The sequence below is a fragment of the Streptomyces sp. NPDC087906 genome (genome assembly GCF_055584925.1).
On record NZ_JBVJLC010000017.1, the window covers coordinates 57,672 to 111,343 of the forward strand.

The 53,672-nt window shown below is 71.4% G+C and carries 59 protein-coding genes (2 of these 59 cut by a window edge); 27 read left to right on the forward strand and 32 right to left on the reverse strand.

Translation table 11 applies throughout. The features are described from left to right. Positions 1–878 carry the 5' portion of a LysR family transcriptional regulator gene (locus ACZ63I_RS32850; RefSeq protein WP_469342997.1) on the reverse strand. The gene continues 7 nt to the left of window position 1, outside the view, so 878 of the gene's 885 nt are visible here — the first part of the coding sequence; its start codon is at positions 876–878; its stop codon lies beyond the left edge, outside the window. 113 nt (positions 879–991) lie between these two features. Here ACZ63I_RS32850 and ACZ63I_RS32855 point away from each other — a divergent pair, with 113 nt between their 5' ends. The 3 genes from ACZ63I_RS32855 (at position 992) to ACZ63I_RS32865 (ending at position 2,998) form a co-directional block, all read left to right on the forward strand. Continuing rightward, entirely contained in the window at positions 992–1,357 is a 366-nt protein-coding gene (locus tag ACZ63I_RS32855; RefSeq protein ID WP_469342998.1) for a YybH family protein, read from the forward strand. 282 nt (positions 1,358–1,639) lie between these two features. Further along, positions 1,640–2,512, forward strand: coding sequence for an esterase/lipase family protein (locus tag ACZ63I_RS32860; RefSeq protein WP_469342999.1), 873 nt, complete (start codon positions 1,640–1,642; stop codon positions 2,510–2,512). 48 nt (positions 2,513–2,560) lie between these two features. Beyond that, positions 2,561–2,998, forward strand: a complete 438-nt coding sequence (locus ACZ63I_RS32865) for a protein-tyrosine phosphatase family protein (RefSeq protein WP_469343000.1) — start codon at positions 2,561–2,563, stop codon at positions 2,996–2,998. Between the two features lie 21 nt (positions 2,999–3,019). On the opposite strand, the gene ACZ63I_RS32870 is transcribed toward ACZ63I_RS32865, so the two are convergent. Next, positions 3,020–4,036: a lytic polysaccharide monooxygenase auxiliary activity family 9 protein gene (locus ACZ63I_RS32870; RefSeq protein ID WP_469343001.1), complete on the reverse strand. Its 1,017-nt coding sequence runs from the start codon at positions 4,034–4,036 to the stop codon at positions 3,020–3,022. Positions 4,037–4,321: 285 nt separating this feature from the next. Between ACZ63I_RS32870 and ACZ63I_RS32875 the strand changes: the two genes are divergently transcribed. Continuing rightward, the gene (locus ACZ63I_RS32875) at positions 4,322–5,431 is read left to right on the forward strand and encodes a methyltransferase domain-containing protein (protein WP_469343002.1); all 1,110 of its coding nucleotides are present in this window, start codon (positions 4,322–4,324) and stop codon (positions 5,429–5,431) included. Continuing rightward, positions 5,428–5,808: a GntR family transcriptional regulator gene (locus tag ACZ63I_RS32880; protein ID WP_469343004.1), complete on the forward strand. Its 381-nt coding sequence runs from the start codon at positions 5,428–5,430 to the stop codon at positions 5,806–5,808. The genes ACZ63I_RS32875 and ACZ63I_RS32880 overlap by 4 nt, the downstream gene beginning before the upstream one ends. Before the next feature lie 32 nt (positions 5,809–5,840). On the opposite strand, the gene ACZ63I_RS32885 is transcribed toward ACZ63I_RS32880, so the two are convergent. Next, a complete protein-coding gene (locus ACZ63I_RS32885) occupies positions 5,841–6,947 on the reverse strand; it encodes a DUF5925 domain-containing protein (protein ID WP_469343005.1) in 1,107 nt (368 codons plus the stop codon). 245 nt (positions 6,948–7,192) lie between these two features. Here ACZ63I_RS32885 and ACZ63I_RS32890 point away from each other — a divergent pair, with 245 nt between their 5' ends. After that, positions 7,193–7,465, forward strand: a complete 273-nt coding sequence (locus ACZ63I_RS32890; RefSeq protein WP_041991220.1) for a hypothetical protein — start codon at positions 7,193–7,195, stop codon at positions 7,463–7,465. Positions 7,466–7,619: 154 nt separating this feature from the next. On the opposite strand, the gene ACZ63I_RS32895 is transcribed toward ACZ63I_RS32890, so the two are convergent. From ACZ63I_RS32895 to hmgA, 3 genes are all read right to left on the reverse strand, one after another. After that, positions 7,620–8,843: a type ISP restriction/modification enzyme gene (locus ACZ63I_RS32895; RefSeq protein ID WP_469343007.1), complete on the reverse strand. Its 1,224-nt coding sequence runs from the start codon at positions 8,841–8,843 to the stop codon at positions 7,620–7,622. 62 nt (positions 8,844–8,905) lie between these two features. Further along, on the reverse strand, positions 8,906–9,655 hold the full coding sequence (locus ACZ63I_RS32900; RefSeq protein ID WP_469343008.1) for a GntR family transcriptional regulator: 750 nt from the start codon (positions 9,653–9,655) through the stop codon (positions 8,906–8,908). Between the two features lie 35 nt (positions 9,656–9,690). After that, entirely contained in the window at positions 9,691–11,010 is a 1,320-nt protein-coding gene (gene hmgA, locus ACZ63I_RS32905; RefSeq protein WP_469343010.1) for a homogentisate 1,2-dioxygenase, read from the reverse strand. A gap of 278 nt (positions 11,011–11,288) precedes the next feature. On the opposite strand from hmgA, the gene ACZ63I_RS32910 reads away from it, so the two are divergent. From ACZ63I_RS32910 to ACZ63I_RS32920, 3 genes are all read left to right on the forward strand, one after another. Beyond that, on the forward strand, positions 11,289–12,650 hold the full coding sequence (locus ACZ63I_RS32910; protein WP_469343011.1) for an ABC transporter ATP-binding protein: 1,362 nt from the start codon (positions 11,289–11,291) through the stop codon (positions 12,648–12,650). 129 nt (positions 12,651–12,779) lie between these two features. Next, entirely contained in the window at positions 12,780–14,192 is a 1,413-nt protein-coding gene (locus tag ACZ63I_RS32915; protein ID WP_469343013.1) for an aldehyde dehydrogenase family protein, read from the forward strand. A gap of 16 nt (positions 14,193–14,208) precedes the next feature. Continuing rightward, a complete protein-coding gene (locus ACZ63I_RS32920; protein WP_469343014.1) occupies positions 14,209–15,288 on the forward strand; it encodes a zinc-binding dehydrogenase in 1,080 nt (359 codons plus the stop codon). Positions 15,289–15,321: 33 nt separating this feature from the next. Here the strand turns inward: ACZ63I_RS32920 and ACZ63I_RS32925 are convergent, their stop codons facing one another. After that, positions 15,322–15,969 carry a TetR/AcrR family transcriptional regulator gene (locus ACZ63I_RS32925; protein ID WP_469343016.1) on the reverse strand — a complete coding sequence of 216 codons (648 nt, stop codon included), beginning with the start codon at positions 15,967–15,969 and terminating at the stop codon, positions 15,322–15,324. A gap of 71 nt (positions 15,970–16,040) precedes the next feature. On the opposite strand from ACZ63I_RS32925, the gene ACZ63I_RS32930 reads away from it, so the two are divergent. From ACZ63I_RS32930 to ACZ63I_RS32940, 3 genes are all read left to right on the forward strand, one after another. Further along, positions 16,041–17,192: an acyl-CoA dehydrogenase family protein gene (locus ACZ63I_RS32930; RefSeq protein ID WP_469343017.1), complete on the forward strand. Its 1,152-nt coding sequence runs from the start codon at positions 16,041–16,043 to the stop codon at positions 17,190–17,192. 84 nt (positions 17,193–17,276) lie between these two features. Next, positions 17,277–17,564 (forward strand): YiaA/YiaB family inner membrane protein, encoded by a 288-nt coding sequence (locus ACZ63I_RS32935; protein WP_469343018.1) that lies wholly within the window; start codon positions 17,277–17,279, stop codon positions 17,562–17,564. A gap of 70 nt (positions 17,565–17,634) precedes the next feature. Further along, entirely contained in the window at positions 17,635–18,282 is a 648-nt protein-coding gene (locus ACZ63I_RS32940) for a TetR/AcrR family transcriptional regulator (RefSeq protein WP_469343020.1), read from the forward strand. Here the strand turns inward: ACZ63I_RS32940 and ACZ63I_RS32945 are convergent. The 4 genes from ACZ63I_RS32945 to ACZ63I_RS32960 form a co-directional block, all read right to left on the reverse strand. Next, positions 18,273–18,737 (reverse strand): MaoC family dehydratase, encoded by a 465-nt coding sequence (locus ACZ63I_RS32945; protein ID WP_469343021.1) that lies wholly within the window; start codon positions 18,735–18,737, stop codon positions 18,273–18,275. The two genes, ACZ63I_RS32940 and ACZ63I_RS32945, sit on opposite strands and share 10 nt — an antisense overlap. A 99-nt stretch (positions 18,738–18,836) precedes the next feature. After that, positions 18,837–19,571, reverse strand: coding sequence for a 3-keto-5-aminohexanoate cleavage protein (locus ACZ63I_RS32950; RefSeq protein ID WP_469343135.1), 735 nt, complete (start codon positions 19,569–19,571; stop codon positions 18,837–18,839). A 31-nt stretch (positions 19,572–19,602) separates the two neighbouring features. Beyond that, a complete protein-coding gene (locus tag ACZ63I_RS32955) occupies positions 19,603–20,208 on the reverse strand; it encodes a hypothetical protein (protein WP_469343023.1) in 606 nt (201 codons plus the stop codon). Between the two features lie 198 nt (positions 20,209–20,406). Next, positions 20,407–21,702: an exo-beta-N-acetylmuramidase NamZ family protein gene (locus ACZ63I_RS32960; protein WP_469343025.1), complete on the reverse strand. Its 1,296-nt coding sequence runs from the start codon at positions 21,700–21,702 to the stop codon at positions 20,407–20,409. 156 nt (positions 21,703–21,858) lie between these two features. Between ACZ63I_RS32960 and ACZ63I_RS32965 the strand changes: the two genes are divergently transcribed. From ACZ63I_RS32965 to ACZ63I_RS32975, 3 genes are read left to right on the forward strand one after another with little or no spacing between them, the layout of a single operon-like run. Then, positions 21,859–22,623, forward strand: coding sequence for an SDR family oxidoreductase (locus ACZ63I_RS32965; protein ID WP_469343026.1), 765 nt, complete (start codon positions 21,859–21,861; stop codon positions 22,621–22,623). Continuing rightward, positions 22,620–24,275 (forward strand): AMP-binding protein, encoded by a 1,656-nt coding sequence (locus tag ACZ63I_RS32970; protein WP_469343028.1) that lies wholly within the window; start codon positions 22,620–22,622, stop codon positions 24,273–24,275. Before ACZ63I_RS32965 ends, ACZ63I_RS32970 begins: the two co-directional genes overlap by 4 nt. Before the next feature lie 43 nt (positions 24,276–24,318). After that, positions 24,319–24,912: a TetR/AcrR family transcriptional regulator gene (locus ACZ63I_RS32975; RefSeq protein ID WP_469343030.1), complete on the forward strand. Its 594-nt coding sequence runs from the start codon at positions 24,319–24,321 to the stop codon at positions 24,910–24,912. A 9-nt stretch (positions 24,913–24,921) separates the two neighbouring features. Here ACZ63I_RS32975 and ACZ63I_RS32980 read toward each other — a convergent pair whose 3' ends face one another. The 3 genes from ACZ63I_RS32980 to ACZ63I_RS32990 all read right to left on the reverse strand — a co-directional run bounded on the left by ACZ63I_RS32980 (position 24,922) and on the right by ACZ63I_RS32990 (position 27,749). Then, positions 24,922–25,296 carry a peptidase inhibitor family I36 protein gene (locus tag ACZ63I_RS32980; RefSeq protein WP_469343031.1) on the reverse strand — a complete coding sequence of 125 codons (375 nt, stop codon included), beginning with the start codon at positions 25,294–25,296 and terminating at the stop codon, positions 24,922–24,924. Between the two features lie 206 nt (positions 25,297–25,502). Further along, entirely contained in the window at positions 25,503–26,717 is a 1,215-nt protein-coding gene (locus ACZ63I_RS32985; RefSeq protein WP_469343033.1) for an acyl-CoA dehydrogenase family protein, read from the reverse strand. Between the two features lie 9 nt (positions 26,718–26,726). Beyond that, on the reverse strand, positions 26,727–27,749 hold the full coding sequence (locus ACZ63I_RS32990) for a phosphotransferase family protein (protein ID WP_469343035.1): 1,023 nt from the start codon (positions 27,747–27,749) through the stop codon (positions 26,727–26,729). A gap of 132 nt (positions 27,750–27,881) precedes the next feature. On the opposite strand from ACZ63I_RS32990, the gene ACZ63I_RS32995 reads away from it, so the two are divergent. Next, positions 27,882–29,171, forward strand: a complete 1,290-nt coding sequence (locus tag ACZ63I_RS32995) for a glucarate dehydratase family protein (RefSeq protein WP_469343037.1) — start codon at positions 27,882–27,884, stop codon at positions 29,169–29,171. Positions 29,172–29,210: 39 nt separating this feature from the next. Here ACZ63I_RS32995 and ACZ63I_RS33000 read toward each other — a convergent pair whose 3' ends face one another. The 4 genes from ACZ63I_RS33000 to ACZ63I_RS33015 form a co-directional block, all read right to left on the reverse strand. Further along, on the reverse strand, positions 29,211–30,038 hold the full coding sequence (locus ACZ63I_RS33000) for an alpha/beta fold hydrolase (RefSeq protein WP_469343038.1): 828 nt from the start codon (positions 30,036–30,038) through the stop codon (positions 29,211–29,213). Positions 30,039–30,262: 224 nt separating this feature from the next. After that, positions 30,263–30,892, reverse strand: coding sequence for an MBL fold metallo-hydrolase (locus ACZ63I_RS33005; protein WP_469343039.1), 630 nt, complete (start codon positions 30,890–30,892; stop codon positions 30,263–30,265). Continuing rightward, complete coding sequence (locus ACZ63I_RS33010) at positions 30,892–31,977, reverse strand: S-(hydroxymethyl)mycothiol dehydrogenase (RefSeq protein WP_469343041.1); 1,086 nt, start codon at positions 31,975–31,977, stop codon at positions 30,892–30,894. The genes ACZ63I_RS33005 and ACZ63I_RS33010 overlap by 1 nt, the downstream gene beginning before the upstream one ends. Before the next feature lie 70 nt (positions 31,978–32,047). Continuing rightward, positions 32,048–32,749, reverse strand: a complete 702-nt coding sequence (locus ACZ63I_RS33015) for a FadR/GntR family transcriptional regulator (protein ID WP_469343043.1) — start codon at positions 32,747–32,749, stop codon at positions 32,048–32,050. A 140-nt stretch (positions 32,750–32,889) separates the two neighbouring features. On the opposite strand from ACZ63I_RS33015, the gene ACZ63I_RS33020 reads away from it, so the two are divergent. Both ACZ63I_RS33020 and ACZ63I_RS33025 read left to right on the forward strand, forming a co-directional pair. Further along, a complete protein-coding gene (locus ACZ63I_RS33020) occupies positions 32,890–33,399 on the forward strand; it encodes a gluconokinase (protein ID WP_469343045.1) in 510 nt (169 codons plus the stop codon). Between the two features lie 64 nt (positions 33,400–33,463). Then, positions 33,464–34,861 (forward strand): GntP family permease, encoded by a 1,398-nt coding sequence (locus tag ACZ63I_RS33025; protein ID WP_469343046.1) that lies wholly within the window; start codon positions 33,464–33,466, stop codon positions 34,859–34,861. Positions 34,862–34,883: 22 nt separating this feature from the next. Here ACZ63I_RS33025 and ACZ63I_RS33030 read toward each other — a convergent pair whose 3' ends face one another. The 4 genes from ACZ63I_RS33030 to ACZ63I_RS33045 all read right to left on the reverse strand — a co-directional run bounded on the left by ACZ63I_RS33030 (position 34,884) and on the right by ACZ63I_RS33045 (position 38,890). Further along, positions 34,884–35,564 carry a cytochrome b/b6 domain-containing protein gene (locus tag ACZ63I_RS33030; protein WP_469343047.1) on the reverse strand — a complete coding sequence of 227 codons (681 nt, stop codon included), beginning with the start codon at positions 35,562–35,564 and terminating at the stop codon, positions 34,884–34,886. Then, complete coding sequence (locus tag ACZ63I_RS33035) at positions 35,506–36,171, reverse strand: molybdopterin-dependent oxidoreductase (RefSeq protein WP_469343137.1); 666 nt, start codon at positions 36,169–36,171, stop codon at positions 35,506–35,508. Before ACZ63I_RS33035 ends, ACZ63I_RS33030 begins: the two co-directional genes overlap by 59 nt. 166 nt (positions 36,172–36,337) lie before the next feature. Beyond that, complete coding sequence (locus ACZ63I_RS33040; protein WP_469343049.1) at positions 36,338–37,888, reverse strand: APC family permease; 1,551 nt, start codon at positions 37,886–37,888, stop codon at positions 36,338–36,340. Positions 37,889–37,924: 36 nt separating this feature from the next. Then, on the reverse strand, positions 37,925–38,890 hold the full coding sequence (locus tag ACZ63I_RS33045; protein ID WP_469343051.1) for a hypothetical protein: 966 nt from the start codon (positions 38,888–38,890) through the stop codon (positions 37,925–37,927). A 218-nt stretch (positions 38,891–39,108) separates the two neighbouring features. Between ACZ63I_RS33045 and ACZ63I_RS33050 the strand changes: the two genes are divergently transcribed. Beyond that, complete coding sequence (locus ACZ63I_RS33050; protein WP_469343053.1) at positions 39,109–39,546, forward strand: ASCH domain-containing protein; 438 nt, start codon at positions 39,109–39,111, stop codon at positions 39,544–39,546. A gap of 7 nt (positions 39,547–39,553) precedes the next feature. Here ACZ63I_RS33050 and ACZ63I_RS33055 read toward each other — a convergent pair whose 3' ends face one another. Continuing rightward, the gene (locus ACZ63I_RS33055; RefSeq protein ID WP_469343054.1) at positions 39,554–41,212 is read right to left on the reverse strand and encodes an FAD-binding dehydrogenase; all 1,659 of its coding nucleotides are present in this window, start codon (positions 41,210–41,212) and stop codon (positions 39,554–39,556) included. Between the two features lie 100 nt (positions 41,213–41,312). On the opposite strand from ACZ63I_RS33055, the gene ACZ63I_RS33060 reads away from it, so the two are divergent. From ACZ63I_RS33060 to ACZ63I_RS33070, 3 genes are read left to right on the forward strand one after another with little or no spacing between them, the layout of a single operon-like run. Further along, complete coding sequence (locus ACZ63I_RS33060) at positions 41,313–41,825, forward strand: NUDIX hydrolase (RefSeq protein WP_469343056.1); 513 nt, start codon at positions 41,313–41,315, stop codon at positions 41,823–41,825. Positions 41,826–41,835: 10 nt separating this feature from the next. Further along, a complete protein-coding gene (locus ACZ63I_RS33065; RefSeq protein WP_469343057.1) occupies positions 41,836–42,228 on the forward strand; it encodes a YidH family protein in 393 nt (130 codons plus the stop codon). Further along, positions 42,228–42,557, forward strand: coding sequence for a DUF202 domain-containing protein (locus ACZ63I_RS33070; RefSeq protein WP_469343059.1), 330 nt, complete (start codon positions 42,228–42,230; stop codon positions 42,555–42,557). Before ACZ63I_RS33065 ends, ACZ63I_RS33070 begins: the two co-directional genes overlap by 1 nt. 16 nt (positions 42,558–42,573) lie before the next feature. On the opposite strand, the gene ACZ63I_RS33075 is transcribed toward ACZ63I_RS33070, so the two are convergent. Beyond that, positions 42,574–43,212 carry an NADPH-dependent F420 reductase gene (locus ACZ63I_RS33075; protein ID WP_469343061.1) on the reverse strand — a complete coding sequence of 213 codons (639 nt, stop codon included), beginning with the start codon at positions 43,210–43,212 and terminating at the stop codon, positions 42,574–42,576. A 121-nt stretch (positions 43,213–43,333) separates the two neighbouring features. Between ACZ63I_RS33075 and ACZ63I_RS33080 the strand changes: the two genes are divergently transcribed. Beyond that, entirely contained in the window at positions 43,334–43,669 is a 336-nt protein-coding gene (locus tag ACZ63I_RS33080) for a winged helix-turn-helix transcriptional regulator (protein ID WP_469343062.1), read from the forward strand. A gap of 24 nt (positions 43,670–43,693) precedes the next feature. Here the strand turns inward: ACZ63I_RS33080 and ACZ63I_RS33085 are convergent, their stop codons facing one another. Next, positions 43,694–44,605 (reverse strand): SDR family oxidoreductase, encoded by a 912-nt coding sequence (locus ACZ63I_RS33085; protein WP_469343064.1) that lies wholly within the window; start codon positions 44,603–44,605, stop codon positions 43,694–43,696. A 173-nt stretch (positions 44,606–44,778) separates the two neighbouring features. Between ACZ63I_RS33085 and ACZ63I_RS33090 the strand changes: the two genes are divergently transcribed. Beyond that, entirely contained in the window at positions 44,779–45,378 is a 600-nt protein-coding gene (locus tag ACZ63I_RS33090; RefSeq protein ID WP_469343066.1) for a TetR family transcriptional regulator, read from the forward strand. Positions 45,379–45,457: 79 nt separating this feature from the next. Here the strand turns inward: ACZ63I_RS33090 and ACZ63I_RS33095 are convergent, their stop codons facing one another. From ACZ63I_RS33095 to ACZ63I_RS33105, 3 genes are read right to left on the reverse strand one after another with little or no spacing between them, the layout of a single operon-like run. Continuing rightward, positions 45,458–45,997, reverse strand: coding sequence for a GNAT family N-acetyltransferase (locus ACZ63I_RS33095; protein ID WP_469343068.1), 540 nt, complete (start codon positions 45,995–45,997; stop codon positions 45,458–45,460). Beyond that, the gene (locus tag ACZ63I_RS33100) at positions 45,994–46,521 is read right to left on the reverse strand and encodes a GNAT family N-acetyltransferase (RefSeq protein WP_469343070.1); all 528 of its coding nucleotides are present in this window, start codon (positions 46,519–46,521) and stop codon (positions 45,994–45,996) included. Before ACZ63I_RS33100 ends, ACZ63I_RS33095 begins: the two co-directional genes overlap by 4 nt. Beyond that, entirely contained in the window at positions 46,518–46,850 is a 333-nt protein-coding gene (locus ACZ63I_RS33105) for a hypothetical protein (protein ID WP_469343071.1), read from the reverse strand. The genes ACZ63I_RS33100 and ACZ63I_RS33105 overlap by 4 nt, the downstream gene beginning before the upstream one ends. Before the next feature lie 1,107 nt (positions 46,851–47,957). Here ACZ63I_RS33105 and ACZ63I_RS33110 point away from each other — a divergent pair. Further along, entirely contained in the window at positions 47,958–48,377 is a 420-nt protein-coding gene (locus tag ACZ63I_RS33110; protein ID WP_469343072.1) for an ATP-binding protein, read from the forward strand. Then, positions 48,374–48,568 carry a hypothetical protein gene (locus ACZ63I_RS33115; protein ID WP_469343073.1) on the forward strand — a complete coding sequence of 65 codons (195 nt, stop codon included), beginning with the start codon at positions 48,374–48,376 and terminating at the stop codon, positions 48,566–48,568. Before ACZ63I_RS33110 ends, ACZ63I_RS33115 begins: the two co-directional genes overlap by 4 nt. 11 nt (positions 48,569–48,579) lie before the next feature. On the opposite strand, the gene ACZ63I_RS33120 is transcribed toward ACZ63I_RS33115, so the two are convergent. Together ACZ63I_RS33120 and ACZ63I_RS33125 are read right to left on the reverse strand one after the other, a co-directional pair. Then, a complete protein-coding gene (locus ACZ63I_RS33120) occupies positions 48,580–49,266 on the reverse strand; it encodes a carboxylesterase family protein (RefSeq protein ID WP_469343075.1) in 687 nt (228 codons plus the stop codon). A gap of 39 nt (positions 49,267–49,305) precedes the next feature. Further along, positions 49,306–50,247 carry a pseudouridine synthase gene (locus tag ACZ63I_RS33125; RefSeq protein WP_469343076.1) on the reverse strand — a complete coding sequence of 314 codons (942 nt, stop codon included), beginning with the start codon at positions 50,245–50,247 and terminating at the stop codon, positions 49,306–49,308. A 132-nt stretch (positions 50,248–50,379) separates the two neighbouring features. Between ACZ63I_RS33125 and ACZ63I_RS33130 the strand changes: the two genes are divergently transcribed. Further along, a complete protein-coding gene (locus ACZ63I_RS33130) occupies positions 50,380–51,252 on the forward strand; it encodes a DMT family transporter (protein WP_469343077.1) in 873 nt (290 codons plus the stop codon). A gap of 14 nt (positions 51,253–51,266) precedes the next feature. Here ACZ63I_RS33130 and ACZ63I_RS33135 read toward each other — a convergent pair whose 3' ends face one another. Both ACZ63I_RS33135 and fabF read right to left on the reverse strand, forming a co-directional pair. Then, a complete protein-coding gene (locus tag ACZ63I_RS33135; RefSeq protein ID WP_469343078.1) occupies positions 51,267–52,952 on the reverse strand; it encodes a class I adenylate-forming enzyme family protein in 1,686 nt (561 codons plus the stop codon). A 76-nt stretch (positions 52,953–53,028) separates the two neighbouring features. Next, a protein-coding gene (fabF, locus tag ACZ63I_RS33140; protein WP_469343138.1) for a beta-ketoacyl-ACP synthase II crosses the window boundary here: on the reverse strand, positions 53,029–53,672 show its 3' portion. It continues 586 nt past the right edge of the window; the window shows 644 of its 1,230 coding nt (coding positions 587–1,230); its start codon lies beyond the right edge, outside the window; its stop codon occupies positions 53,029–53,031.

Sequence of the window (53,672 nt, forward strand, 5' to 3'; positions counted from 1 at the left end):
GGGGCGGTGAACGCGCGGCGGCCGTACGTGAGGAACTCCCGTACGGCGGGGGTCCTGGCGTCCCGCCAGACCAGGGAGAGCAGGGCCGGCGCCTGGACGTCCTCGATGAACCGGCCGCCGAGCCGGTCGCGGTGGCGCGCGGCCATCGACTCGCTGAGGACGGCGACACCGAGCCCGCGGGCTGCCAGATCGGCGATGGCGTCGGAGGCGCTGGCCTGGAGGGTGATCACCGGGTGGAGGTCCTGGGCGGCGCAGGCCCGGTCGAAGACCGTCCGCAGCCCGGTGCCCGGCGGCATGCACACGATCGGATGGCCGCACACGTCGCGCAGGGTGACCCGCTCCGGTCCGGTCAGCGGATGCCCGGCGGGGACCGCGACGACGAGCCGTTCGCTGACGACCGTCAGCGCCTCAAGCCCCTCGGGGGCGGGGGCGGCGGTGCCGACGAGGGCCAGATCGAGGGTGCCGGCCCGCACTTCTTCGACCAGCCGTTCGGAGTTGTCCTCCAGGAGGGAGACCTCCACCCCGGGATGCGCCCGGTGGAAAGCGGCGAGGGCTTCGAACAGCGGGGTGAGCGTGCAGCCGATGACCATTCCGACGCTGATCCGGCCCCGGATCAGATCGGTCACCTCGCCCACCGCCTGACCGACAGCGCCCGCGGCGGCGAGCGCGGCCCGCGCGGGTCCGAGCGCCGCCTTTCCCGCGACGGTGAGGACCGTCGTACGCGCCGACCGGTCGAACAGCTCGGCGCCCAGCTCCCGCTCCAACTGGCGGATCTGGGCGCTGACACCGGACTGGCTGATGTGCACCCGCTCGGCCGCCCGGGTGAAGTTCCGCTCCTCGGCGACCGCGACGAAGTATTCGAGCTGCCTCAGATCCATGAGTGTGGATTCTAGCTTCCAGCAGAACCATCTGTTGGACTTCTGATACGGAGGTGACGAGGCTGGACCGGGTCGGGAACCACGGAAGCCCTTGACGCGAGGAGAAGGAAGCCATGACGGAGTACGAGAAGGCCATGCGGCCCGAGGACATCACCCGGCTGTTCGTCGAGCGGTCCAACGCGGGCGACGCGGCCGGGGTCGCCGAACTCTACGAACCGGAAGCGGTGTTGGCGTACCCGCCCGGGGAGCGGACGGTCGGCCGGGACGCGATCCGCGCGCTGTGGGAGAAGGTGCTGGCTGGCAAGCCCCACTTCGCACCGGAAGAGCCGCTGCCGACCCTGCTGAGCGGCGACATCGCGCTCACCTCGACACCGCCCAAGGACGGGACGGGGGCCCGCGCGCAGGTGGTCAGGCGCCAGCCGGACGGAAGCTGGCTGCGGCTGCTGGACCAGCCGGAGTTCACCCCGCCCGCCGGCTGATCGCCCTCGGGGTCCCGCCCGGGTTCCCCTCGGGGTCCCGCTCGGGTCCCCCTCGGGTCTCCTTTGGGTGCGCGCCAGTTCGAGGGCCGGTCCCGGCAGGTGTTGCTGCCGGGATCGCGGGACGCGGGAGATTACCGTGCTGTCGTCGCAGTTTTTACCGACGCGTAACTTCCCCCCGCTTTCTACTGGCACGTAACTTGGCATGAACACAGCCATCTTTGTGGTCCGGGCCATCTGGCTGCCAGTCATCGCCATTCCCTTGAGCCGCAAGGAGACCGCCCGATGCTGCCCTGGAAACGAGCGCTCGGACCACTGGCCGCGCTGCTGCTCGCAGCCACCGCCACCCTGACCGCCGCCCCGGCCTCTTCCGCCGCCCCGCTCGCCGCCTCCGCGCCGAGCAGCGGCTGGAACAACTACTCCTGCAAACCGTCCGCCGCGCACCCGCGCCCGGTCGTCCTCGTCCACGGCACCTTCGCCAACGGTGTCGACAACTGGCTCGCCCTCGCCCCGTACCTGGTGAACCGCGGCTACTGCGTCTTCTCCCTCGACTACGGCCAACTCCCGGGCGTACCGCTCATCTACGGCATCGGCCCCATCGACGCCTCGGCGGGCCAGCTCGCCACCTTCGTCGACAAGGTGCTCGCCGCCACCGGAGCGCCCAAGGCCGATCTGGTCGGCCACTCGCAGGGCGGCATGATGCCGCGCTACTACCTCAAGTTCCTCGGCGGCGCGGCGAAGACGAACGCCATGATCGGCATCGCCCCCGACAACCACGGCACCACGCTGAACGGCCTCACCGCGCTGCTGCCGTACTTCCCCGGCGCCAAGGACCTGCTGACCATGGCGACCCCGGGCCTCGCCGACCAGGTGGCGGGCTCGCCGTTCCTCACCAAGCTCAACGCGGGCGGCGACACCCAGCCGGGCGTGCACTACACGGTGATCGCCACCCGCTACGACGAGGTCGTCACGCCGTACCGCAGCCAGTTCCTGACCGGCCCCGACGTGCGCAACGTGCTCCTCCAGGACCTGTGCCCGGTCGACCTCTCGGAGCATGTGGCGATCGGTACGGTCGACCGCATCGCGTACCACGAGGTGGCCAACGCCCTGGACCCCGCCCACGCCACCCCGACCACCTGCGCCTCGGTCGTCGGCTGACCCGATGACCTGCTGACGCCACAACCGTCCGGATGGCAGGGTGGGGGAATGGCGGAGCTGTGGGACCCCGCGGCGGCCGGAGTGCTCCGGCTGCCGTCCGGGCGGCTGGTACGGGGACGGGGGCTGCGGCGGGCGCTGCCCGCCGGGGCCGTCCCGGCGTTCGGCGTCTATCTGTTGGGCAAGCCGCCGCCCGAAGTCCCCTGGGAGAGCCGGTGGTTGCGCTGGCCCGACTTCCGGTTGCCCGCCGACCGGGAGCGGGCCGCCGCGCTGTTCGCCGACGTGTGGGAGCGTGCGGGGAGTGAGCGCGTCGAGGTCGCCTGCGCCGGCGGACGCGGCAGGACCGGCACGGCCCTGGCCTGCCTCGCCGTCATCGACGGCGTCCCGGCGGACCGGGCCGTGGCGTATGTGCGGCGGCACTACGAAGCGCGCGCTGTGGAGACGCCGTGGCAACGGCGGTACGTCGCGCGCTTCGGTCAGTTGTCCTGACGCTCCCCGGTTCTGTCGCCGTCAGCGGCTGTGCCGGCCGCCGGTCGAGACCGCCCTGCGCCGGGTCGTACCGAACATGATCGCCGCGCCGGCCGCGAGCGCCGCCGCCCCGCCGATCGTGTAGACCGAGGTGTTGCTGTCGCTGCCCGTCTCCGCCAGGTTGTCCTGCGAGGCGGCCGGCTGTGCGACCACCGCGTCGGCGTTGGTGACGACGGGGTCGTTGCCCTCCTCGCCCGCGTACTCGCCGCCCTCGTCCGCCGGTTCGGCCGCCGGGGAGGCGGGGTGGGTCGCGTGGCCGGTGTGGTCGACGGACGACTTGTCGGCGCCGTCGGCGACCTGCTCGTTCGTCGGGGCCGAAGCGGTCGGCGCCGTCGTACCGCCCGTACCGCCCGTGGCACCGTTGTCCTCGCCGAAGACCACGTCCGAGCAGGTGTAGAACGCCTCAGGGCTGTCGGAGCGCTGCCAGATCGAATAGATCAGATGGCGGCCCGACTTGTTGGGGACGATGCCGTCGAAGACGTAGTCACCGTTGACCAGCTTCGGGTCCGTGACCTTCAGGAAGGGCGTGTCCTCCAGGTCCGACCACTTCAGCGGCTCGGCGGGGTCGTAGCCGTCCTTGGTGATGTACAGCTCGAAGGAACCCCGGTGCGGGGCGGTCGCCTTGTAGCGGAACGTCCGGTTGCCCGCGTTGAGCTGCGTGGACGGCCAGTCGGCGCGGGCCAGGTCGAGACCCTTGTACTTGTCCCTGCCCGCGCTGCACAGCTTGCCGTCCGGTATCAACTGGCGGCTGTTCCCGGCGGCGTTGGGGAGGTTGACCTCGTTCCAGTCGTAGAACGGCTGGGTACCGCCGGCCGCGACAGCGGCCTTGCAGGCGGCGGACTGCGGCTGCTCGGGCCCCTCGGTGTAGCAGGCGGCGACGCGGCTGACCGGGTCCGTCAGCGATCCGTGGGCGACGGCGGGCGCCGAGGTCAGAGCGACCACGGCGAGCGGGACGAAGCCCAGGACGACTACCCCGGCAGCCTTGCGACGAGCGGTCATGTACGGGTTCTCCTTCGGGGTGCTGCGGAGTCGAGAGAGCGGGGCGGATTCGTACGGCGGCGTGACCTCCCGTGTCGGGCGCCACCGGATCCGAACCCGCCCCGGCGATCAGCAAGTTATCCGCTCCAAACCTCGAAATCCCCGGCCAGGAGGGGCCGGTGCCCATCCTTATGCTCCGCTTAAGGAGCCGCTAAGGACCGGCACAGGCCGGCGCCGGTCCGCGCCGGTCCGCGTCGGGATCGCGGCGGACGGTGCGTTGTCAGTGGCGGGTGCCAGGATCGGATCATGGACTCGATCGACTGGAACGCCGAAGCCGACACCTTCGACCAGGAGCCCGACCACGGGCTCCTGGACCCCGGCGTCAGGGCCGCCTGGGCCGGACGGCTCGCCGGCTGGCTGCCGGTCGAGCCGTCCGACGTCCTCGACCTCGGGTGCGGTACGGGCAGTCTGGCGCTGCTCGCCGCCGAGCGGGGGCACCGGGTCACCGGGGTCGATCTCTCGCCCCGGATGGTGGAGTCGGCGCGCCGCAAGCTCGCGGGGACGGGCGCCGAGGTGCTGGTCGGCGATGTGCAGGCGCCGCCGGTGGCCGGGCGCACTTTCGACGTCGTGCTGGCCCGGCATGTGCTGTGGGTGGTGGACGACCCCGAGGCGGTCCTGCGGCAGTGGATCGCGCTGCTGCGGCCCGGCGGCCGGCTGGTGCTGGTCGAAGGGGTCTGGGCGGGGACGGGACTGCCGGCGACCCGGGTCGTCCGCGCGCTCGGTCCGCTCGCCGAGCGCGTCCATCACGAGCCGCTGTCGGACGACCCGGCGCTCTGGGGCCGGGCCGTGGACGACGAGCGGTACGCGGTGCTCGCGCGCACGGCCGCGGTGCCGCGCCATCGCGAAGTGGTCGACGTCCATCTGATCCTGCGCCGGGGCGACGAGGTGCTGCTCGCCCGCCGGGCCGGCACCGGGTATGCCGACGGTCTGCTCAACGGCCCTTCGGGGCATGTGGAGGACGGTGAGGACGTCCGTACGGCCATGATCCGCGAGGCGGCCGAGGAGATCGGCGTCGAACCGGCCCCCGACGACCTGCGGGTCGCCCTCGTCATGCAGCATCGCGGCCCCGGCGGGAATCCCAGGATCGGCTGGTTCTTCGAGGTGGCGTACGGCAAGGGCGGCGAGCCGTACAACCGCGAGCCGGACAAGTGCTCGGGGCTCTCCTGGCATCCGCTGGACGACCTGCCGGACGACCTGGTCGCCTACTGCCGGGCCGCCCTCGACGCCTACCGCGCGGGCGAGCGGTTCGTCATCCACTGGCACGAGGACGACGACCCCGTCGCGTACCGGCCCGAGGGGGCGCGCCGGGCGGTGCACCTCCCGCCCAGCGGGCGGTGGGGGACAATCACCGGGTGACCCTGAAGATCGTGATCGACCCGGCAGCCGCTCCCGCGCCGTACGAGCAGGTGCGTACGCAGGTCTCGGCGCAGGCCCGCAAAGGCACCCTGCCGGTCGGCTACAAGCTGCCGACCGTGCGGGGGCTCGCCGAGGAGCTGGGCCTCGCCGCCAACACCGTCGCCAAGGCGTACCGGGCCCTGGAGAGCGACGGGGTGATCGAGACCCGCGGCCGCAACGGCACGTTCGTCGCCGCGGCGGGTGACGCCGCCGAGCGGGAGACGGCCGCCGCGGCGCAGGCGTACGCGGACCGCGCCCTGCGCCTCGGGCTCGGCAAGGCGGCGGCGCTGGCGGCCGTCGAGGAGGCCCTGCGGGCCGCCTACGCCAACAAGCCGTAGCTACCCGCGCGGCCCGGTACGGGTGCGGGATCTCACAGGTACAGCCCCGCCTCGCCCGACTGCTGTGCCGGGACCGACGCCGGGCCGTGGCCCCTCCGCAGCGCGTACAGCTCGGCGAGCGTCGCGCCCTCGCGGCCCACCGTGCCGTCCCAGTCGCCCTCCTCGCGGTCCAGCCAGGCCATCGACTCCGCGCGGGTCAGCGATCCCACCTCGATCCTGGCCAGACAGCGCCCCGGCCTGACCACCGCCGGATGCAGCCGCTCCAGGTCCTCGTTGGTCGTCACGCCCACGAGTACGTTCCGGCCCTGGCCGAGCAGTCCGTCGGTCAGATTCAGCAGCCGCGACAGCGCCTGGCCCGCCGTGTGCTTGGCCTCGCCGCGGATCAGCTCGTCGCAGTCCTCCAGGAGCAGCAGCCGCCAGCGGCCCTTGGCCGAGCCGTCGTCCTCGCCGATCGCGATGTCCATCAGATAGCCGACGTCGTTGAACAGCCGCTCCGGGTCCAGCACGCAGTCCACCTGGCACCAGTCGCGCCAGGAGCGGGCCAGGGTGCGCAGCGCCGAGGTCTTGCCGGTGCCCGGCGGGCCGTGCAGCAGGAGCAGCCGTCCGGCGATGTCGTCGGGCGTGACCTTCATGAGCTGGTCCATCGCATCGGCCACCGGCGCCGTGTAGTTGGCCCTGACGTCGTCCCAGCTACCTGCGGAGATCTGCCGGGTGGTGCGGTAGGGGCCGCGCCGCGGCGACACGTACCAGAACCCCATGGTCACGTTCTCGGGCTGGGGCTCGGGGTCGTCCCGCGCGCCGTCGGTCGCCCGGCCGAGTACCTGCTCGGCCAGTTCGGCGCTGACCGCCGTCACCGTCACATCGGCGCCGTGCTTCCAGCGGGAGACGAGCAGCGTCCAGCCGTCGCCCTCGGAGAGCGTCGCGCTGCGGTCGTCGTCGCGCGCCGAGCGCAGCACGGTGGCGCCGGGCGGCAGCAGCGCGGCCCCCGACTTGACGCGGTCGATGGTGGAACTGTGCGAGAACGGCTGCTCGCCCGTCGCGAAACGGCCGAGGAACAGCGCGTCGACGACATCCGAAGGGGAGTCGCTGTCGTCGACGGTGAGCCGGATCGGCAGTGCGTCCTGTGGCTTGGCAGACATGACCCACATGATCCGGCACCGGGGCGGCCGGTGCACGGCCTTTTGTCCCGCGACCGCCCCGGCGGCCACCGTGCGGGTCACGGTGGCGAACTGTCCAACTCGCCCTGAAATCGGCAGGATAGGGTGATCTTCGCGGCAACTCGTATGGGTGTGCTTAATGCTGCGGGCGGGATACACGAGTGTCGGGTGGGAGCGATAGGGTTAACCTGCCCGGGTCGGGTGCCCTCGTACGGGTGGGGAGTGACATGGAACAGATAACAGTGCACAGCAGGGCGCGAGTCCCTGCGATCACATGCGGGAGCAGCGCGACGAGTTCGCGCCTCGACCGCCATCTCTCGGTGCTCGGCGGCCCTGCCGTCCCGCAGCGTGAGACGGCGGAAGCGACGCTTCTGATGCGTGAGCTGACCTCGCGTTCGAGCGACGAGACGGAGGCCCGCAGCAAGAGCAAGAGCGCGCGTGTCTCGCTCTTCGCGCCCCTGCGGCGTCTGCGCCGCTCGCTGTTCGGCAGCCGCCGCTGACTCCACTCCCGACCCCACGGCGATCCACAACCCGCTCGGGCGAGTACGCCGTCCGACGCAGTGCCGCGCTCTTTTCACCCGTTCTCCCCGACGGTCCGCGGCAATGCGTCGGTGTCAAGTCCCCCTGGATCAGGGCACATCAGATCAAGGCGAATCAGATCAGGGTGAACTGCCCTTCCGGACCTTCCTCGTGATGATCGAAGACCGAGGCTGGCCGCTTCGCTGCCGAGGGCACCGGCAGAATTCCCGCGGCCGTCAGCTCGTCCCGGCCGATCCCGGGACTCGTCCGCACCTTCTCGCGCAACTCCCGCGCCGGTGCGCGCAGTTCGTCGAGCAGCGTCAGCACCGTGATCAACTCCAGCAGCTCGGACGTCCATTCGGGCAGCCAGCCGGCCGGCCGGATCGCCTCCAGCGCCTCGAACCCCGCCTCCGGCACGGCCGTACGCTGCTCGAACCACCGCTCAAGCACCCGCACCCCGCCCGCCGTGAAGTCCCAAGCCCCGGCCGACACGGGAGAGATACGCCCCTCCCCGACGAGCAGCGTCTGCCCGTCGGGTTCGAATCCGAGCGTCTCGGCCCGCCCGGTGACGGCGGCACGCACATAGGGCCGGCGGCCGCCGGGCAGTCGGGGACGCTCGCCGCCGTGCGCCCCGCGCAACTGCGCGCGCAGCATCTGTTCGCCGAGACCGGCACCCGCCGACCACAGCTCCGGATCGCCCGTCAGCGGCACCACGCACCCGCGGGGTGACGGCTCGGCGACCGCGAGCGCCCAGGCCAGCACCTGCTCGGCGGTGACCGCGCGGCCGTACCGCTCCGCCAGCAACTCCCGCAGCCCCGGGGCGAGATTGGGCTCGGCGCCGCCGGGCCGGCGGTAGAGGGGCCGGATCCGCCCCGGCCGCCCCGCAGGCGAGCGGCCGTCCGGGAGCAGCGCGCCCGCCAGCAGCGCGGGACCCGTCGCCCCCGGTACGTACCCCTGTTCGACGGCGAAGACCTGCCGGTCGTCGGCGACCCGCCACAGCTCGGGACGCGCCGCGTCGATCAGCCGGTGGTCGGGGATCAGCCACTGCTCGTCGAACGGGCCGTGCGTGATCCGCAGCGGCTCGGGGCAGGGGCCCGACTCGCGGGCGAGGCGCGCCGTCGAGGCCGGACCGCCCGGCAGGGCGGCGACCGCGCTGAGCGGCGTACGGGCCCTGGTCGGTACGAACAGCTCCTCGCGCTCCGCGCCTTCGGCCCGTATCAGCCGGTCCCAGCGGGCGGTCAGCGACGCGCGGTCCTGCGCCATCACCCAGGATCTGCCGAGCCGCAGCGGGGCCGCCGACCACGGCAGCAGATCACTCAGCAGCGGGGCGGTCGGCGGGGGCTTCGGCGGGGCCGTCATCCGGGCACACCCTCCTTGTCGGCCGCAGGTCCTGTGTGCGGAAAGCCTAACGAGCGGCGCCGTCAGTCCGCCTCGACGGTGACCGAGAAGGCGAACCGGTCGCCCCGGTAGTGGATCAGCGCCACATCCACCACCCGGCCGTCCTGGTCGTAGGTCACCCCCGTGTAGTGCAGGATCGGGCTGAGCAGCGGCACCTTCAGCAGCTCGGCGGTGGCCGGGTCGGCGAGCCTCGCCTCGACGGTGTCGGTGACCCGGCTGATCCGTACCCCCAGCGCGTCGCGCAGCACCTTCGTCATCGGCCAGCGCTCCAGATCGGCGATGTCGAGCCCGGCCGCCACGTCGGGACGTACCGCGTTGCGCGCCCAGTTGACCGGCTCGCCGCTCTCGCTGTCGCAGCGCAGCCGGGTGTACGAGACGATCTCGTCAAGACCCGGGAAATACTCGGCGAGTTCGCCGGGCACCGGCGCCGGGCCGTGGGCGAGGACCGTGGTGCGCTCCCCGGACTGCTGCGCCACGATCGCGTCGATCGAGCCCAGCAGCCGGCGCGGCGCGCCGCGCCGGGCGCCGGGCTCGATGAAGGTGCCGCGCCGCCGGTGCCTGCTGATCAGCCCCTCGGTCTCCAGCTCCTTCAGGGCCTGCCGCATGGTCAGCACGCTGACCCCGTAGTGGGCCGCCAGCCGCTCCTCGGTGGGCAGCCGCAGGGGGTCCTGCGGGCGGCGGCCCAGGATCGAGGCGCGCAGCGACTGCGACACCTGGTACCACAGCGGCAGCTTGCGGTTCAGGGCCAGCGAGTCGGGGGCGAAGTCGGACACCGGCAGCTCCGTAAGCTCCGTGACGAGGGCGGCGGTCAGGGCCTGAAGTGGCGTTGCAGACCTTGCCACACGTCGTCGTAGCGCTGCTGCAGGTGTCCGGCGTCCGCCGCCTGCTCGGTGATGGTCACCGGCCAGCGGGTCTCGAACATGAAGGCCAGGCCGTCGTCGATCTTCTGCGGCCGCAGCTCGGCCGCGCTCGCCCGCTCGAAGGTCTCCCGGTCGGGGCCGTGCGCGGACATCATGTTGTGCAGCGAGCCGCCGCCCGGCACGAAGCCCTCGGCCTTGGCGTCGTAGGCGCCCTCGATGAGGCCCATGTACTCGCTCATCACGTTGCGGTGGAAGTACGGCGGCCGGAAGGTGTCCTCGCCGACCAGCCAGCGCGGCGCGAAGACCACGAAGTCGACGCCCGCGAGCCCCGGGGTGTCCGAGGGCGAGGTGAGGACCGTGAAGATCGACGGGTCCGGGTGGTCGTAGCTGACGGAGCCGATGACGTTGAAGCGGCGCAGGTCGTAGACGTACGGCACGTGATTGCCGTGCCAGGCGACGACATCCAGCGGTGAGTGGTCGTAGGTGGCGGACCAGAGGTTCCCGCAGAACTTGCTGACCACCTCGACCGGCCGCTCCACGTCCTCGTAGGCGGCGACAGGGGCGAGGAAGTCCCGGGCGTTCGCCAGGCCGTTGGCGCCGATCGGGCCGAGGTCGGGGAGCGCGAACGGACGGCCGTAGTTCTCGCAGACGTAGCCGCGGGCGCTGTCGTCCAGCAGCTCGACACGGAACCGGATCCCGCGCGGGACCAGCGCGATCTGCCCCGGCCGGGCGGCGAGCAGGCCCAGTTCGGTACGGAGCAGCAGGCCGCCGCGCTCGGGGACGATCAGCAGTTCGCCGTCGGCGTCGCTGAACACCCGGTCCGTCATGGGGGCGTTGGCGTGGTAGAGGTGCACGGCCATGCCCGTACGCTGCGCCGCGTCGCCGTTGCCGCCCAGGGTCCACAGGCCGGCCAGGAAGTCGGTGCCGGGCGCGGGGTCGGGGAGCGGGTTCCAGCGCAGCCGGTTCGGGTCGGCCGCCCTGCCGGTGAACGGGGCTCCCGCCAGAGCCCTGTTGGCCACCCTGGCGAACGGCGGGTGCGCCGCCGAAGGGCGGATGCGGTACAGCCACGAGCGGCGGTTGTGGGCGCGCGGCTCGGTGAAGGCGCTGCCGCTGAGCTGTTCCGCGTACAGCCCGAGCGGCGCGCGCTGCGGCGCGTTGCGGCCGTGCGGCAGGGCGCCCGGCACCGCCTCGGAGCTGTGTTCGTTGCCGAAGCCGGCGGAGTGGTCGAGCTCCGCCGCGGTCTTCCTGGCCTGTTCGATGCCGGTCATCATGCGCTCCCGTAGTGGGGATCCCCCGGAGTCCTGGTCAATTCCGAATCCTATGGTCCACCGTAGGATTGCGCCGTGAAGGCGTCAACGGTGCCGCGCGGGCGACGGCCCCCGATCCGGCCGGTCGCGCTTCGTCTACGACTCATGACTGTCGGGTGTCCACCGAACTTGCCGTATTGCTGTCGTGTTGTGGTAATTCCCGTGACAGGAGCGTTCCGCCCTGTCCCGCGGTGCCCTTTGGTATGGGGGACTACCTCTTCTTAACGGGCGGAACCCTCATGACTCGCGCCATCTCACTGAACAGCGTCAGCAAGGTGTACGGACGCACGGCACGCGCCGTCGACCGCTTCTCGCTCGACATCGCACCGGGGGAGTTCGTCGTCCTCCTCGGCCCCTCCGGCTGCGGCAAGTCCACCGTGCTGCGCATGATCGCCGGGCTCGAGGACATCACCGAGGGCGAACTCCTCCTGGACGGTGAGTACTCGAACCTGGTACCGCCCCGCGAACGCGGTATGGCCATGGTCTTCCAGAACTTCGCGCTCTACCCGAGCATGACCAACCGCGAGAACATCGGCTTCCCGCTGCGGCTGGAGAACCCGCACCTGGACAGCACCGAACGGGTCGAGGCGACCGCCCGGATGCTGGGCATCGAGAGCGTGCTCGACCGCTACCCGAGCCAGTTGTCCGGCGGAGAGCGGCAGCGGGTCGCGATGGGCAGGGCCATCTCCCGCCATCCGTCGGCCTTCCTGATGGACGAGCCGCTGTCCAACCTCGACGCGAAACTGCGCAACCACCTGCGCGCCGAGATCGCCCAGTTGACCAGCGAACTGGGCGTCACCACGGTCTATGTGACGCATGATCAGGCCGAGGCGATGTCGCTCGGCGACCGGGTCGCCGTGATGCGCGGCGGGGTGCTCCAGCAGGTCAGCCCGCCGCGCGAGGTGTACGCCCTGCCGGAGAACGTGTTCGTGGCCGCGTTCATCGGCACCCCGCGGATCAATCTGCTCCAGGCCGTCGTGTACGCGCCGCTGGACGGCCGGATGTCGATCAACCTCGGCAAGCAGCGGCTGCCGCTGCCCGAACCCCTCAGCCAGGACCACCAGTTGCTCCGTATCCAGCAGGGCAGGGAGGTCATCGTAGGGCTGCGCTCCGAGGCCGTGCGGATCGCGCCGCCCAGCCACGCCAGGCCGGGCGAGGTGGCGCTCAGCGGCCTGGTCGAGCACATGGAGTACCAGGGCCACGAGGCGCTGGTCCATCTCAACACCGGCTCCAAGGCGGCGGTCGTCACCGATCTCGAATCGCCGAGGCCGCGCACGGCGCCGCGCCGCCGCAAGAGCGGCGGCGGAGCGGGTGTGCTGGAGCGGCTGAAGGAACGGGCCGCCGGGGCGGTCGCCCATGTCAGCGGCGGTTCCGTCGGCGTGCTCGACGAGCCGGAGCAGCGGCAGGAGGCGCCCGTGAGCTACACGGAGCGGCCCGCCATCGCCGCCGCCGACCTGGTCGTGCGGACCGGGCCCGACATGTGGCTGCGGCCCGGCGCCCAGGTGCCGCTCCTGGTCGACCTGGCGCATCTGTACGTCTTCGACACCTACGGCCGGCGGATCTGCCCGGCGCCGCGCGACCTGCCGGGCCTCGACGGCTGACCGCCCCCGGCTCCGACGTGTGAGCGCCCCGGGCCCCGACGTGTGGCGGCGCACGGGCCGCCACCCTGGCGCCGTAAAACTAACACCGCTAGTTTGGGTCTGACACATCCGGACTCGGAAGGACTGGCGATGAAGGCACACGACGGGATGTACATCCGGGGGGAGTGGCGGCCGGCCGCCGGTACCGGGACGATCGCCGTCGTCAACCCGGCGGACGAGCAGATCATCGCGGAGGTCCCGGCCGGTACGGCGCAGGACGTGGACGCGGCCGTACGCGCCGCGCGCGAGGCGTTCCCCGAGTGGGCCGCCACCCCGCCCGCCGAGCGGGGTGCGCGGATCGCGGCGCTGCGCGACGCCATGGCCGCCCGCAAGGACGAGATCGCCGAGACCGTCACCGCCGAACTGGGCACCCCCATCGGCCTGTCGCAGGTCGTCCACGCCAACCTGCCGATCTCCGTGGCCGGTTCGTTCGCGGAGCTGGCCGGCACGTACGCCTTCGAGGAGAAGGCGGGCAACTCCACCGTGCTGCTGGAGCCGGTCGGTGTGGTCGGTGCCATCACCCCCTGGAACTACCCGCTGCACCAGATCGTCGCGAAGGTCGCGCCCGCCCTCGCCGCGGGCTGCACCGTCGTGCTCAAGCCTGCGGAAGACACCCCGCTCGTGGCGCAGTTGTTCGCCGAGTGCGTCCACGAGGCGGGGCTGCCCGCCGGGGTCTTCAACCTCGTCACCGGCCTCGGCACGGTCGCGGGACAGGCGCTCGCCGCACACGAGGGCGTCGACCTGGTCTCCTTCACCGGCTCCACCGCGGTCGGCCGGCAGATCGGCGCGACGGCCGGCGCCGCCGTCAAGCGGGTCGCGCTGGAGCTGGGCGGCAAGTCGGCCAACGTGATCCTGCCGAGCGCCGACCTCGCCAAGGCCGTCAAGGTCGGCGTCGCCAACGTCATGTCCAACTCCGGCCAGACATGCAGCGCGTGGACGCGGATGCTGGTCCACACCGACCAGTACGACGAGGCGGTCGAGCTGGCACGCGCGGCGGTCGCCAAGTACGCGGCGGGCGACCCGCACGACCCCGCCAACCGGCTCGGGCCCGTCGTCAGCGCCAAGCAGCGCGAGCGGGTGCGCGGCTACATCGACCAGGGCGTCGCAGCCGGCGCCAGGCTCGTCGCCGGCGGCTCCGAGGCGCCGCATCCGGCCGGCTACTACGTCGCGCCGACCGTCTTCGCCGACGTCACCCCGGAGATGGCCATCGCCCAGGAGGAGATCTTCGGCCCCGTCATCTCGATGCTCCGCTACGCGGACGAGGACGACGCCCTGCGCATCGCCAACGGCACCGTCTACGGCCTCGCCGGCGCCGTCTGGGCCGGTGACGAAGCGGAGGCCGTCGCCTTCGCCCGCCGGATGGAGACGGGCCAGGTCGACATCAACGGCGGCCGGTTCAACCCCCTTGCCCCGTTCGGCGGTTACAAGCAGTCGGGGGTCGGCCGCGAGCTGGGCACACACGGCCTCGCCGAATACCTCCAGACCAAGTCCCTCCAGTTCTGAGCCGGGAGAAGCATCCGTGACACGCGCCGCCGTCCTGTCCGCAGTCGGAGCCCCGCTGGAGATCCGCGACATCGAACTCCCCGAGCCGGGCCCTGGCCGGGTCCGGATCCGGCTCGCCGCCGCTGGGGTCTGCCACTCCGACCTGTCCCTGTCCAACGGCACCATGCGGGTGCCGGTGCCCGCCGTGCTCGGCCATGAGGGCGCCGGTACGGTCGTCTCCGTCGGCGAAGGCGTCAGCCATGTCGCCCCCGGCGACCAGGTCGTCCTCAACTGGGCCCCGTCCTGCGGCACCTGCCACGCCTGCGAGCTGGGCGAGGTCTGGCTCTGCGCCAACGCGCTGGCCGGCGCCGCCGATGTGCACGCCCGTACCGCCGACGGCACCGAACTGCACCCCGGGCTGAATGTCGCCGCCTTCGCCGAGGAGACCGTCGTCGCGGCCAACTGCGTACTGCCGCTGCCCGAGGGCGTGCCGCTCACCGACGCCGCGCTGCTCGGCTGCGCCGTGCTCACCGGCTTCGGCGCCGTCCACCACTCGGCGCGCGTCCGGGCCGGCGAGAGCGTGGTCGTCTTCGGCGTCGGCGGGGTCGGTCTCGCCGTCCTGCAGTCGGCGCGGATCGCTGGCGCCTCGGTCGTCATCGCCGTGGACGTCTCCCCGGAGAAGGAGGCGCTGGCGCGCGCGGCGGGCGCGTCCGAGTACGTCGTCGCCTCCGGCACCACCGCCAGGGAGATCAGGAAGCTCACCGGCGGCCACGGCGCCGACGTGGCCGTCGAGTGCGTCGGCCGCGCCGTCACCATCCGCGCCGCCTGGGACGCCACCCGGCGCGGCGGCCGTACGACGGTCGTCGGCATCGGCGGCAAGGACCAGGAGGTGACGTTCAACGCCCTGGAGCTGTTCCACTGGGGCCGTACGCTCGCCGGCTGCGTCTACGGCGACAGCGACCCGGCGAAGGACCTGCCGGTGCTGGCCGAGCACATCAGGGCCGGCCGCTTCGACCTGGGCATGATGGTCACCGAGCGGATCGGGCTCGACGGCATCCCCGCCGCCTTCGACGCCATGCTGGCGGGCCGGGGAGGCCGGGCCCTGGTCGTCTTCTGAGCCGGTACGGGCGCTGCCGCCCCCGCCGTCGCCTCAGCGGGCCGCCGCGAGCTGCTCGTACTGCGCGGTGAGCCCGTCGACCAGCGCCCGCAGCCCCGTCTCGAACGCGCCCTCGTCCACCTGGCGCTGCCGGTCGGCGAGCAGATGGGCCTGGCCGAGATGCGGGTAGTCGGCCGGGTCGTACGCGGTCGCGTCGTCCGGGAAGCCGCGGGCGAACGAGCCGAGGGCCGAGCCGGTGATGAAGTAGCGCATCAGCGCCCCGATGTACGTGGCCTGCGCGGGCGGCCAGCCCGCCCTGACCATCGCGCCGAAGACCGCGTCGGCCACCCGCAGCCCCGCCGGGCGCCGCCCGGGGCCGCGCGCCAGCACCGGCACGATGTGCGGATGGTCGGTGAGGGCCGCGCGGTAGGAGAGCGCCCAGTCGTGCAGCGCGGTGCGCCAGTCGCGTCCGTCGGCCTCGTCGAACATCGACAGGTCGACCTGGGCGCTGACCGCGTCCGCCACGGCTTCGAGGATCTCGTCCTTCGTACGGAAGTGGTTGTAGAGCGACGGCCCGCTGACCCCCAGCTCGGCGGCGAGCCGGCGGGTGGAGACCGCTTCCAGGCCTTCGGCGTCCACGAGCGCGCTCGCCGTGGCGACGATGCGGTCTCGGCTGAGCAGGGGCTTGCGCGGTCTGGCCATGGCGCACATAGTAAGGGCTGCCCGGCATAAACTAGCAGTGCTAATTAAAGGACAGGGGAGCAGGTACCGCCGTGAATCTGGAGCTGAGCGAGGAGCAGGAAGCCGTTCGGGAGCTGGCGCGCGACTTCGTGGACCGGGAGATCGCCCCGCACGCCGCCGAGTGGGACAGGGCGGAGAGCGTCGACCGCGCCATCGTGGGCAAGCTCGGCGCGCTCGGCTTCCTCGGGCTCACCGTGCCGGAGGAGTACGGCGGTTCGGGCGGTGACCATCTCTCGTACTGCCTGGTCACCGAGGAGCTGGGGCGCGGCGACTCGTCCGTGCGCGGCATCGTCTCCGTCTCCCTCGGCCTGGTCGGCAAGACCGTGCTGGCCTGGGGGAGCGAGGAGCAGAAGCGCGCCTGGTTGCCCGGGATCACCTCGGGTGAGGCCATCGGCTGCTTCGGCCTCACCGAGCCGGGCACCGGCTCCGACGCGGGCAATCTGACCACGAAGGCCGTCAGGGACGGCGACGACTGGGTGATCAGCGGCAGCAAGATGTTCATCACCAACGGCACCTGGGCCGATGTGGTCCTGCTCTTCGCGCGGACCAACGACACCCCCGGGCACCGGGGCATCTCCGCCTTCCTCGTCCCCGCCGAATCGCCGGGGCTCACCCGGCGCACCCTGCACGGCAAGCTGGGGCTGCGCGGCCAGGCCACGGCCGAGCTGGTCCTGGACGGCGTCAGGGTCCCGGCGGGCGCCCTGCTGGGCCCGGAGGGCAAGGGCTTCTCCATCGCCATGTCCGCGCTCGCCAAGGGGCGGATGGCGGTCGCGGCCGGCTGTGTCGGCATCGCGCGCGCCGCGCTGGAGGCGGCCGTCGGCTACGCGGGGGAGCGCGAGCAGTTCGGCACCTCCATCGCCCACCACCAGCTCATCCAGGAACTGCTCAGCGACATCGCCGTGGACGTCGACGCGGCCCGGCTGCTGACCTGGCGCGTCGCCGATCTCATCGACCGGGGCGCCGAGTTCGCCACCGCGGCCTCGCAGGCGAAGCTCTTCGCCTCGGAGGCGGCGGTACGCGCGGCGGGCAACGCGATCCAGGTGTACGGCGGTTACGGGTACATCGACGAGTACCCGGTCGGCAAACTGCTGCGCGACGCCCGGGTGATGACCCTCTACGAGGGCACCAGCCAGATCCAGAAACTCATCATCGGCCGCGCGCTCACCGGGGTCTCCGCGTTCTGAACGCCCCACCGCTGCCGGGGTGCTGAGTACCGGGTGAGTAGCAGTACGGATGTGGCGCGGGCCGCGGTTCCCGATGCTGGAGCCATGACCGACACACCTGTGAAGCAGAGCAACACCGCCGCCTTCTACGGGCAGGCCGTCGCCTCCTTCGGCCTCGCCCTCGCCGCCGTCACCATCGGTATCCTGCGCCTCGAAGCAGACGCGTGGGTGCGCGGCTTCCTCGCCATCGGAGTGCTGTACCTGACCACATCGGCGTTCACCCTGGCCAAGGTGGTCAGGGACCGCCAGCAGGAGGGCCAGATCGTCAGCCGGGTCGACCAGGCGAGACTGGAGAAGATCCTCGCCGAGCACGACCCGTTCCAGAAGCTCTGACGGACGCGTCCTAAGCGCTTGCTCAGCTTCGGGGTATGGTGTTCGTCCTGCCGAGTGGAAGGGGCGAGCGATGCGTACGGCGGAACAGCCGGCCGGTGACGGCGGCGACAAGCCATGGGGCGAGGTGACCCCGGAGGCGGCCAGGCGGCTGCTGGTCGCCGCCGTCGAGGCGTTCGCCGAGCGCGGCTACCACGCCACCACCACCCGCGACATCGCGGGCCGCGCGGGCATGAGCCCGGCGGCGCTCTACATCCACTACAAGACCAAGGAAGAGCTGCTCCACCGGATCAGCCGGATCGGCCACGACCGGGCCCTCACGCTGCTCACGGCGGCCGAGACGAGCGGCGGCAGCGCGTCGGAACGGCTCGCGGCGGCCGTCAGCTCCTTCGTACGCTGGCACGCGGAGCGGCACACGACGGCGCGCGTCGTCCAGTACGAACTCGACGCGCTCGCCCCCGAGCACCGCGTCGAGATCGTCAAGCTGCGCCGGGAGAGCGACGCCGTGGTGCGCCGCATCCTGGCCGACGGGGTGCGGGACGGTGAGTTCGACGTACCGGACCTGACGGGCACGACGCTCGCCGTGCTGTCCCTGTGCATCGACGTGGCGCGCTGGTTCAACTCGCGCGGCCACCGGACGCCCGACGAGGTCGGCGCGCTCTACGCCGACCTCGTCCTGCGGATGGTCGCCGCCCCCCGGGGCGGGGCGGGTCAGAAGTAGTAGCGCGACACCGACTCCGCGACGCAGACCGGCTTGTCGCCGCCCTCGCGCTCGACCGTCACCTCGACCGTGACCTGCTCGGCGCCGCCGCTCGCCGGTGTCACGTCCCGCACCACGGCGGAGGCGCGCAGCCGCGAGCCCACGGGCACGGTGGAGGGGAAACGGACCTTGTTGGTCCCGTAGTTGATGCCCATCTTCACGTTCTCGACCAGGACGATCTGCGGGACGAGCACCGGCAGCAGGGACAGCGTCAGATAGCCGTGCGCGATCGTCGTGCCGAAGGGCCCCTGCGCCGCGCGCTCCGGGTCCACATGGATCCACTGGTGGTCGCCGGTCGCCTCGGCGAACAGATCGATCCGCTTCTGGTCGATCTCCAGCCAGTCGCTGTGTCCCAACTGCTCGCCGACCGCGGCACGCAGCTCGTCGGCGGATGTGAAGACCCTCGGCTCTGCCATGTCCGGCCTCTGCTCTCTCGAACTCTCGAAGCGATGGCTCAGTGACGTCTGAGCAATGTCTAAGCGCTTGCTCAGCATGGCGACGGCTGCCGCGTCCTGTCAACGCGGCAGGCCCTGAAGCGCGCCCGTCCAAGACCGGGCCGCCGCGACGAGTTCCGCGTTCGACGCCGCCGGACGGCCGTCCGGCAGCAGCAGGACGTCCTCCAGGCCGATCCGGGTGTCCAGGCCCAGCTCCCGGGCCAGCCGCAGCACCGGCCACGCACCGCCGTCCTCACCATGCAGGAGTACGGGCCTGCCGTGCGCCGCGCCCAGTTCGCCGAGCAGCGAGCGCGCCGAGTCCCGCGCCGTACCGGGGCCGGTGTCCATGACCTCGGCGAGCACCCGCAGCACCCGCGGCCCCAGCGCCGAGCCGAGAAAGCGCCGCGCACCGTCCGTACCCGACCAGATCCCCGCCTCCACGCCGACCCCGCGCTCCAGCAGCGCCGCCGCGACCTCCTCGGCGCCCGGCTCGTGCCAGTTCACCGACGCGTGGTCCGGCAGCACCGTCCAGCCGCGCACGCGTGCCACGCGCCGCTCGGGGTCGGCCTCCGCCCAGGCCCCCGTGGTCACCCCGACCGGGACGTCCGGCACCGCCGCCCGTACCGCCGTGACCGTCGCCGCCACCACCCGCGCCGAAAGCGTGTCCTGCCCGCACGGCGTCTTCGGGTGCACATGCACCTCGCCCGCGCCCGCCTCGACCGCCCGTACCGCGGCCTCGGCCGCCGCACCCGGCGACATCGGCACAGCGGCATAGTCGGCCGCGCTCCGCGGTCCGTTCAGGCAGACCTGGATCATGGCCCGGGGCATGGCATCGGTCATCCGCGCGCTACGCCACCGAAGCCAGACTCTCGTTCCGTTTGGCCTGGTCCAGCGCCTCCGTCGTGAGCACCGGCTCCGGTACGACGATGCCGCAGCTCGTGCAGACGGGGCCCGACCAGGGTTCGTGCGAGAGATTGGGTGCCCAGGCGATGCCGCGCTGCGCGCAGACCGGGCAGACCGTGCCAGGTCCTGATTCGAGACCGGCGATCAGCCGGCGCAGCACCTCTGCCAGCGACTCGGCCGGGTGCACCGCGGGGTTGTCGCAGCGGGCCACACCGTTGCCGCCCCAGGTGAGCCGGTGCCAGTCGTCGAAGCTCCCGGGCCGCCGCAGCCCGTCGTGCTTCTCGCGCTTGCGCCGCTCGGCGAAATCGTCCTCGTACGCGAGCCAGACCGCCCGCGCCTCTTCCAGTTCGTCCAGCGCGGCCACCAGCCGCGCCGGGTCGGGTGCCCGGTCCTCGGGTTCTATGCCGTGCCGCGCGCACAGATGGTCCCAGGTCGCCCGGTGCCCGTAAGGGGCGAATCTTTCCAGGCACTTGCGCAGTGAGTACCGCCGCAAAGCCAGATCGCACCGCGGGTCGCGCACCTGTCTCGCGAGACTCCGAAATTTGGCCATCGCCTGCCACCTCCGTCGCTGGTACTTCGGCGTTGTGGAATGGACGTACGCCTGCCCCATTCGGATCCATCAAAAAACAAAACAAGCCCGGAGGACGGACAACTCGGGTGATTCTCATCCGCAATTAATGCGTGCGAGGAGACTTCTTCGCGTGCGGGTTCGAAAAACACCACCCACGTTCACCGTAACCCCACATTTTCACCGGTAGAGCAGATAGCCGCGGCGCACGGCGCGGAACGCGGCCAACTCGTCCTGCCAGGCGCCGACCACCTCGTCCGTGCCCGCCCCCGCGTCGATCATCGTCCGCAGCCGCGCCGAGCCCGACAGGGTGTCGATGTAGTGGTCGGGGCGCCACGCGAATCCGCTCCACACCCGCTTCGCCGTCACCAGCAGCGCCACGCCGGTGCGCACCGGGTCGAACGCGGCGCGGTCGTGGACATGCACCTGCACCCCGCCGATCGTCTTGCCGGTGAACTTCGAGAACGTCGGCGCGAAGTACGCCTCACGGAAGTGCACACCGGGCAGCCCCTCGGCGGTGGCGGCCGCCGCCCACGCGCCGTCGACCGCCTCGGCGCCCAGCGTCTCGAACGGCCGGGTCGTACCGCGCCCCTCGGAGACGTTCGTCCCCTCGAAGAGGCAGGTGCCCGAGTACACCAGCGCCGTGTCGGGCGTCGGCATGTTCGGGCTCGGCGGCACCCAGGGCAGCCCCGTCGAGTCGAAGAAGTCGGCGCGCCGCCAGCCGGCCACCTCGACCGTCTCCAGCTCCACCGGCTTCGCCAGGAACTCCCCGTTGAACAGCAGCGCCAGCTCGGCCGCCGTCATCCCGTGCGCCTGCGCGATCGGTTTGCGGCCGACGAAGCTCGCGAACTCCTCGTGCAGCACGGGCCCGGTCGCCGACCGGCCGGTCACCGGGTTCGGCCGGTCGAGGACGACGAAGCGCTTGCCCGCGAGCGCGGCGGCCTCCATGCAGTCGTAGAGCGTCCAGATGTACGTGTAGAAGCGGGCGCCCGCGTCCTGGATGTCGAAGACCACCGTGTCCACGCCGGAAGCGGTGAACACGTCGGCCAGCTTCTGCCCGCTGACCTGGTACGTGTCGTAGACCGGCAGCCCGGTCGCCGGGTCGTCGTAGCGCCCCTCCGAGCCGCCGGCCTGGGCCGTGCCGCGGAAACCGTGCTCGGGGCCGAAGACGGCCACGAGGTCGACCCGGTCGTCGGCGTGCATGACGTCGACGATGTGGCGCACGTCCTGGGTGATCCCGGTCGGGTTGGTGACCACCCCGACCCGCTGCCCCGACAGCGGCCGGTAGCGGCCGTCCGCGAGCCGGTCGAAGCCGGTACGGACCCGCCGCGCGCCCGCAGGCCGGCCGCCCTCCTGGGCGGCGGCGGGAGTGGCCGCCGCCAGCGCCCCGGCCGCCGCGCTCGCGCCGCCCGCCGCCAGCAGGCCCCGCCGGGAAAGATCCGTACCGCTGCTTCGGTTGCTCGCCCTGTCTGTCATGCCCACGCACCGTAGTACGCGCCGCGGCGCCGGGGAACGAAGCGGCGCCGACGGGCCGCATCCCGGCCCTTCCCCTGCAACATACCGACTGGTTAGTCTGCTGGGGTCCGACCGGGGTTGGCCGCGGTCGGCGACGAACCGGAAGGGCAGGTGCCGATGGGTACGGTGCAGGGCGCGGGGGTTGTCGTGACAGGGGCCGGCGGAGGCATCGGCGCCGCACTGGCCCGCCGGTTCGCCGCCGAAGGCGCGCGGGTGGTGGTCAACGACCTCGACGCGGCCAAGGCGGCGGCCGTCGCCAAGGAGATCGGCGCCGTCGCCCTCCCCGGGGACGCCTCCCTGATCGTGGACGCGGCGCGCGAAGCGCTCGACGGCACCGTCGACATCTACTGCGCCAACGCGGGCGTCGGCTCGGGCGGCGACGAACAGGCGCCGGAAGACGTCTGGGCGCTCGCCTGGGACGTCAACGTGATGGCGCACGTACGGGCGAGCAGGGCCCTGCTCCCCGGCTGGCTGGAGCGCGGCAGCGGCCGCTTCGTCTCCACCGTCTCGGCCGCAGGGCTGCTCACCATGATCGGCGCGGCGCCGTACAGCGTCACCAAGCACGGCGCCCTCGCCTACGCGGAATGGCTCTCCCTCACCTACCGGCACCGCGGCATCAAGGTGCACGCCATCTGCCCGCAGGGCGTACGCACCGACATGCTGACCGCCTCCGGCACGGCGGGCGATCTCGTCCTCGCGCCGACCGCCATCGAACCGGACGCCGTCGCCGACGCGCTCTTCGCCGCCATGGCCGACGACCGGTTCCTGGTCCTGCCGCACCCGGAGGTCGCCGGGTACTACCAGGCGCGCGCCGGGGATCCCGACCGCTGGCTCTCCACCATGAACCACATCCAGCAGAAGTGGGAAGGAGCCGCGGAATGACCCCGTCGATCTATGCGGCCAAGCCCTGGCTCGGCCGGCTCAACGAGGCCCAGCGGGCCGACGTCCACCCGGCCGCCGGTGTCGTGGAAGCGTTCAGGACGTCGGCCGGGCGCGCCCCCGACAGGACTGCGCTCGCCTACTTCGACGGCCGGCTCTCCTACCGCGAGACCGACCAGCTCTCCGACTCGGTGGCCGGACACCTCGCCGCCCGGGGCCTGGAGCGCGGCGACCGGGTCGCGATCATGCTCCAGAACAGCCCGCACTTCGTGCTCGCGCTGCTCGGCGCCTGGAAGGCCGGCGCGATCGTCGTACCGCTCAACCCCATGTACAAGTCGGCCGAGGTCGGGCACGTCCTGCACGACGCCGAGGTGGCGGCGCTGATCTGCTCGGACCGCGCCTGGGAGGGGTATCTGCGCGACACGGCCGCCGCGTCGCCCGTACGGATCGCCGTCACCGCCGACGAACACGGACTCCAGACCCGCGACGACCCGCGCGTCCTCGGCTCCGAGAAACTGCCCAAGCCGGCCGACACCGACGACCTGCTCGCCGTCGCCCGCCAGGGCCTGCCGGCGCCCGCCGAGCGCGACCCCGGCACCGACGACGTGGCACTGATCAGCTACACCTCGGGCACCAGCGGCAAACCCAAGGGCGCCATGAACGCCCACCGCAACATCATGGTCAACGCCGAACGCCAGCGCACCGGCCAGGGCATCGCCGAGGGCGCCTGCTACTTCGCGCTCGCGCCGCTCTTCCACATCACCGGCATGGTCTGCGAACTCGCCGCCTGCTTCGCCAACGCCGGCACCCTCGCCCTCGCCTACCGCTTCGAGTCCGGTGTCGTCCTCGACGCCTTCGCCGAACACCGCCCCGCGTACACCGTCGGCCCCTCCACCGCCTTCATGGCGCTCGCCGCGCACCCGGACGTCACCCCGGAGCACTTCAGCTCCTTCCAGCAGATCTCGTCCGGCGGCGCGCCACTGCCGCCCGCCCTGGTGGAGAAGTTCCGGGCCGGCTTCGGGCCCTACATACGCAACGGCTACGGCCTCACCGAGTGCACGGCGCCCTGCGCCTCCGTACCGCCGCAGTGGGAGGCCCCCGTCGACCCGGGGTCCGGGACGCTCTCGGTCGGCGTACCGGGACCCGACACGGTCGTACGGATCATCGACGACAACGGCGACGACCTGCCCTTCGGCGAGCAGGGCGAGATCGCCGTACGCGGCCCGCAGGTCGTCGCCGGCTACTGGCGGCTGCCCGCGGCCACCGCCGACGCGTTCCCCGACGGCGAACTGCGCACCGGCGACATCGGGTTCATGGACACCGACGGCTGGCTCTACGTCGTCGACCGCAAGAAGGACATGATCAACGCGTCCGGGTTCAAGGTCTGGCCGCGCGAGGTCGAGGACGTCCTCTACACCCACCCCGGGGTGCGGGAGGCGGCCGTCGTCGGCATCCCCGACCCGTACCGGGGCGAGAGCGTCAAGGCGTACGTGAGCCTGCGCCCCGGCGCGACGGCGACCCCCGAGGAACTGGCCGGCTACTGCAAGGAGCGCCTCGCCGCCTACAAGTACCCGCGCGAGGTCGACATCCTGCCCGAGCTGCCCAAGACCACGAGTGGGAAGATCCTGCGCAGGGAACTGCGTTCCCTGACGTAGCAGCGTCTGCGGACGGCACGAAGAGACAAGGCGGTGGCGGCACATGGCCAGGACGACGGAGGGCAACGGCACGCCCGTCCCCCAGCGGCTGCTGGCCGCCGCCACCCGGCTCTTCGCCGAGCAGGGCTACGACCGGACGTCCGTCCAGGAGATCGTCGAGGCGGCGGGCGTCACCAAGGGCGCCCTCTACCACTACTTCGGCTCCAAGGAAGACCTCCTCCAGGAGGTCTACGCGCGCGTGCTGCGCCTCCAGCAGGAGCGGCTCGACGCCTTCGCCGACGCCGACGAGCCGGTGGAGCGGCGGCTGCGCGCAGCGGCTGCCGATGTGGTCGTGACGACGATCGAGAACCTGGACGACGCGGCCATCTTCTTCCGCTCGATGCACCATCTGAGCCCGGAGAAGAACAAGCAGGTGCGGGTGGAGCGGCGGCACTACCACGAGCGGTTCCGCGCGCTGGTCGAAGAGGGCCAGCGCAGCGGGGTGTTCTCCACGGCGACCCCGTCCGACCTGGTGGTGGACTACCACTTCGGCTCCGTCCACCACCTGTCGACCTGGTACCGCCCGGCGGGCCCGCTCACCCCGCAGCAGGTCGCCGACCACCTGGCCGACCTGCTGCTCCGGGCGCTGCGCCCCTAGGAGCAGCGGTCAGCACTCGCCGCGCCAGACCACCTTCGTCAGCGTGATGCTGTCGAAGTCCGCCTTGTACTCCCCGGGGCCCGGGTTGTAGTGGAAGCAGTTGCCCCAGCCGCTGCCGTGGTAGTTCCAGGACGCCTGGACGTGGTCGGCGCCGGCGAACGTGACGCCGTTGTTGAAGAAGGACCGCACGCCCGGGATGCTGCCCGACCAGTTGCCGGCCGTCTTCAGCAGCAGCCGGCCGGACTCGCCCTCGCCGGAGTAGGCGCAGAAGTACTGCTTGGGGCAGCCGGCCGGGCCGGCCTCGGCGGACGCGGTGGGTGCGGTGGCGAGGACGCCGGCGAAGGCGGCGGAGACGGCCAGAGCGGCGACGGAACGCTTGCGCATGGGTGATTTCCCCTGTGGTGGAGTCGACAAAGCGATGCCGACGCTAGCCAGGGGAAGGGGCGAGATGTCTGCTCTCGGGGTGATTGTCACCGGAATAGCTGACATGGGTGGCGAATGGTCGCCACCCATCTCCGCTACGGGCCGCCGCTACGGGCCGCCGCTCCCGGCCGGGCCGCCGCTCCCGTACGGGCCTCCGCTCCCGGCGGCTACAGGTACTTCTTCAGCTCCCGCCGGGCCAGCGACCGCTGATGCACCTCGTCGGGCCCGTCGGCCAGCCGCAACGTCCGCGCCGCCGCCCACAGTTCGGCCAGCGGGAAGTCCTGGCTGACCCCGCCGGCGCCGTGCAACTGGACCGCGCGGTCGATGATGTCGACCACCGCGCGCGGCGTGGCGATCTTGATGGCCTGGATCTCGGTGTGCGCGCCCCGGTTGCCCGCCGTGTCCATCAGCCAGGCCGTCTTGAGCACCAGCAGCCGGAGCTGCTCGACCGTCACCCGGGCGTCGGCGATCCAGTTCTGCACGACGCCCTGCTGGGCGATCGGCCGGCCGAAGGCCGTACGGGACACCGCGCGCCGGCACATCAGCTCGATGGCACGCTCCGCCATGCCGATCAGCCGCATGCAGTGGTGGATCCGCCCAGGGCCCAGCCGCGCCTGCGCGATGGCGAAACCGCCGCCCTCCTCGCCGACCAGATTCGCCGCGGGTACCCGCACGTCGTCGAAGACCACCTCGGCGTGGCCGCCGTGGAAGTGGTCCTCGTACCCGTACACCTGCATGGCGCGCCGCACCTCAAGCCCTGGCGTGTCGCGCGGGACCAGCACCATCGACTGCTGGCGGCGGACGTCCTCGCCGTCCGGGTCGGTCTTGCCCATCACGATGAAGATCTTGCAGTCCGGGTTCATCGCCCCGGAGATGTACCACTTGCGCCCGTTGACGACGTACTCGTCGCCGTCCCGGTCGATCCGGGTCCGGATGTTCGTCGCGTCCGACGAGGCCACCTCGGGCTCCGTCATCGCGAAAGCGGACCGGATCTCGCCCGCGAGCAGCGGCTCCAGCCACTGCTTCTTCTGCTGCTCGGTGGCGAACTGCGCCAGCAGCTCCATGTTCCCGGTGTCCGGGGCCGCGCAGTTCAGCGCCGTCGGGGCGAGCTGCGGGGAGCGGCCGGTGATCTCGGCCAGCGGCGCGTACTGCAGATTGGTCAGCCCCGCGCCGTACTCGGCGTCCGGCAGGAACAGGTTCCACAGGCCCTGCCTGCGGGCCTCGGCCTTGAGTTCGCCGACGATCGCCGGGGTGTCCCAGGGGCTCGCCAGCTCGGCGCGCTGCGCGTGCGCGACCTCCTCGGCCGGGTGCACATGCTCGTCCATGAAGGCGAGCAGCCTCTCCCGCAGCTCTTCGGTGCGGGCGTCGAATGCGAAGTCCATGGGGTGTACTCAGCCTTCCTGGAGGGTGGTGAGCCCGTGCTGGATGAACAGGGGGACGAGATCGCCGATCTGGTCGAAGCCGGGGCCGACCGTCTGACCGAGCGTGTAGCGGTAGTGGATGCCCTCCAGGATCACGGCGAGCTTGAACCACGCGAACGCCGTGTACCAGTTGATGGCGGTGGCGTCCCGGCCCGACCGGCTCGCGTACCGCTCGATCAGCTCGCCGGGCGTCGGATGGCCCGGCGCGCCCGCCGTCGTACTGATCGGGGAGCCGACCAGTTCCAGCCGGGCGCTGTACATCACCAGCAGGCCCAGGTCCGTGAGCGGGTCGCCGAGCGTCGACATCTCCCAGTCGAGCACCGCCTTGATCCGGTCGTCGTCGCCGAGCAGGACGTTGTCGAGCCGGTAGTCGCCGTGGATCACCGTCGGCGCCGGGGAGTCGGGCAGCGCCCGGCCGAGGGCCGCGTGCAGCTCGTCGATGCCGGGCAGCTCGCGGTTGCGTGACCCGTCGAGCTGCTTGCCCCAGCGGCGCAGTTGCCGGTCGAGGAAGCCCTCGGGCCGCCCGAAGTCCCCGAGGCCGACCGAAGCGGGTTCCACGGCATGCAGCTCGACGAGCGTGTCGACCAGCGCGAGGACGGCGGCGCGGGTGCGCTCCGGGCCGAGCGGGGCGAGCTGCTCTGCGGTGCGGTACGGCGTGCCCGCCACGTACTCCATGACGTAGAACGGCGCGCCGAGCACCGCGTCGTCCTCGCAGAGCAGCAGCGGCTCGGGCACCGGGACCGCCGTCGGGTGCAGCGCGCTGATCACGCGGTACTCCCGCTTCATGTCGTGCGCCGTGGCCAGCACATGGCCCAGCGGCGGCCTGCGCACCACCCAGCGGCCCGCGCCGTCCGTCACGACGTACGTCAGGTTCGACCGGCCGCCCTGGAACATGCGGGCACTGAGCGGTCCGCCCACCAGTCCGGGGCGTTCGCGGTCGAGATGGCCGCGCAGCCGCTCGGGGTCGAGTCCTGGCGGGGGAGCTGAGCTCATCGTGCGTACCTCCGAAGACGGTGGGTGATCCGATCTCATGATGCCGACCAGTCGGTATGTAGTCCAGCCTCTGACCGGTGCGGACAGCGGACCCTCTGGTCGGCGGATCGTGTCTATGAATACAGTTCATGTATGAATACCGCGCTGCTCATCGACCAGGTCCGGCTCACCCCGATCCTCATCGCCGATCCGCCCCTGCTCAACACCCAGGGCGTGCATCAGCCGTACACGCCGCGGCTCATCGTGGAGGTGATCACCCGCGACGGGGTCACCGGCGTCGGGGAGACGTACGGCGACGGGAAGTATCTCGACCTGGCCCGGCCGCTGGCCGAGGCGCTGCCGGGCCGCCGGGTCAGCGACGTGAACGGCCTGTTCGAGCTGGCCGCCGAGGTCTGCGGCGACCCGGGCAGCACCGACGGCCGGGTCGACGCGGGCGGCCTGCGCGGCGTGCAGACCGCCGACAAGCTCCGGCTCTCGGTCGTCTCCGGCTTCGAGGTCGCCTGCCTCGACGCCCTCGGCAAGACGCTCGGACTTCCCGTGCACGCCCTGCTCGGCGGGAAGGTCCGCGACACCGTCGAGTACAGCGCGTATCTCTTCTACCGCTGGGCCGAGCACCCCGAAGGCGGCGAGCAGGACACCTGGGGCGCGGCGGTCGACCCGGCCGGGGTCGTGGCCCAGGCCCGCAGGTTCGCCGACGAGTACGGCTTCTCGTCCTTCAAGCTCAAGGGCGGCGTCTTCGCGCCCGACCAGGAGATCGCCGCCGTCCGCGCCCTCGCCGAGGCGTTCCCCGGGCAGCCGCTGCGGCTCGACCCCAACGGCGCCTGGTCGGTGCCGACTTCGCTCTACGTCGCCGAGCAATTGGCCGACGTGCTCGAATACCTGGAGGACCCGGCGACCGGTACGGACCTGATGGCCGAGGTGTCGGCCGGCACGACGGTCCCGCTGGCCACCAACATGTGCGTGACCACCCTCCCCGAGATCGCCGACGCCTTCGCCCGCGACGCCGTCCAGGTCGTACTCTCCGACCACCACTACTGGGGCGGCCTGCACCGCACCCGCGAACTCGCCGCCGTCTGCCGCACGTTCGGCGTCGGCCTCTCCATGCACTCCAACACCCATTTGGGCATCAGCCTGGCGGCGATGACCCACGTCGCGGCGACCGTACCCAACCTCGACTACGCCTGCGACAGCCACTACCCCTGGCAGACGGAGGACGTGATCACCACCCGCCACACCTTCCGGGCCGGCCGCCTCACGGTCTCCGACGCCCCGGGCCTCGGCGTCGAACTCGACCGGGCCGAACTGGCCCGCCTGCACCGCCGTTGGCTGGACGACGACGGCACGATGCGCGAGCGCGACGACGCGGCGGCGATGCGCAAGGCGCGGGCGGACTGGGTGACACCGGCGATCCCGCGCTGGTGAGCGCGGGACCGCCGAGGGGAAGGAACGGGCCGGAGCCGGTCAGTCGCGGGCGAATTCCAGCAGGTCCTTGTTGAAGACATCCGCGAAGACCGGGACCATCGCGAGGCCGTGCGGGGCGCCGGGGTAGACCTTGTAGGTCACATCCTTGACGATCTTGGACGATTTGTCGCCCGCCGCCACGATGGGCACGATCTGGTCGTCGTCGCCGTGCACGATCAGGGTGGGCACGTCGAACTTCTTCAGGTCTTCGGTGAGGTCGGTCTCGGAGAACGCCTTGACGCAGTCGTACGCGCCCTTGATGCCGACCGTCATCGACCAGAGCCAGAACTGGTCGCGGATGCCCTGGGTGACGGTCGATCCGTCCCGGTTGGCGCCGTAGAACGACTCGCTGAGGTCCTGGTAGAACTGCGAGCGGTCGTTCTCGACGCCCGCCCTGATCTGGTCGAAGACCTCGATCGGCAGCCCTTCGGGGTTCGCGTCGGTCTTGAGCATCAGCGGCGGGATCGCGCCGAGCAGGACGGCCTTGGCGACCCGGCCCGTGCCGTGCCTGCCGATGTAGCGGGTGACCTCGCCGCCGCCCGTCGAGTGGCCGACCAGGATCACGTCGTGCAGGTCGAGCTTGTCGATGACCGCGGCCAGGTCGTCGGCGTACGTGTCGAGGTCGTTGCCGTCCCAGGTCTGTCCCGAGCGTCCGCCGCCGCGCCGGTCGTGGGCGATGGCGCGGAAGCCGTTGTCGGCCATGAACCGGAGCTGGGCGTCCCAGGCGTCGGCGTTCAGCGGCCAGCCGTGCGAGAACACGACGGGCTGTCCCGAGCCCCAGTCCTTGAAGAAGATCTCTGTGCCGTCTGTGGCGGTGGCGAAGGGCATGACGCGATTTCCTTTCGAGCGTCCGGCCGGAATGTGGACGTGGACGTCACGCCGCCGACGGTTCGAAAGGCGCCGGGTATCGACGGAGAGGCCGGCGGCGGAAGGCGACCGGATCGGTTATGTCCTGCTCTGTCCTGCGAGTCACGCTACCCGAGATGGAGTAGTTCAGCGCGTCGTCCCGTACGGGGCTCCGACCGGCCGGGACGGCGCGCCGAACCGCCCGGTCAACTGCCGCGCTGAATCCATTCGTCCAGGTGCGGCGACTCGTCGCCGATGGTCGTCGAATCGCCGTGCCCGGTGCGTACGACGGTCTCCGGCGGGAGCGTCAGCAGCCGGTCCCGGATCGAGTTGATGATCGTCGGGAAGTCCGAGAAGGACCGTCCCGTCGCGCCGGGGCCGCCCTGGAACAGCGTGTCGCCGGTGAAGACCGTGCCGAGCGCGGGCGCGTACAGGCAGATCGCGCCCGGTGTGTGGCCGGGGGTGTGCAGCACGGTCAGGGTCGTGCCGCCGATGGTGATCGTCTGCCCGTCGGACAGCTCCTCGTCCGGGGCGAGACCGGGGTGGGTCTGCTTCCAGAGCTGGAGGTCGTCGGGGTGCAGCATGACGGGCGCGTCGGTCATCGCGGCCAGTTCGGGGGCCGCGTCGATGTGGTCGTCATGACCGTGGGTGGAGATGATCGCGCGCAGGACACGGCCGCCGAGCGCCGTCTCGATGGTGCCGGCGTCATGCGCGGCGTCGATGACGATCGCCTCGGAGTCGTCCCCGACGATCCAGACGTTGTTGTCGACGTCCCAGGTACCGCCGTCGAGCGAGAAGGTGCCCGACGTGACGAGGTGGTCGATACGGGCCGCCATCAGAGCATCACGACCGAACGCAGCACATCGCCGTCGCCCATGCGGGAGAACGCCGACTCGACGTCGCCCAGGCCCACCTTCTCGGTCACGAACGCCTCCAGGTCGATCCTGCCCTGCTGGTGCAGGTCGATGAGCATCGGGAAGTCGCGGGACGGCAGACAGTCGCCGTACCAGGACGACTTGAGCGCGCCGCCCCGGCCGAAGACGTCCAGCAGCGGCAGTTCGAGCGTCATCTCCGGGGTGGGGACCCCGACCAGGACGACGGTGCCGGCCAGATCGCGGGCGTAGAACGCCTGCTGGTACGTCTCGGGGCGGCCGACCGCCTCGATGACGACATCGGCGCCGAACCCGCCGGTGAGGGCGCGGATCGCCTCCACGGGGTCCTTCTGCGCCGAGTTGACGGTGTGGGTGGCGCCCATGGCCTTGGCCGTCGCCAGCTTGCGGTCGTCGATGTCGACGGCGATGATCCGGGCGGCGCCCGCGAGGCGCGCGCCGACCACGGCCGCGTCCCCGACCCCGCCGCAGCCGATCACGGCGACCGAATCGCCCCTGCCGACCTGGCCGGTGTTGATCGCGGCGCCGATGCCCGCCATCACACCGCAGCCGAGCAGTCCCGCCACGGCCGGTGAGACGGCCGGGTCGACCTTGGTGCACTGCCCCGCGGCGACCAGGGTCTTCTCGGCGAACGCGCCGATACCGAGCGCGGGCGACAGCTCCGTGCCGTCGGTCAGGGTCATCTTCTGCTTCGCGTTGTGGGTGTTGAAGCAGTACCAGGGCCTGCCGCGCAGACAGGCGCGGCAGTTGCCGCACACGGCGCGCCAGTTGAGGACGACGAAGTCGCCGGGCGCCACGTCCGTGACGCCTTCGCCGACCGACTCGACCAGGCCCGCCGCCTCGTGCCCGAGCAGGAACGGGAACTCGTCGTTGATCCCGCCCTGCTTGTAGTGCAGATCGGTGTGGCAGACGCCGCACGCCTGCACCTTCACCACGGCCTCGCCGGGGCCGGGATCCGGTACAACGATCGTCTCGACCCGCACCGGCTCGTTCTTTCCGGGTGCGACGACCCCTTGTACCTGTTGCGACATCCCAGGACCTGCCTTTCCTCACGCCTAAGCACGCACTTCGTCCGCACCCACTATCCCGTGCCGCGGCGGCTCAGGGCGCGAGGACATCCAGTTCGTGCAGGGCGCCGACGGCGATCTGCCGGGTCAGCTCCTCGGCCCTGGCCGCCTCGCCCTCCCTGACCGCCTCAGCGAGCCGTACGTGCAGGGTGACCGCCGCCGGGTCGGGGTCGTCGAACATCACCTGGTGGTGGGTGCGCCCCGCCAGGACCTCGGCGACCACGTCACCGAGCCTGGCGAACATCTCGTTGCCGGACGCGTTCAGCACCACCCGGTGGAAGGCGATGTCATGGACCAGGTACTCCTGGAGCCTGCCGCCCCGGGAGGTGGCGACCATGCCCAGGGCCTGCTCGGTGAGTTCGGCGCACTGCTCAGGCGTGGCGTTGACGGCGGCGAGCCCGGCGGCGACCGGTTCGACCGCCGAGCGCAGCACCGTCAGGGAGCGCAGTTGGCGCGGCCGGTCGGTGCCCGCGAGGCGCCAGCGGATGACGCGCGGGTCGTAGACGTTCCACTCCTCGGTGGGGCGTACGGTCACGCCCACCCGGCGCCGGGAAGCGACGAGTTGCATCGATTCGAGGACGCGGACCACTTCCCGTACCACCGTGCGGGACACATCGAACCGCTGAGCGACTTCGTCCGTGCGTACGACGCTGCCCTGCGGGTATTCGCCCGCGGTGATGGCGAGGCCGAGGGCGTCCAGCACACGGGTATGCAGGCCCTGGCCTTCTGTGGTCATGGGGCAAGCCTACGGGGCGACGACCGGCGGAGAAAGTACGACGTTTTCATCACAGCCTCTTGAATACGTCATACCTAATGAGGTTCAGTGACCCGACACACCGATCGTGAGCGACTGAGGTCGAGACAGCGAGGCACGCAATGAGCACCCCCCACGTCGTCGTGGTGATGGGAGTGGCAGGGACAGGGAAGACCACGATCGGCCCGCTCGTCGCCGCCGCGCTGGACGTCCCGTACGCCGAGGGCGACGACTTCCACCCGCCGCGGAACGTCGCCAAGATGTCGGCCGGCACCCCGCTCGACGACGCGGACCGGTGGCCCTGGCTCGACGCGATCGGCGCCTGGGCACACCACCGCGCCGGCCTCGGCGGGGTGGTGAGCTGCTCGGCGCTCAAGCGGTCCTACCGCGACCGGCTGCGGGCCGCCGCGCCCGGCGTGGTGTTCCTGCACCTGACCGGCGACCGGTCGCTCATCGAGCGCCGGATGGCCGAGCGCAAGGGCCACTTCATGCCGTCGGCGCTGCTCGACTCGCAGTTCGCGACGCTCCAGCCGCTGGGGGACGACGAGGCGGGCGTCGCCGTCGACGTGTCCGGCGGCCCCGAGGAGATCACCGAACGGGCCGTCGCCGCGCTGCGCGGCCCCGGCCGCTGACCCCGGACGGCGCTGACCTCGCACCCCCACCGCCCCGAACCCCACAGCCTAAGGAAGTACCCCCGTGAGCCGTCTCAGCGTCGAGATGCTGGCAGCGGATGCCCCGGAGCCGATCTCGTCGGCGGGCAACGCACAGCTCGGCATCGCCGTTCTCGTCGGCATCGCCGTCATCGTCGTCCTCATCACCGTCTTCAAACTGCACGCCTTCCTGTCCCTGACCATCGGCTCGCTGGCGCTCGGCGCCGTGGCCGGTGCGCCGCTGGACAAGGTCATCACCAGCTTCACCACGGGGCTCGGCTCCACGGTCGCGAGCGTGGGTGTGCTGATCGCGCTCGGCGCGATACTCGGCAGGCTCCTCGCCGACTCGGGAGGGGCCGACCAGATCGTCGACACGATCCTGGCGAAGGCCAGTGCCCGCTCCATGCCGTGGGCGATGGTGCTGATCGCCTCGATCGTCGGGCTGCCGCTGTTCTTCGAGATCGGCATCGTGCTGCTGATACCCGTGGTGCTGCTGGTCGCCAAGCGCGGCAACTACTCGCTGATGCGGATCGGCATCCCGGCCCTCGCCGGGCTCTCCGTGATGCACGGTCTGATCCCGCCGCACCCCGGGCCGCTGGCCGCGATCGACGCCCTGCACGCCAACCTCGGTGTGACGCTGGCGCTCGGCGTCCTGGTCGCCATCCCCACCGTGATCATCGCCGGGCCGCTGTTCTCGAAGTACGCGGCGCGCTGGGTCGACGTCGAGGCGCCCGAGGGAATGGTGCCGCAGCGCGCGTCCGAGGACCTGGAGCACCGGCCGAGCTTCGCGGCGACGGTCTGCACCATCCTGCTGCCCGTCGTGCTGATGCTCGGCAAGGCGCTCGTGGACGTCGTGATCGACGACCCCGACAACACGGGCCAGCGCGTCGCCGACGTCGTCGGATCGCCGCTGATCGCGCTGCTCATCGCCGTACTCGTCGCCCTGTTCACGATGGGCAGGGCCGCCGGCTTCACCAAGGACCGGCTCGCCACGACCGTGGACAAGTCGCTCGCGCCGATCGCCGGTGTGATGCTGATCGTCGCAGCGGGCGGCGGCTTCAAGCAGACGCTGGTCGACGCGGGCGTCGGCCAGATGATCCTGGACCTCTCCAAGGACTGGTCGATACCCGCCCTGCTGCTGGCCTGGCTGATCGCCGTGGCGATCCGGATCGCCACCGGCTCCGCGACCGTCGCCACCATCTCGGCCGCCGGTCTGGTGGGACCGCTTGCCGCCGACATGTCGACCACGCACGTGGCGCTGCTGGTGCTGGCGGTGGGCTGCGGCTCGCTCTTCTTCAGCCATGTCAACGACGCCGGATTCTGGCTGGTGAAGGAGTACTTCGGGATGAGCGTCGGGCAGACGGTCAAGACCTGGTCGGTGATGGAGACGATCATCTCCGTCGTCGGCCTCGGCTTCGTCCTGCTGCTGTCGCTGATCCTGTAGCGCCTCCCGGCGGAGCGGGAGGTCACTCCTCGGGCGGATCGCCGTCCTTCCACAGGGGGTGCTCCCGCTCCGCCCAGTCGCGCTCCACCTCGCCCGTGCGCATCCCGCGCCGGGCGTGCGGGTCGTTGAACGCCATGCCGATATGGCCGAACAGTACGATCCCGATGGCCAGCGCCAGCCAGTCGTGGATGAACGTGGCGCTGGTGCGCCACACGATCGGCGCGAGCCCGGTGAACCACATCAGCAGCCCCGTGGCGACCATCACCAGCACAGCGCCCGCGATCCAGGCCGCGTAGAGCTTCTGCCCCGCGTTGAACTTGCCCGCGGGCCGCGCCCCCGGCCACGCCCAGCGCTTGCGGACGGCGCGCAGCCACTCCCGGTCCTCGGGGATGAAGCGGTTCAGCCGCTCCAGGTCCTCGCGGAAGGCGCGGGAGACCAGCCCGGCCAGGAACGGCAGCGGGATCAGGATGCCGGACCACTCGTGGACGGTGACCACGAGACGGCGCCGGCCGACGAGTTCGGCGAGCTGCGGCACGTACAGGAAAGCCGCCGTGACGACGCACGTCATCATCAGCCAGGCGGTGCTCCGGTGCACCCAGCGCTCGGCGCGGGTGAAGCGGCGCAGCCGGCCGGGGCCGCGCCGCTCAGACGGTGGGGGCGTCGTCGCGCCCGTTGGACCTGCCGACCCAGCCGTCGACGTCATAGCCGTACCCCTCCCAGTAGCCGGGCTTGACCTCGGAGGTGACCGAGATCCCGGAGAGCCATTTCGCCGACTTGTAGAAGTACATGGGCGCCACGTAGAGCCGTACCGGACCGCCGTGCGCGTGCGTTATCGGCTTGTCCTGCATCCTCAGCGCCACGAGTACGTCGTCGCGGCGGGCCTGCGAGAGCGTCAGGCTCTCGCTGTACGTGCCGTCGAAGCAGGTGAAGCGCAGGGCCTTGCCCTCGGGGCGTACCCCGGCCGCTTCGAGGAGGTCCGAGACCCGGACGCCCTCGAACGGTGTCTTGGGGACCCGCCAGCCGGTGACGCACTGCACATCGCGGACGGTCCGGGTCTGCGGCAGCTTCCGCAGCGCGTCCAGCGTGTACGTGGCGGGGTGGTCGACCAGCCCGTCGATCGTGAGCTGGTAGTTGCTCGCGTCCTTGTTCGGTACGGAAGCGGCGACGTTGTAGAAGCGGAAGCCGCCGCCGTTGGGCAGCAGTCCGGTGAGACCGGTCGGGTCCTTCTCGGCCGCTGCGCCGAGGAACGATTCGAGGCCGTGCTGCAGATGCGGTGCGAGGACGATCCCGGCGGCGCCCGCGCCGACCATGGAGAGCACCACCCGGCGCCCCACCGGCGCGCCTTTGGGCGCTTCGGGAGCGCCGTTGCCGCTTGGTTGATGGTTCACGCTTCAATTGAACACCCGCGGCCGGGTGAAGCGGCCGGCCGCGGGTGTCCGTAAGGCTTTCGTCAGAACTCTCCGGTGCGGTGTCCCGTCACACCCGCGGAGCCGCTTCGGCCGCCGTCTGCGACTCGGCGGCCTTCTCCAGCTCGAACGCCTCGTTGCCGAGCCCGATCCTGGCGTGCACCTCGGGCTTGGTCGCACGCAGGACGAGTCCGAAGACCAGGCCGCCGACCAGGACGACGCCGATGATCGCGGGCAGGATCCAGCTCAGCGACGAGCCGGGGCCCGCGCCGACGAGGACGTCGAAGTCCTTGACCGTGTAGACGGCGACGACCACCAGCGCGACGCCGGCGAGACCCGAGGAGATCAGCCGCCACGCCTGGGCGCCGCCCGCGCCGCGCTTGACGAAGAAGGCGATCACGGCGAACGCGGCGGCGGCCATCAGCAGGATCACGCCGAAGGCCCCGATGTTGCCCATCCAGGTGAACAGGTGCAGCACCGGCGCCGTCGGGTCGCCGACCGGCTTGTCGTCGGTCAGCGCGAAGATCAGGATGACGACGATCGAGAACACCGACTGCAGCAGGGAACCCGCCGACGGCGCGCCGCTGGACTTGCTGGTGCGGCCGAAGCGGGCGGGCAGCAGCCCCTCGCGGCCCATCGCGAAGGCGTACCGGGCGACGACGTTGTGGAAGCTGAGCATCGCGGCGAACATGCCGGTCACGTACAGGACATGCAGCACATCGGTGAACGTCTTGCCGAGCAGCCCCTCGGTCAGGCCGAACAGCAGGTTCGGGCCTTCCTTGCCGGAGGCGGCGACGATCGCGGAAGGTCCGGCGGCCAGGGACAGCGCCCAGGCGCCGATGGCGAGGAACAGGGCGGAGATCCCGACGCCCAGGAACATCACGCGCTGCACGATGACGTGCGGGCGGTTGGTCTCCTCCGCGTACACCGGGGCCTGCTCGAAGCCGACGAAGGCGGCGATGCAGAAGCAGAGCGCGGTGCCGAAGCCGGCGCCGGTGAGCGTGTCGGGGTTGAACGCGTGGAGGGACAGGCCCTCCTTGCTCGGGTCGGCGACGGCGGAGACGTCGAAGATCAGGACCAGCGTCACCTCGATGAGCAGCAGCACACCGAGCACCTTGGCGTTGAGGTCGATCTTCAGCCAGCCGAGGACCGCGACGAGCACGGCGCCGGCCAGGGCGGGGATCCACCAGGCCACGCTCGTGTCGAGGTAGGTGCCGAAGAGGTTGGAGACCTCGAAGCCGAACAGCCCGTAGATGCCCACCTGCATGGCGTTGTACGCGACGAGCGCGACGAGCGAGGCCCCCGCGCCCGCCGTCGGGCCGAGGCCGCGCGCGATGTACGCGTAGAAGGCACCCGCGTTGTGCACATGCCGGCTCATCTCGGCGTAGCCGACGCTGAACAGCACCAGGACCACGCCGAGGATGACGTAGAGCAGCGGCTGACCGACGATGCCCATGACCCCGTAGACGGTGGGCATGACCCCCGCGACCGTCATCAGGGGCGCGCTGGCCGCCAGCACGGACAGCAGCAGCCCGGCGGTGCCGAGCCGGTTCGCGCGGAGCGCTCTCTCCTGCCCCTTGTACGTGTTTATCTCGCTCGTGGTCGAACTGCCCGTCGACATGGCAGAGGTTCCTTCCGGGAATCGGTGGTGCGTCGGTCAGGCGGAGCCGAGCGCGGCACTGCGCGCGGCGAGAAACGCTTTGTGGGGGTCGCGGTCCGGATAGGACCAGGGAGCGGGGGTGTTGTGGTCGCCGATGCGGTTGAACAGCGCTGCCGCCTCGGCCACCCTCCCCTCGTAGAACTGGGCGTGGGCGAGGAAGTTGAGGTCGACGCGGTTGCGCGGGTGCGCCTGCTCCTCGTACCCCCACTCCAGCCACCAGTCGAACGCCGTCTTGAGCACCTGATGGGCGCGCCGGCCGCTCCAGTGGGGCGACTCGGCGGGGTCGCCGGGTTCGCGGCCGGAAGCGGCCAGGACCCGGTAGCGCTCGGCGTGCGCGACGACGGGCAGTACGGCGAGCGGTGAGTCGGCCGGCGCCTGTTCGGCGGCCCAGGAGGCGAAGTCGTAGACCTCGTGGAGCGGGTCCTGCCCCACCTCGGCGTGGCGTTCGGCGAGCCGGGCCACCATCAGGTGGTGCGCGTGGTGGTGTTCCGGATGCCGGGTGCGGACCTCGTCGAAGAGCTGCATGGTCTCTTCCTCGGTGCCCCGCGTGCGGGCGAGGAGCAGCAGACCGAGCCAGGGGGTGGGGTCGGCCGGGGCGCGTCTGATCGCTTCACGGCAGGTGTCGCGCGCCCGGTACTCGGGCTCCTTGCCGCGCAGCGCGGCGATGACGTTCGCACAGGCGAAGAGCGTCGCCGCGTCGCTGCTCCGGGGTTCCACGACGAGCCAGTCCCGGCTCCAGGCGACGGCGCCCGACGCCTGCGCGAGGACGACGACGCGGTGGCCGCGGCGGTCCCAGTCGTCGCCGGTCGCCGCGAGCAGGGTACGCGCCTCGGACCAGCGGCCCTGAGCCAACTGATCGCGTACGCCTGCGAGTTCGGCGTCGTCGAGGGCCGGATCGAAGTGCTGGTCGGAGCGTGAGCCCCGTCTTCGGGAACGGCCCAGGGGCGGCGGAGGCGGAGACATCCGCGGAGTTCCTCCAGACCACGTGAATGAGCAATGATCGCGCACAGCAAAGCGGTACCCAGGGCCTTACGTCAAGAGCCGATTCGTTGTAATTGGACGTCAACTGTCACCCGGGTGACCTGGGTTGACCCGTCCCGAGACGCCGCCAAACATCGCTGACGGGTGCTTCTGCCCAGATGGGACGCCTTTCGGCCATCCTGGCTCGTAAGCTGACGCGCATGGAGAAACCCGAACCACTCCCGCCATATTTGCTCGCGTTTCCCGGGCCGACGCGCGACCGGCTGGTCGCCGCCGTCCTCAGCGGCGAGAAGGTCTCCACCACCGGTCTGCTCGCCGAGTTCGAGGCGGAGCGGGAGGAACTCCCGCCCGTGGGCGAGCGATCGGCGCTCATCGACTCGGCGGGCCGGGAGATCGCGGTGCTCGAACTGACCGAGGTGCGGGTCCTGCCGCTGGGCGACGTCGACCTGCGGCACGCGCTGGACGAGGGCGAGGGCCACACGTCGGTCGCCGAATGGCGCGCGGCCCACGAGCGGTTCTGGCACAGCGACGAGATGCGCGAGGCGCTGGACGACCCGGAGTTCACGGTGGACGACACGACACCGGTCGTCGCGGAGCGGTTCCGGGTGGTCCAACTGCTGCGTGAAGAGCCGAGTTGACGATGCGTCAGCCGACCGCCCGCGCCGCCGCCCGGCCCGCCACCCGCCCCGAGAAGATGCAGCCGCCGAGGAACGTGCCCTCCAGCGAGCGGTAGCCGTGCATCCCGCCGCCGCCGAAGCCCGCCGCCTCGCCCGCCGCGTACACGCCCGGCAGCGGCTCGCCGCTCTCGGTCAGCACCCGCGAGGACAGGTCGGTCTCCAGTCCGCCCAGCGACTTGCGGGTCAGGATGTTCAGCCGTACGGCGATCAGCGGTCCGGCCGCCGGGTCCAGGATCCGGTGCGGCGCCGCCGTGCGGATCAGCCGGTCGCCGATGAACTTCCTGGCGCCCCTGATGGCCGTCACCTGGAGGTCCTTGGTGAACGGGTTGGCGATCTCCCGGTCCCGCGCGCTGACTTCGCGGCGCAGCTCCGCCTCGTCGATCAGCGGCTCGCCGCCAGCGAGCGCGTTCATGCCGCGCACCAGCGCGCCCAGGTCGTCCTCCACCACGAAGTCGACGCCCTTGTCCATGAACGCCCGTACCGGGCCCGGCACATCGGCCCGCGCCCGGCCGATCACGTCCCGCACCGACTTGCCGGTCAGGTCCGGGTTCTGCTCGGAGCCCGAGAGGGCGAACTCCTTGCCGATGATCCGCTGGTCGAGGACGAACCACGTGTACTCGTAGCCGGAACGCATGATGTGCTCCAGCGTCCCGAGCGTGTCGAAGCCGGGGAACAGCGGCACCGGCAGCCGCTTGCCGCGCGCGTCCAGCCACAGCGACGAGGGCCCCGGCAGGATCCGGATGCCGTGCCCCGGCCAGATCGGGTCCCAGTTCTGGATGCCCTCGGTGTAGTGCCACATCCGGTCGCGGTTGATGTGATGGGCGCCCGCCTCCTCCGTGACACCGATCATCAGCCCGTCGACATGCGCGGGCACGCCGGTCAGCATCGTGCGCGGCGGGGTGCCGAGCCGCTCGGGCCACTGGGCGCGTACGAGGTCGTGGTTGCCGCCGATGCCGCCGGAGGTCACGATCACGGCCTGCGCCCGGAGTTCGAAGGCGCCGGTCGCGGTACGGCTGCTCGCGGCGCCGCGCGCCGCGCCGCTCGGCTCCAGCACCTCGCCCGTGACGGTGTCCACGGCGCCGGCCGTCCGGCCGAGCCCGGTCACCCGGTGCCGGAAGCGGAAGGACACCAGGCCCCTGGCGACCCCGGCGCGCACCCGCCGTTCGAAGGGTGCCACGACGCCAGGCCCGGTGCCCCAGGTGATGTGGAAGCGCGGCACCGAATTGCCGTGACCCGTCGCGTCGTACCCGCCGCGCTCCGCCCAGCCGACGACGGGGAAGAACCGCATCCCCTGCCGGTGCAGCCAGTCGCGCTTCTCGCCGGCCGCGAAGTCGACGTACGCCTCGGCCCACTTGCGCGGCCAGTGGTCCTCGGCCCGGTCGAACCCGGCCGTGCCGAGCCAGTCCTGGGTCGCCAGCTCATGGCTGTCCTTGATCCGCATCCGGCGCTGCTCGGGCGAGTCGACGAAGAACAGCCCGCCGAAGGACCAGTGCGCCTGCCCGCCGAGCGCCTGCTCGGGCTCCTGGTCGACGACGATCACGGAGCGGCCCGCGTCCACCAGCTCGGCGGTGGCGACGAGCCCGGCGAGGCCGGCCCCGATCACGATCACATCGGCGTCGTACGCCATCGGGTTTCCATCCTTAGCTGGGCGGTCCGGGGGCTCACGCGCTCCGGGTGCTCCGATACTCGGTACGCGCGAGTAACTAGTCAACTGATTGGATGGAGCCATGACCCCGGAAGAGGAAATCCTGGACGTCGTCGACGAGCACGACCACGTCGTCGGGCAGGCCCCGCGCGGCGAGGTCTATGCGAAGGGGCTGCGCCACCGCGCCGTCTTCATCCAGGCCAGGGACGCGGAGGGCCGGATCTTCGTGCACCGCAGAACGCCGGTCAAGCTGATCTTCCCCTCGCTGTACGACATGTTCGTCGGCGGTGTCGTCGGCGCGGGCGAGAGCTACGACGACGCGGCGCTGCGCGAGGCCGAGGAGGAGCTGGGGGTGTCCGGACTGCCCGCGCCCGTACCGCTGTTCAGGTTCCTGTACGAGGCGGCGGACGGCGGGCAGAGCTGGTGGTCCTCCGTCTACGAGGTCCGCTGCGACCTGCCCGTGCACCCGCAGGCCGAGGAGGTCGCCTGGCACGACTTCCTCACCGACGCCGAACTGGAGCGCAAGCTCGGCGCGTGGGAGTGGGTGCCGGACGGCCTCGCGGCGTACGAGCAGCTCAGAGCCCGCCGCGCGTAGGGTGCCGCGGGTGAGCGACTTTGCACGGAGCCTGCGGCTGTGGTTCGCGCCGCAGCGCATAGGCGACGAGGGCGAGACCCCCGACTACCGCTTCTCGCTGGCCAACGAGCGCACGTTCCTGGCGTGGATCCGCACCGCGCTCGCCCTGGTCGGCGGCGGCTTCGCGGTCGACCAGTTCCTGCCGAGGCTGGGCGGCGGCGTACGGGCCGGGCTCGCCGTGGCACTGCTCGCCGTCGGCGCGCTGTCCGCGCTGCGGGCCGTCAACCACTGGGTGCGCTGCGAGCGCGCGATGCGGCGCGGCGACGATCTGCCGGTGACCCGCTTCCCGACGCTGCTGAGCCTGGCCGTCGGGGTGGTCGCCGTGGCGATGCTGGTCGTCGTCCTGCTGGGCCGGGCCGGCTGATGGCCCACGCACGCGCCGGGGACCGGGAGGGCGCGGACCCCGGACTCCAGCCGGAACGCACCCAACTGGCCTGGCGGCGCACGACGCTCTCGTACACCGTGGCGGCCGTACTCGCCGCCCGGCAGGTGCTCCACCAGGGCGGCACGGCGGCCGGTGTCACGGCGCTCGCACTGAGCGCGCTCGGCTGGGTGGGCTTCCTGGCGGTGGCCCACCGCCGGGTCCTCGCACTCAGCACGCCCCGTCCGAGGCCGATCCGCCTGCGCGGCACGGTCACGGCGGCCGCCTGCACGGTGGCGCTGGCGGCGTTCGGCGCGACGGCGCTGTTCTGACCACCGCCTCAACGGCTCAGCCAGTCGCGAGGGCGAACGGCGGCAGCATCGCCCGCGGGTCCTGACCGGTCTGCCACAGCCCGATGAGGAACGCGGTGGCGGCCTCCAGCAGGTCGGCCCGTGCGAGCCCGCCGCCGTCGTACGGGACACAGCCCGTGTCCCGTACGAGCGTGCGGACGACCTCCAGCGCGGCCTCGTCGTCACCGCACAGCGGCACGGCCAGCGGCCCCTCGGGCCCCGCGGGTCCGTGCAGCCGCCAGACCCCGCCCGCCACATGGTTGAACGCCTTGACGACACGCGCCCCGGTCACCTCGGCGATCTGCCGGGCCGCGCCGGGACCGGCGCCGGTGGTGAGCAAGAACCCGGGTCCGACGGCGTTGGTGCAGTCCACGAGCACCCGCCCGCGCAACCGCCCCTCCCCGGCACCGGCTGCCGCGACGATCCCGGCGACGGCGTCGTACGGAACGGCGAGCAGCGCCGCGTCCCCGTGCAGCACGGCCTCCTCAGGCGTCCCCGCCCGCCCCCCGAGCCGCCCGGCCACCTCCCGCGCCCGCGCGGCCGACCGCCCGCCGACGAGCAGTTCGTGCCCGGCGGCGGCCCAGTGCCGACCGAGCCCTTCGGCCATGGTCCCCGTACCGACGATCCCGATGCGCATGCCCAGTTGCCCTTCCGCCGTTCGTGTGGCGTCGCGGTCAGCTCGTGACCTGACGAGAAGGACGCTAGACGGGCCGCCGGTAACCGTTCGGTGCCCGCGCGGGCTGGTACAAGTGGATGCCATGGAGCGGGTACTCGCCGACTGCCGGGCCAGACTCGGCTTCGATCTGCTGGCCAACACCTGGAACGCGGTGGTGATCACAGCCCTGGCCGAGGGCCCCCGCCGGCACGGCCAACTACGCACGGACATCGGCGGAATCAGCGCCAAGGTCCTCACGGAAACCCTCCGCAGACTGACGGCCTGGGCCCTGGTCGAACCCACCCCCACACCGGGCCCGCCCGGCTACCAACTCACCGACCTGGGCCGCACCCTGCTACCCCCGATCGCGGCCCTGGGCCACTGGTCGGCAGAGCACGGCGACGCGTTCGCGGCAGCCCAGAACTGGGACGGCGACTGACGTGCGGCGCGTTTGGCTCCGGGGTCAGGACGCCGGTGCGGTGAGGTAGTCGCCGTGCTTGAGATCGTCGAGCAGGGTCGGGTGGGTGGGCGACCAGCCGAGCAGTTCCCGCGTGTGAGCGCTGGAGACAGGCGCGTCGAAGCCGTAGACCTTGGCCATGAACGGGCTGGCGTAGTGCCCGGCAGCCTGGTCGGGCGTCAGTGAGACCGTCGGCAGGTCCAGGCCGCGGGCGATCGTCTGCGCGATGTCCTTCATGGTGACGCCGCTTTCGGCCACCCCGTGCAGCACGCTGCCGGCCGGAGCCTGCTCCAGCGCCAGCCGGAACAGGACCGCGGCGTCGAGCCGGTGCACCGCGGGCCACCGGTTGGCGCCGTCGCCCACATAGGCCGAGACGCCGGTCTTGCGCGCGGTGGCGACGAGCATGGGAACGAAGCCGTGGTCCTCGGGGCCGTGGACGGTGGGAGCGAGGCGGACCACGCTCGCGCGTACGCCCAGAGCGGCGAAGTCCAGACAGGCTCGCTCGCCCGCGATACGGAAGGCGGCGATGCCGGTCGGGTCCGGCTCGTCCTTCTCGGTGCTCTCCCGGCCCGCGGGCATGACCAGCGTGCCCGAGGTGACGACGAGCGGCTTGCCCGAGTGTTCCAACGGCCGGCCGAGCGCCTGGATCGCGGTCCGGTCGCGCCTCATCATGTCGTCGAGGTCGGAGAAGTCGCCGCCGTAGGCCATGTGCAGAACGCCGTCGGCTGCTTCGGCGCCGCGGCGCAGGCTGTCGTGGTCGTCCAGGGAGCCGCGGTGCGGCGTGGCGCCGAGCGACGCCAGCCGGGCGGCGGCAGCATCGGAGCGCGCCAGACCGGTGACGTCGTGACCGGCCGCGACGAGCTCGGCGACGACGGCGGGGCCGGTCTGGCCGGAACCACCAGTGACGAAAATATGCATGGAAACGCTCTCTCTGCGGGGGTGCGCACGGGTCGATGCATCAGCGACACAGGCAGAAGCCTTCCTTTAACGCCAGCCACTGGCGCTAAGTAACGCCAGTCACTGACACTACGTAGCGCCAGTCACTGGCGTCAAGCGCTGCCGGTCGCCGGCGTGTGCGATATCTTCGGGGGGTGCCACGAAGCGGAGCAGAAGCGCGCCGCCGCCTTCAGCAGGCGGCTCTGGAGCTGTACCGGGAGCGCGGGTTCGACCACACCACCACGGCCGAGATCGCCGCCCGAGCGGGTATCAACGAGCGCACGTTCTTCCGGCACTTCCCGGACAAGCGCGAGGTGCTCTTCGACGGCGAAGCCGACCTGCGCGCCGCGCTGGTACAGGAGGTAGCCGACGCCCCCGACGGCCTACAGCCGCTCGATATCCTGCTGAGCGCCTTCCGCAAGGCCGGCCGAATCCTTGAGGAGAACCGCCCGTTCTCCGAGCCGCGGCTGGCGGTCATCGCCAGGACGCCGGCGCTCCGAGAACGCGACTTGGCCAAGGGCGCAGCCCTCACGGAAGCCATGGCGGACGCGCTACGCCGACGCGACGTCCCCGCCCGGCTGGCCGATCTGGCCGCACACACCGGCTGGGCCACCTTCCACCACGCGGCCCAAGCCTGGATCGACGACCCCGCACAGCCCTTGGACGCCCACCTCCTCCAAGCGTTCAACGACCTACGCACCTTGACCACGCCGGCCCCGACCGCCACGCCCGCCCCGGCGCGACCGGAAAGCTGACACCGCTCCGCGCGCGACCACGAGCATGACCAGATCGGCGGTCATCGGAGGCGGCTCCACTCCGATCGGCAACGGTCGGTTACAACTGCTTCGTCAGGGATTCGAACACCGGAGAATTGTCGAAGGGCTGGATATCGCCGAGCTTCTGCCACCCCCAGGCGTAGTACGCGGAGCGGGCCGGGGTGTTCTTCGGGTCCACCAGGATCGTGCCGAGGGCTTCGGGGCGCGCGGCGAGGAGTTCGTCGTGGAGTCGTCTTGCGATGCCGTGCCGCCGGTACGGCGGCCGGACCATCAACTCGGATATGGCGAAGACCTCTTCCTGCGTCGTCAGTTCCCGTATGCGGTCCGGGACGGCACCCTTGAACCCGCCCCACCATGTGCCGGACGGGGCGATCCCGAAGCCGAAGATGAACCCCACCAACTCGCCGTCCTGGTGGGCGGTGACGAGGTCGAAGCCCGGCCGCCGCACATACGCGTCCAAGCGGTCCAAGAATCCGGCACGTGACCGGAAGGCTCCGTCGAGCTTCTCGGCGTACGCCTCCTCATACACATCGGCGTGAGTCTCCCGCCGACTCTGGGCTTCTTTACCGTCCAACCGGTGGAGTTCGACGTCTGTCATGACAGGAGCGGCAGGTCGATCAGCATCACCGCGTACACGGGGGAGTCGGGAAACGGTTGCCGTTCCCCGACCTTCCGGTACCCCCAGCTCTCGTACAGGGCCTGTACCCGGGGGTGCGCGGTGTCGACCAGCAGGACCGCGAGGTCTTCGTCGCGGTCGTCCATCAGGGCACGGGACAGCACAGCGGCGGCCCCGGTCTTCCGGCGATCCGTGCGCACGGCCAGTTCGGAGAACGAGAACGTGCGGTGCTTCTCCGGTGCCGGATCCAGATGCTCACGCCACCACTCACGGTCCGGCGCCGCGGGTGCGCCGTACGCGAATCCGACGGCTTCGTCACCGTCGTACGCGATGACACAGGAGAAGCCGGGGTTGCCGCCCCAGTGGTCGACGAACCACGGGAACCGTTGGTTGAAGTCGTCATCCATCGCGTCGGCGTAGGCGTCGGCATGGATGTCGATGAGGGTCTGCCGAATCTGTGGCAAGTCGTCATGGGTGAAGTGGCGCACGACCAGATCGGCGGTCATCGGGTGCGGCTCCATTCGGATCGGTAACGGTCGCCCCACTCTCGCGTGGCAGGGGCGTCCGGCGCCACTGTGATCAGGTCACGGTAGAAGTCGCCGAGAAGGGACCGCATCCTTCCGGGGATCGGAGCTCCCGACATGAGAGCGAAAACTTCGTCGGCGGACGAAGTGGCCTGTTCGACCTCACGCTGATGGAGCTGCGCCAACGCGAGGCGCGCGGTGGCGAGGGCCCGGTTGCGGCGGAACTGCGCCGGGATCGTGGCCAGAGCCTGGTGAGAAGCCGCTTCCGACTCTGCGGGGTGCCCGAGCCGGTCCCGCACGATGGCCGTCATGGCATTCAGCTCCGACGGTCCGTAGAACGCGAGCCAGCTCGGCCGAGGTTGACCGGCGGTGACCTTGCTGAGTGCTTCCTCCGCGTATCCCAGGGACCGCAGGGCGGCGACCGAGTCGCCGAGATTGGAATGGGCCCACGGCGGTGCGCGCGTGGGCGAGAGAGGCGTACAGCGGATCACGTCGGGTGATCGCGGTCGCTTGCGCGGCGTGGGCCGCGTCGACAGCGTCGGTGAACCGTTGCCGTTGATGCGCGAGCATCGCGTACGAGTTCCACACCCGCATTTCGACAGTCGAGTCTCTTGCCATGCCCGCCAGCCACAAGGCCCGCTCCAGGTGCGCCTGTGCGCGGTTGGACTGGCGGGCATCAAATGCGGACCACGCGGCTGTAGCGGTGTAATCAGCGGCAACACCGAACAGGCGTTGGCGAATCCGCTGAGAAGCCGCCGAATTCTGTAAGTCGAGAACCTGAGCCGCCCCCGCCAAGGCGGCGCGCTCCAGCCCTTCGTGGCCACCCCGGGTGTCGTCGAGAGCCATCAGTGCGTCGAGGCCACCGCGGAGTCGGATCACATCGGAGGTACCGACCCTGGTCGGTCGTTCATCGGCGTGGGCCAACGCGCCGGCGGCTGCTCCGGTTGTCGCGGTGAGAAAGTTCCTGCGCCTCACGGGCTGCTCCGGTGGGGTGGTGCGGATGCGGGTTCCCGCCGGTGGGGTGAACCCCAACTCTTCGGCGGTGCACCCGAATACTGCCTCCAAGGCGACGCGCTGCCTCGGATGGGGCCACCGGGTCTTTCCGGTCAGCCAGTTGCGGACTGTTCGGTCGCTGACCGTTCCGTCGTAACCGCCTGACCGCAACCAGGCGTTCACGGCCTCGGCCAACCCTGCCTGCGTGTGATCGGACTCCTGCAACGCCCTGTTGAGGCCCTCGTTCCCCTCCACCACACCACCGTAGCGATTCGTCCCTGACGGTAAGCCCCGTACCAGAGGAATTTCCGGTCCTCGGTAACCCTCGCGCACGCGACTTTTCCTCCTCGGCGACCGTGCGGAGTCGTTGACTGAGTGAGGGCCCAACGCCCTCGCATCCCGCACATTCAGACGATGAGGTCCTGATGACCGTGAGCGCAGAGACCCGCCCCACGGGGCACCCCGGATACAGCGAGACCCTGCCCCGCGCGCCGCAGAGTGCCGCTGTTGCCCGCAGGTTCGTTCGGACTGTCCTTGCCGTATGGGGACTTGAACACCTGGGCGACGACGGTACGGCGATCGTCACCGAGATGGTCGCCAACGCCGTCCAGCACACCCGCTGCGATCACATCAAGGTGTCGGTGCTCCGCCCGGCACCGGAATACGTGCGGATCGCGGTCACCGACCGGGACCGCACCTTGCCGGTGTGCCGTGCCGCCCACGACGACGAGGAAGGCGGCCGAGGTCTCGTGCTCGTTGCCGCGCTGGCCGATCGGTGGGGCACCGACTGCTTCCCCTGGGGGAAACGCGTGTGGGGCGACCTCAAGAGCGGAGACGCGTTATGAGCGACGAACGCAAACCGTGGGTCGGTGACCAGGTGTGGGACGAACAGCGCAAGCGGGACGGCTACATCACCGACGTCCGCAAGGGAGGCTTGTACATCCTCCGTCCCGTGTCAGGCGGGACGACGACGTGGGTGTCGGACCGGCCGGATCTCCTGACGATCCGCGTACCCCGCGAGAAGCGCGCCGACTGACGCGCGCGGGCTCAGTCGGTGCGGTGGTGGGAGAGGAGCCAGTCGTAGACGGCGGGGTTCTCGTAGGTCTCGGTCCAGGAGTCGTGGCCGACGCCCTCGTATCTGGTGAAGCGAACGTCTGCGCCGAGGGATTCGAGCTCGGCCACTATCTTCTCGGTGAGCTCGATCGGGACGGTCTTGTCCTCCTCGCCGTGGAACGTCCAGACCGGCAGGTGGCGGATGGGGGTGACGCCTTGCAGCCACAGGCCTCCGCAGATCGGGGCGATGGCGGCGAAGCGTTCGGGGTAGCGGACGGCCAGGCTCCAGGTGCCGTAGCCGCCCATGCTCAGGCCCGTGGCGTAGACGCGGGACGGGTCGATGCGGTGGTCGGCGGCGATCTCGTCCAGGAGTCCGGCGAGTGTGGTCAGCTCGGCGACCCATTGGCTGGGTTCTGGGCACTGCGGGGTGGCGAGCACGAAGGGGAACTCGTGGCCGGCCTCGGCGAGTTTCGGCAGGCCGTGGACCGTCGCCGAGTCCAGGTCGGAGCCGCGTTCGCCGGCGCCGTGCAGGAACAGGACGAGCGGCCACCTGCGCTCGGTATCGGAGTCGTAGTCCTCCGGCAGGTGGAGGAGGTAGGGCAGGACGTCGGCCGGGGCGGGGTCGCCGTCGAGTGATTCGTGCTTGCGCGCGGCTGGGGTGACGCTTCGGATCTTGCGCATCACATGCACCTCGATCGAGTCGTGGGAGTCGGGCCCGTATCAACTGTCGAGTGAAGGCCCGGCGAGCCGCAACCCGCTTTCGAAGCGCAGGTGTTCGCCGGTCACCGGGTCCCGGAACTCCAGCACCTTCGCCAGCAGCCGCAGCGGGCGGGTGTAGTCGTCCGGTGCCTCCGGGAGGACCGTCGGGTACAGCGGGTCGTCCAGCAGGGGGAGGCCCAGCGCGTTCATGTGGACGCGCAGTTGGTGCGTGCGGCCGGTGGTGGGCAGCAGGCGGTAGCGGGCGTGGTCGGCGCCGGCGTCGTGGGACAGCAGTTCGACCCGGCTCTCGCTGTTCGGCTCGCCCGGCACCTCACGCGCCGTCAGGACCCCGCGCTCCTTCTCGATGCGGCTGCGGACCGTCGTCGGCAGGGCCAGCGCCGGATCGTACGGGGCGATCGCCTCGTACTCCTTGCGGACCCGCCGGTCCCGGAACAGGGTCTGGTACGCGCCGCGCAGCTCCGGGCGTAGCACCAGCAGGACGAGGCCCGCCGTCAGGCGGTCCAGGCGGTGAGCCGGCTGGAGTTCTGGGAGGTCAAGTTCGTGGCGGGCCCTGGCCACCAGCGTCTGGGTGACATGGCTGCCGCGCGGGGTCGTCGCCAGGAAGTGCGGTTTGTCGGCGACCACGATCCGCTCGTCGCGGTACACCACCCCGATCTCGAACGGCACCCGCTCCTCGGGCGCCGCATCCCGGTGGAACCACAGCCAACGGCCCACGGTGTACGGCTCCCCCGGCGCGACGGACCGCCCGTCCGCGTCCACGAACCGTCCGTCGCGGAACATGCCGTCGACCTCCGGCACCCCGACGGCCCCGGCGAACCGTGCGACCAGATGGTCCCGCACGGTGGGCCAGGCCCCCGCAGGGTCGGCCGGGAGCCGCAGCCGCACCGGGTCGACGCCGTTCCGCTGGGGCAGCGGAGCCGGCGGGATTCGTTTTCTGCGCACCCGCCGCCTCCGTGTCTGTGGGGCCTCCCGGCCGGCTCCTGAACCGCTGGAACGTACCTCATTCGGACCGTGCGGGCGCTCTCGGCCAGGTCCGGAGGGGGTTCCCGGGGCCCCGACCCGCATGATGGTCCGGTGATCAGTGTCCTGTTCGCCGTACTGACCGCCATCAGCAACGGCTCCGCATCGGTGCTCCAGCGCCGCGCCGCTTCCACCGTCCCCGACAAGGAGGCGATGCACCTCTCGCTGATCGGGCAACTGCTGCGGCAGAAGGTGTGGCTGGCGGGGATCGGCCTGGTGATCGTGGCAGCCGCCTGCCAGGCCATCGCCCTCGCCACCGGCGCCATCGCCGTGGTCCAGCCGATCTTCGTCATCGAGCTGCCGTCGACCCTGCTGATCGCCGGGTACGTCTTCCACTCCAAGCTGCCACGCTCGGCCTGGTACGGCGTCGCCGCCGTGACCTTCGGGCTCGCGCTGGGGATGGCCAGCGCGGCGCCGGGCGGCGGCAGCGAGACCGTGAGCGGAGTCGCCTGGATCCCCGCGCTGATCATCACCGTGGGGTTCGAGGCCGTCCTGATCTCGGTGGCCGTGCGGGTGCGCGGCAATCCGCGGGCCGCGCTGTTCGGACTCGCCGCCGCCTGCGGGTACGCGCTGACCGCCGCCCTGATGAAGGACGCGGTGGCGCGTCTTGAGGACGGCGACGGCGTCGTCGCGCTGTTCGCCTCCTGGCAGCTCTACGCCACGGCCGTCGCCGGGGTCGGGGCGCTGTTCCTGCTGCAGAACGCTCTGCAGGCAGGCTCGCTGGTGGCGTCCCAGCCGATGCTCACCCTCGGCGACGCGCTCATCAGCATCACGTATGGCGTGACGCTCTTCGGCGAGACCCTGCGCACCGGCTGGTGGCTGCTGCCCGAGCTGGCGGGACTCGGGCTGGTCGCCGCCGGATGCGTGGAGCTGGCGCGCTCCCCGCTCGTCTCGGGGAACGCGCCGCCGCCGCGCCGGGTCCGCTGAGGCCCGGACACGATCTAGAGGCGCTCCAGCAGTCCGGCCGCCGCGTCCGCCGCCACCTGCTCGCGCACCTGGTAGTGGATCTTCTTGCCGGTCGCCGTCGTCGGCAGCGCGTCCACGAACCGGTAGGCGCGCGGCCGCTTGTACGGGGCCAGCATCGGGTGCGCGCGGCAGTGCTTCTCGCAGTCCTCGGCGGTCAGCGCGGGGTCCTTGCGCACCACGTACGCGGTGACGAGCTGCCCCCACTCCGGATCGGGCAGCCCCACCACGGCCGAGTCCGCGACCCCCGGCAGCTCGGCCAGGATCTCCTCGACCTGTACCGGGTGCACGTTCTCGCCGCCCGACAGGATCATGTCGTCCCGGCGGCCGACGATCGTGACGTACTCATCCTCGTCCCAGGTCGCCAGGTCCCCGATGTAGAGCCAGCCGTCCCGGAAGTTCTCCGCCTCCTCGTCGGGCCGTCCGACGTAGCTGTAGCCGGACTTGGGGGAGCGGACGATCACCTCGCCGATCTCCTGGCCGTCCTTGGCCGCCAGATCGTCCGGCGCCGCCCGCCGGTCCTCGTAGACCTTGACGATCGCCACGTCGTCGTCGGTGGAGGCGCGCCCCGCGCTGCCGGCGTGCTCCGGCAGGTCCACCGGGCGCAGGAAGGTGTTCCAGAACGCCTCGGTCGTGCCGTAGCCGTTGAAGATCCGCGGTGTGAGCACCCGCTGGTAGCGCAGGGCCGCCGCCCGGTCGAGCGGGGCGCCCATGGTGACGATGCCGCGCAGCGTCGACAGGTCGCGCCCCGACCGCTCCTGCGCTTCGGCCAGCCGCTCCAGATTGGTCGGCGCGCCGATCAGGAAGGTGAGGCCGCGCTCCTGGACCAGATCGAGGACGGTGTCCGCGTCGAAGTGCCGCAGCGGCACCACCTCGGCGCCCGCGTAGAACACCGGGTTGGGGCCGCCCGCGTACAGGCCGCCCCGGTGGAACCACGGCGTCATGTTGAGCGTGCGGTCCTCGGGCGACAGCGGGAAGTGCATGATCACGTCATGCGCGGAGAGCACTTCGGTGGCGTTGTTCAGCGGTACGCCCTTGGGCAGGCCCGTGGTGCCTGAGGTGTAGAGCCGGGTGGTCTCCGTGTAGATACCGCCGGCGGGCTCGGGCAGCGGCGCCAAGTCCGCGCCACCGGCGGCCAATTCTGCGAACGGTACGGAGCCCGGCAGCGGCCGGTCGTCGAAGGCGCCCGAGTCGACATGGGCGACCAGCGCCGGCGTGTGCCCGGCGAGCGACAGCGCGCGGCCCGCGTTCTCGGCGACGGCCGTGTCGTACACGAAAGCGGCGGGCCGTCCGCTGTCCAGTACATGGGCCGTCTCGCCCGGCGCGAGGCGGAAGTTGACGGGGGAGCCGATCGCGCCGAGCCGCTGGGTGGCCAGATAGAGCAGCGCGAACTCCGGCCCGTTGAAGAGCTGGTACGCCACCAGGTCACCCGCCCGCACCCCGGCGGCGGCGAGCCCGGCGGCGAAGCGCTCGGTCTCGGCGGCCAGTTCGGCGTACGTCCAGCTCCGCCCGGTCGCCGGGTCGGACATGGCGGTCTTGCGCGCGTACCGGTGCGCGTTGCGCCGGAAGCCGGACCAGTACGTGAACTGCCGCTCGAAGACGGCGCGGAAGGCGGCCGGGTCGTAGCCGGGCGGAGGAGTGTCTATCGGATCCGGGGTGTTCATCGCGTTGTTCCTTCGTTCCTTGTGGTGTTCCTGGTGGGCGGCGGAGGGGGTCAGACGGCTGTCAGCGCGGAGGGGGTCAGACGGCTTTCAGCACGGCCACGCAGTTCTGGCCGCCGAACCCGAAGGCGTTGACCGCGGCCGCCCGTACCCCGGTCTTGCGTGCCGTGCCGGGCACGTAGTCGAGATCGCACTCCTCGCCCGGCGTTTCGAGATTGATCGTCGGCGGTACGACCCCGTCCCTGATGGCCAGCGCGCACACCATCGCCGACAGCGCGCCCGCGGCGCCGATGAGATGGCCGACCATCGACTTCGGCGAGCTGATCGCCGTGTCGTACGCGTGCGTCCGGTAGACCTCCTTGATCGCGCGGGTCTCGGCGAGGTCGTTGATCCGGGTGCTGGTGCCGTGCGCGCAGATGTAGTCCACATCGGCCGCCTCGGTGCCCGACGAGCGCAGCGCCCCGCGCATCGCCGCCACCGCGCCGGCGCCGCTCGGGTCCGGCGCGCTGACATGGAAGGCGTCCGAGGTCAGCGCCCCGCCCGCGATCTCCGCATACGCCGTGGCGCCCCGCGCGCGGGCGTGCTCGGCCGACTCAAGGACGCAGACGACGGCGCCCTCGCCGAAGACGAAACCGTCCCGGTCGGCGTCGAAGGGCCGGCTGGCGCGGGCCGGGTCGTCGTTGCGGCGGGACAGTGCACCCATGTTGGACAGCCCGGTGAACA

Bases quoted from the DNA above. Each gene is read 5' to 3' on its own strand.
- ACZ63I_RS32855 (WP_469342998.1), top strand. From the start codon at position 992: ATGACGGAGTACGAGAAGGCCATGCGGCCCGAGGACATCACCCGGCTG.
- ACZ63I_RS32860 (WP_469342999.1), top strand. From the start codon at position 1,640: ATGCTGCCCTGGAAACGAGCGCTCGGACCACTGGCCGCGCTGCTGCTC.
- ACZ63I_RS32865 (WP_469343000.1), top strand. From the start codon at position 2,561: ATGGCGGAGCTGTGGGACCCCGCGGCGGCCGGAGTGCTCCGGCTGCCG.
- ACZ63I_RS32870 (WP_469343001.1), bottom strand. From the start codon at position 4,036: ATGACCGCTCGTCGCAAGGCTGCCGGGGTAGTCGTCCTGGGCTTCGTC.
- ACZ63I_RS32875 (WP_469343002.1), top strand. From the start codon at position 4,322: ATGGACTCGATCGACTGGAACGCCGAAGCCGACACCTTCGACCAGGAG.
- ACZ63I_RS32885 (WP_469343005.1), bottom strand. From the start codon at position 6,947: ATGTCTGCCAAGCCACAGGACGCACTGCCGATCCGGCTCACCGTCGAC.
- ACZ63I_RS32890 (WP_041991220.1), top strand. From the start codon at position 7,193: ATGGAACAGATAACAGTGCACAGCAGGGCGCGAGTCCCTGCGATCACA.
- ACZ63I_RS32895 (WP_469343007.1), bottom strand. From the start codon at position 8,843: ATGACGGCCCCGCCGAAGCCCCCGCCGACCGCCCCGCTGCTGAGTGAT.
- hmgA (WP_469343010.1), bottom strand. From the start codon at position 11,010: ATGACCGGCATCGAACAGGCCAGGAAGACCGCGGCGGAGCTCGACCAC.
- ACZ63I_RS32910 (WP_469343011.1), top strand. From the start codon at position 11,289: ATGACTCGCGCCATCTCACTGAACAGCGTCAGCAAGGTGTACGGACGC.
- ACZ63I_RS32915 (WP_469343013.1), top strand. From the start codon at position 12,780: ATGAAGGCACACGACGGGATGTACATCCGGGGGGAGTGGCGGCCGGCC.
- ACZ63I_RS32925 (WP_469343016.1), bottom strand. From the start codon at position 15,969: ATGGCCAGACCGCGCAAGCCCCTGCTCAGCCGAGACCGCATCGTCGCC.
- ACZ63I_RS32935 (WP_469343018.1), top strand. From the start codon at position 17,277: ATGACCGACACACCTGTGAAGCAGAGCAACACCGCCGCCTTCTACGGG.
- ACZ63I_RS32940 (WP_469343020.1), top strand. From the start codon at position 17,635: ATGCGTACGGCGGAACAGCCGGCCGGTGACGGCGGCGACAAGCCATGG.
- ACZ63I_RS32945 (WP_469343021.1), bottom strand. From the start codon at position 18,737: ATGGCAGAGCCGAGGGTCTTCACATCCGCCGACGAGCTGCGTGCCGCG.
- ACZ63I_RS32950 (WP_469343135.1), bottom strand. From the start codon at position 19,571: ATGATCCAGGTCTGCCTGAACGGACCGCGGAGCGCGGCCGACTATGCC.
- ACZ63I_RS32955 (WP_469343023.1), bottom strand. From the start codon at position 20,208: ATGGCCAAATTTCGGAGTCTCGCGAGACAGGTGCGCGACCCGCGGTGC.
- ACZ63I_RS32960 (WP_469343025.1), bottom strand. From the start codon at position 21,702: ATGACAGACAGGGCGAGCAACCGAAGCAGCGGTACGGATCTTTCCCGG.
- ACZ63I_RS32965 (WP_469343026.1), top strand. From the start codon at position 21,859: ATGGGTACGGTGCAGGGCGCGGGGGTTGTCGTGACAGGGGCCGGCGGA.
- ACZ63I_RS32970 (WP_469343028.1), top strand. From the start codon at position 22,620: ATGACCCCGTCGATCTATGCGGCCAAGCCCTGGCTCGGCCGGCTCAAC.
- ACZ63I_RS32975 (WP_469343030.1), top strand. From the start codon at position 24,319: ATGGCCAGGACGACGGAGGGCAACGGCACGCCCGTCCCCCAGCGGCTG.
- ACZ63I_RS32980 (WP_469343031.1), bottom strand. From the start codon at position 25,296: ATGCGCAAGCGTTCCGTCGCCGCTCTGGCCGTCTCCGCCGCCTTCGCC.
- ACZ63I_RS32985 (WP_469343033.1), bottom strand. From the start codon at position 26,717: ATGGACTTCGCATTCGACGCCCGCACCGAAGAGCTGCGGGAGAGGCTG.
- ACZ63I_RS32990 (WP_469343035.1), bottom strand. From the start codon at position 27,749: ATGAGCTCAGCTCCCCCGCCAGGACTCGACCCCGAGCGGCTGCGCGGC.
- ACZ63I_RS32995 (WP_469343037.1), top strand. From the start codon at position 27,882: ATGAATACCGCGCTGCTCATCGACCAGGTCCGGCTCACCCCGATCCTC.
- ACZ63I_RS33000 (WP_469343038.1), bottom strand. From the start codon at position 30,038: ATGCCCTTCGCCACCGCCACAGACGGCACAGAGATCTTCTTCAAGGAC.
- ACZ63I_RS33005 (WP_469343039.1), bottom strand. From the start codon at position 30,892: ATGGCGGCCCGTATCGACCACCTCGTCACGTCGGGCACCTTCTCGCTC.
- ACZ63I_RS33010 (WP_469343041.1), bottom strand. From the start codon at position 31,977: ATGTCGCAACAGGTACAAGGGGTCGTCGCACCCGGAAAGAACGAGCCG.
- ACZ63I_RS33015 (WP_469343043.1), bottom strand. From the start codon at position 32,749: ATGACCACAGAAGGCCAGGGCCTGCATACCCGTGTGCTGGACGCCCTC.
- ACZ63I_RS33020 (WP_469343045.1), top strand. From the start codon at position 32,890: ATGAGCACCCCCCACGTCGTCGTGGTGATGGGAGTGGCAGGGACAGGG.
- ACZ63I_RS33030 (WP_469343047.1), bottom strand. From the start codon at position 35,564: ATGACGTCGACGGCTGGGTCGGCAGGTCCAACGGGCGCGACGACGCCC.
- ACZ63I_RS33035 (WP_469343137.1), bottom strand. From the start codon at position 36,171: ATGGTCGGCGCGGGCGCCGCCGGGATCGTCCTCGCACCGCATCTGCAG.
- ACZ63I_RS33040 (WP_469343049.1), bottom strand. From the start codon at position 37,888: ATGTCGACGGGCAGTTCGACCACGAGCGAGATAAACACGTACAAGGGG.
- ACZ63I_RS33045 (WP_469343051.1), bottom strand. From the start codon at position 38,890: ATGTCTCCGCCTCCGCCGCCCCTGGGCCGTTCCCGAAGACGGGGCTCA.
- ACZ63I_RS33050 (WP_469343053.1), top strand. From the start codon at position 39,109: ATGGAGAAACCCGAACCACTCCCGCCATATTTGCTCGCGTTTCCCGGG.
- ACZ63I_RS33055 (WP_469343054.1), bottom strand. From the start codon at position 41,212: ATGGCGTACGACGCCGATGTGATCGTGATCGGGGCCGGCCTCGCCGGG.
- ACZ63I_RS33060 (WP_469343056.1), top strand. From the start codon at position 41,313: ATGACCCCGGAAGAGGAAATCCTGGACGTCGTCGACGAGCACGACCAC.
- ACZ63I_RS33070 (WP_469343059.1), top strand. From the start codon at position 42,228: ATGGCCCACGCACGCGCCGGGGACCGGGAGGGCGCGGACCCCGGACTC.
- ACZ63I_RS33075 (WP_469343061.1), bottom strand. From the start codon at position 43,212: ATGCGCATCGGGATCGTCGGTACGGGGACCATGGCCGAAGGGCTCGGT.
- ACZ63I_RS33080 (WP_469343062.1), top strand. From the start codon at position 43,334: ATGGAGCGGGTACTCGCCGACTGCCGGGCCAGACTCGGCTTCGATCTG.
- ACZ63I_RS33085 (WP_469343064.1), bottom strand. From the start codon at position 44,605: ATGCATATTTTCGTCACTGGTGGTTCCGGCCAGACCGGCCCCGCCGTC.
- ACZ63I_RS33095 (WP_469343068.1), bottom strand. From the start codon at position 45,997: ATGACAGACGTCGAACTCCACCGGTTGGACGGTAAAGAAGCCCAGAGT.
- ACZ63I_RS33100 (WP_469343070.1), bottom strand. From the start codon at position 46,521: ATGACCGCCGATCTGGTCGTGCGCCACTTCACCCATGACGACTTGCCA.
- ACZ63I_RS33105 (WP_469343071.1), bottom strand. From the start codon at position 46,850: ATGACGGCCATCGTGCGGGACCGGCTCGGGCACCCCGCAGAGTCGGAA.
- ACZ63I_RS33110 (WP_469343072.1), top strand. From the start codon at position 47,958: ATGACCGTGAGCGCAGAGACCCGCCCCACGGGGCACCCCGGATACAGC.
- ACZ63I_RS33115 (WP_469343073.1), top strand. From the start codon at position 48,374: ATGAGCGACGAACGCAAACCGTGGGTCGGTGACCAGGTGTGGGACGAA.
- ACZ63I_RS33120 (WP_469343075.1), bottom strand. From the start codon at position 49,266: ATGCGCAAGATCCGAAGCGTCACCCCAGCCGCGCGCAAGCACGAATCA.
- ACZ63I_RS33135 (WP_469343078.1), bottom strand. From the start codon at position 52,952: ATGAACACCCCGGATCCGATAGACACTCCTCCGCCCGGCTACGACCCG.